This is a genomic window from Nonomuraea terrae (genome assembly GCF_044465245.1).
Classification (GTDB): domain Bacteria; phylum Actinomycetota; class Actinomycetes; order Streptosporangiales; family Streptosporangiaceae; genus Nonomuraea; species Nonomuraea terrae.
Map to the genome: position 1 here is coordinate 446,551 of NZ_JBITLL010000002.1, position 54,964 is coordinate 501,514.

The window sequence follows — 54,964 nt, forward strand, 5'->3', positions numbered from 1 at the left end:
CGGCGTTGACCCGGTCGAGGATCTTCCACACGTCGGCGGAGCCGGTCGGGCCGATGACCAGCGGCGGGCCGGCCTTCGGCGTCAGCGTGTCGATGAACGCGGTCTCGATCTGCTGCTCCTCGCTGAGCTGCGGCTCGATGGCGGCGCGGACGTCGGAGTTGGCCGGGATGCCCCGGTCGGTGAGGACGATCTTGCCGGCGTCGGCGGTGTTCACCAGGAAGTCGACGAGCTTGGCGGCCTCCTGCGGGTGCTCGCTCCTGGCGTTGATCGTGTAGATCTGCGAGGCCTGCAGCCACATGCCGGGCTGGGTGCCCTGGCTCTCCCCCGGCACCCGGATCAGCCGCAGCGGCGCGCCGGAGGCCTTGCGCAGCGCGGTGATCTGGTTGCTCCAGTCGAACTGCATCGCGGCCAGGCCGCGGCCCATCAGGGTCTGCTCGGGCGCCGGCTGCGTGGTGAGCTCGGAGGTCTGCGAGGCCGGCGGGGTCGCCCCGGCCTTGAGCAGGTCGAGCGTCATGGTCCACCAGTCGACGAGCGTCTTGTCGGTGATGCCGACCTTGCCGTCGGCGGTGTAGAGGGATTCGCCGCGCTGGCGGGAGTAGATGTCCAGCATGTCGGTACGGGTCGGGTCCGTCAGCGCGAACGACCCGTCGGGCAGCTTGCCGGCCAGGTCCTTGGCGATGCGGCTGAAGTCCTCCCAGCTCCAGGTGTCCTCGTCGGGCAGTTCCACGCCGGCCTTGTCGAACAGGTCCGGGTTGACGACCAGGGCGATGGCGTTCACGCCGGTCGGGACGCCGTACTGGACGTTGCTGAACTTGCCGTTGCCGAGGGCGGCGGCGCCGATCTTGTCGGTCTTGAGCACGCCGCCGACCGTGGCCAGGTCGAGCAGGGCGCCGCGGTCGCCGTACTCGCGGGGGTAGGCGCCGCCGAGCGTGATGACGTCGGGCGCGCGTCCGCCCGCGACCTCGGTGGCCAGGCGGTCGAAGTAGGAGTTGAAGTCGGTGTAGGTGCCCTTGACCGTGATGCCGGGGTTCTTGGCCTCGAAGGCGTCGATGACCTTCTGCGTGGCCTCGGCCCGGTCGTTGTTGCCCCACCAGCTGAAGCGCAGCTCGACGGCGCCGGACTCGCTCTCGCCGCCGGACGAGCCGCCGCAGGCCGAGGCCGCCAGCATGACACCGGCCAGGCAGAGCGCCGCCAGCCCTCTGGTTCGCTTTGACATGGTCGCTCTCCTTGCTTGAAACGTTTTCATCACAGATCACCGGAAGCCGGTGGTGGCGATGCCCTGCGTCAGATAGCGCTGCCCGGCCAGGAAGAACCCGAAGATCGGGGCGAGGCCCACGATGGACATGGCGAACAGCTGCCCCCAGGCCGTCTCGCCCTGGCCGTCCATGAACGAGCGCAGCGCGACCGGCATCGTCCACAGCTCGGGGTCGGTCAGGAAGATGAGCTGGCTGAAGAAGTCGTTCCAGGTCCAGATGAACGTGAACACCGCCGAGGTGGCGAGGGCCGGGATCGACAGCGGCATGACGATCCGCCAGTAGATCCTGATGTGACCGCAGCCGTCGATCCGCGCCGCCTCGTCCAGCTCCTTGGGCAGCCCGCGGATGAACTGCACCATGAGGAAGACGAAGAACGCGTCGTGCGCCAGGAACTTCGGCACGACCAGCGGCAGGTTCGTGTTGATCCAGTCCAGCTGGGCGAACAGCACGTACTGGGGGACGATCAGCACGTGGATGGGGAGCATCAGCGTCGCCAGCATCATGGCGAAGAAGATCTTCCTGCCCCGGAACTCCAGCCGGGCGAACGCGTACGCCGCCAGGGAGCACGAGACCAGGTTGCCCAGCACGGCCAGGATCGCGATCACGGCCGAGTTGATCAGATAGTGGTGGAACGGGTACTCCAGCGCCGTCCAGCCGTCCACGTAGTTGCCGAGGTCCAGCTCGGTGGGCCAGATGGAGGGGTCGCGGAAAATGGTCTCGGTGGGCTTGGCCGAGCTCGACACCATCCACAGCAGCGGGTAGAGCATCACCACGCCGCAGATGATCAGCAGTGCGTGCTTCGACAGCCGCCGCGACCGGCCGCCCCTGATCTCAGTTGCCATAGAACACCCACCGCTTGGCGAAGAGGAAGTTGAGACCGGTCAGCGCGGCGATGAGTGCGAGCAGGATCCACGCCATCGCGGAGGCGTAGCCCATGTCGAAGGAGCCGAAACCGCGCTCGTACAGGTACAGCGTGTAGAGCAGGGTGGCGTCGGAGGGGCCGCCGCGGCCGCCGCTGATGACGAACGCCTGCGTGAAGCTCTGGAACGCGCCGATCATCTGCAGCACGACGTTGAAGAAGATGATCGGCGTCAGCATCGGCAGCGTGATGTGGAAGAACCGGTTCACGGTGCCGGCGCCGTCCACCTGCGCGGCCTCGTAGTACGAGACGGGGATCTGCCGCAGCCCGGCCAGGAAGATCACCATCGGGGCGCCGAACGTCCAGGCGTTGAGCAGCACGAGCGTGCCGAGCGCGAAGTCAGGGTGGGCGACCCAGCTCACCCCCTCGACGCCGAAGAAGGCGAGCAGCTGGTTGACCAGGCCCTCCTGGCCGAAGATCTGCCGCCACAGGATGGCGATGGAGACGCTGCCGGCCAGCAGCGACGGCAGGTAGTAGACCGACCGGTAGAAGGCCAGCCCGCGTACGCCGCGGTTGAGCAGCAGCGCCAGGCCCAGGGCCAGGATCAGCTGGATGGGCACCGACACGAACACGTAGAGGAAGGTGACCAGCAGCGACTTGTGCAGCCGCGGGTCCTCCAGCATCTCGCGGTAGTTGTCCAGGCCGAGCCATTCGGGCGGCTTGAGCAGGGTGTACTCGGTGAACGACAGGTAGAGGGAGCCGAGGATCGGCCCGATGGTGAACGCCGCCATGCCGATGAACCACGGCGTGAGGAACAGGTAGCCGATGCGGTCCTGCGGCGGCCCGCCGGGACGCAGGAAACGCCGGCGGCGGGGTGGGTCTTCGGTCGGAGACGCGGGTCGAGGGGGAGGCGGGGCGACGGTCGTGCCCGCCTGATCCAAACGTTTGCTCATCTATCACCCTTCGCAGTCGCGCTGAGCCGCACGCGACCGGGAAAACAGGGGCACAAGCCGTGATTGGGCTTATGAGTAACCAGTTTCTAACATCGGGCACTTCTGGTGTCAACGCACTGTTAGCCGACTGACTACCAGGAAAAACGTGAATCCCCACGTCTTGCGCTAATCTCCGACAAACGGTTGTAATGCGTACTGAGAAACCGGTATCTCAGATGGTGCCGCCCGAGGATGCCCCCCGCGGCGGTCCGCCGAGGCGACGCATGCTGGGATGAGTCCCTGAGCGTGCAGGGAGAGAATGCATGAGGGCGAGCACCGGAAACGGTGACCAGGAGCAGGACCGGGACGGCGGTGGAGGGCCGCGCGCCGGGCGGCGCGGGCCGCGGCCGGCGGGAGCGGCGACGATCAGCCGCGTCGCCGAGGCGGCCGGCGTCTCTCGGGCGACCGTCTCCCGGGTCATGAACGGCTCGCCGACCGTCAGCCCCGAGCTGGCCGCCCGCGTGCGCGCCGCCGCCGAGGCGCTCGACTACGCGCCCAGCCCGGCCGCGCGGCGGCTCGCGCTCGGCCGCACCGGCACCATCGCGCTCGTCGTGCCCGACCTCGGCAACCCGCTCTTCCAGGGCGTGCTGCGCGGGCTCAGCCAGGCCGCCGGCAAGGCGGGCCGCCAGCTGCTGGTGGCCGAGTCCGACGAGGACCCGGAGGAGGAGGTGATCCTCGCGCTGGAGGCGCGGCGCAGCTCCGACGGACTCGTCCTGGCCTCGCCGCGGGCGCCGGCCGAGCGGCTGTGCTCGATCGGTGCGCGGCTGGCGCCGTTCGTGCTGGTCTACCGCGAGGTGCCCGGCCTGGGCGCGCCGTCGCTGTCGATCGACAACGCGGCAGGCGTCCGCGACCTCGTGGCCCATCTGACCGGTCTCGGGCACCGGCGCCTGGCCTACCTGGCGGGGCCTCCGGGCAGCGCGGGCAACGCGGAACGGCTCGCCGCGCTGCGCGCCGCCGCCCCCGGCCTGGAGCTGACCGTGCTGCCGTGCGGCTCCATGTTCGACGACGGCCACGCCGCCGCCCCCGCGGTCGTGGGCTGCGGGGCGAGCGCGGTGGTCGGGTTCAACGACATGGTCGCCTCCGGAGCGCTGACCGGCCTGCGCGAGCTGGGCGTCGGCGTGCCGGAGGACGTGTCGATCACCGGCTTCGACGACATCCCGTTCGCCCGTTACACCACGCCGCCGCTCACCACCGTGTCGATCCCGAAGAGCGAGCTGGGCCGGCAGGCGTGGGAGCGCCTGTGGGCGCTGATGAACGGTGAGAGCGGCGGCTACAACGTGCGCTACCAGCCCCGGCTGCTCGTCCGCGGCAGCACCGGGCCGGCGCCATCCCGATGAGGAGAACACCTATGGAGTGGATCAGCGTCAGCGGCGACCGGCTGGCCGGGGAGTCGGGGCGGACAGTCGTCCTGGCGGGCGTCGGCCTCGGCGGGTGGATGAACATGGAGAACTTCATCACCGGCTATCCCGCCACCGAGTCGCTGCAGCGGGCCGCCCTGCGCAGGGTGCTCGGCCAGGACGGCTACGAGCGGTTCTTCCGCCGGTTCCTCACCGACTTCTTCGACGCCGACGACGCCCGCCACCTGGCCTCGCTGGGGCTCAACTCGGTGCGGGTGCCGTTCAACTACCGCCACTTCGAGGACGACGACCGGCCGTTCGTGCTGAAGGAGGAGGGGTTCGCCTGGCTGGACCGGGTGATCGGGCTGTGCGCCGACGCCGGGCTGTACACGATCCTCGACCTGCACGCCGTGCCGGGCCGGCAGAACCAGCACTGGCACAGCGACAACCCGACCCACTGGGCGGAGTTCTGGAACCAGCGGCACTACCAGGACCGCGTCGTGCACCTGTGGGAGGCGATCGCCGACCGCTACAGGGACCGGCCCGAGGTGGCCGGCTACAACCCGGTCAACGAGCCCGCCGACTCCTCCGGCGCGGTCATCGGGCCGTTCTACGAGCGGCTGGAGCAGGCCATCCGCGCCGTGGACGACCGGCACGTGCTGTTCCTCGACGGCAACCGCTACTCGACCGACTTCTCGATCTTCGGTGACCCGTTCCCCAACACGGTCTACACCGCGCACGACTACGCGCTGCCCGGCATCGCCGCGGGCAGCTCCTACCCGGGGGTCACCCGGGGCGAGCATTTCGACCGCTCGGTGGTGGAGCAGACGTTCCTGCGCCGTACGGAGTTCATGCGGCGCACCGGGACGCCCGTCTGGATCGGCGAGTTCGGGCCCGTCTACGACGGCGACCCCGAGCGTGACCGGTCACGGTTGCGGCTGCTGCGCGACCAGCTGGAGATCTACCGGGAGCACGGCGCGAGCTGGTCGCTGTGGACCTACAAGGACATCGGGCTGCAGGGCCTGGTGTACGCCCGCCCCGACAGCGCGTACGTGCGCCGCATCGCGCCCGTGCTGGAGAAGAAGAAGCGGCTCGGCGCCGACTCCTGGGGCGGCTCCGACGAGCACGTCCGTCACCTCCTGGAGCCGATCGAGGAGTTGTTCGACAAGGAGTTCCCGCACTTCGACCCGTTCCCGTGGGGCCGCAAGCCCTGGATCCAGACGCTGGTGCGCAACATCATGTTCGCCGAGCCGCTGGTCGGCGACTTCGCCCGCTGCTTCGAGGGTGTCACCCCCGACGAGGCGGAGGAACTGGCCGGCTGCTTCGCGTTCGCCGCGTGCGAGCGGCGCGGGCCGCTGAACGACGTACTGCGCGAGCATATGAGCGGAGACTGAGCGTATGGAGTCCGTCTTCACCTATGGCTCGCCCGCGCTGAAGTTCGGGCCGGGCGCCTCCGCCGAGATCGGCCACGACCTGTCCGAGTACGGCGTCCGCCGCGCGCTCGTCGTCACCGACCCCGGGGTGGCCGCGACCGGCCACCCGGCGCGCGTCGCCGAGCGGATCGCCGCGTACGGCATCGAGACCGCCGTGTTCGACGGCGTGCACGTCGAGCCGACCGACGAGAGCCTGCGGCGGGCCGCCGAGCAGGCTCGCGCGAGCGGGCCGTGGGACGCCTTCGTCGCGGTCGGCGGCGGGTCCAGCATCGACACGGCCAAGGCCGCGAACCTGCTGACGACCAACCCCGGCGACCTGATGGACTACGTCAACGTCCCCGTCGGCGGCGGCCGGGCTCCGGAGCATCCGCTGAAACCGCTGGTCGCGGTGCCCACGACGACCGGCACGGGCGCGGAGAGCACCACCGTGTGCGTGATGGACGTGCCGGCGCTGAAGGTCAAGACGGGCATCAGCCACCCTCGGCTGCGGCCGACGCTCGCGGTGGTCGATCCCGACCTGACGATGAGCCAGCCGGCCGGGGTGACGGCCGCGTCCGGCATGGACATCCTCTGCCACGCGCTGGAGAGCTACACCGCGCGGCCGTACACGTCGTTCGAGCGCAAGCGGCCGGAGCAGCGGGTGCCGTACTGCGGGGCCAACCCGATCTCCGACATGTGGGCCGAGCGGGCGATGGCGCTGCTGGCCACGTCGTTCCGTGCGGCGGTGCGCGACGGCTCCGACGCGGCGGCGCGGGGCGACATGGCGCTCGCGGCGACGTTCGCCGGGCTCGGGTTCGGCAACGCCGGGGTGCACCTCCCGCACGCGAACGCCTATCCGATCGCGGGCCGGGTCCGCGGCTTCCACCCGGACGGCTATCCGCCGGGCGAGCCGCTCGTGCCGCACGGCATGGCGGTGGCGCTCACCGCGCCGCAGGCGTTCCGCTTCACGTTCGAGGCGTGCCCGGAGCGGCACCTGCGGGCCGCCGAGCTGCTCGAACCCGGCGGCGAGCGGCCCCGCGACCCGGCCGGCCACCTGCCGGCCGTGCTGACCCGGCTGATGCGCGACATCGGCCTGCCGAACGGGCTCTCCGGCGTCGGCTACACCGAGGCGGACGTGCCCGCCCTGGTGGAGGGGGCGATGAAGCAGCAGCGCCTGCTGGCCACCGCGCCGCGGCCGGTCGACGAGGAGGCGGCGGCGGGCGTCCTGCGCCGTTCGCTCGAGAACTGGTGAGCCGGCGTCACCATGCGGCGAAGGAGCCGTCGGGGTCGCGCCGGCGCTGGCCGCGCTCGGCGGCACGTTCCACACCGCGCTCGTCGATCTCGATGCCGAGGCCCGGCCGGGTGGCGCGCCGGGCGCAGCCGGCCTCGAAGGTGAGCGGGGCCGGGTCGATCAGGTGGTCGAGGACGTCGTTGCCCTGGTGGTAGTGGATGCCGACGCTCTGCTCCTGGATGAGGAAGTCCAGGATGGCGATGGCCGGCTGCGGCAGGTACGGCTCCAGCAGCGGCAGCAGCCGCCGCGCCATCGGAACGGTCAGGAACGGACGAGCCTGGCGATCGCCTCCGAAGCCTCTTTCACCTTCGCGTCGGCCTCCGGGCCGCCCTTGCGCGCGGCCTCGGCGACACAGTGGGCCAGGTGCTCCTCCAGCAGCGACAGCGAGAACGCCTTCAGGGCGCTCGTCGCCGCCGACACCTGGGTCAGCACGTCGATGCAGTACGCGTCGTCGTCCACCATCCGCTGCAGGCCGCGGACCTGCCCCTCGATCCGGCGCAACCGCGCCGTGTGGGCCTGCTTGCGGCCGCTGTATCCGGCCATGCCCGGCTCCCCTTTCGTCAGATCCCCGCCGTCCGCCTCCGCCAACGCCATACCCCCTCCCCGTATTCCGGGCGTTCGGACCGTCCGGATGTGTGAATTCGGCCCTGCCAGGGGCAGGCGCCGTGCTAGAAAACTGTCAGCACTGTCCGCCGACACGAGGAAAGCCGCAGCCATCCGCCCCACCCCCGCTCCCGGAGCCCGCCCGGTCCGCGTTGCGAACGCCCCGGGTGCTGCCGCCCCTCCCCCGCCGTCGGCCGCGGCCCCGTCTTCCGGCCCGCCGCACGCGCCTCCGCGCGGATCCTGATCGAAGCCCGTTCGCGCACGCCAAGGCGCCCGTACGGCCCCGCATGATCACTTACCGCGATAGGGTCGCCACTTTTCGGCAAGCGAGAGTTGTGAAAACCGTCGAGACACATCACGGAGGTCCCCCGATGCCCTACCTGACCCAGCTCGCCGACGTGGCCAGGCGCACCGGCCATCCGGTGACCGAGGTGGCCGGGTGGAAGAGTCGCGGCCACGGGCCGCAGCCGGAGGTGCAGGGGATCGTCTGCCACCACACCGCCGGCCCCGCCGGCGGCGGCGACTACCCGTCGCTGGGCGTGGTGCGCGACGGCCGCCCCGGGCTCGACGGCCCCCTGTCGCACTTCGGGCTCGGCAGGTCCGGCCGCGTCTACGTCATCGCGGCCGGCCGCTGCTGGCACAACGCCCCCTCGACCTCGCCGCGCCACGACAACTCCAGCTCGCTCGGCATCGAGGCCGAGAACGACGGCCGCCAGCCCTGGCCGCAGGTCCAGCTCGACGCCTACCACCGGTTGTGCGCCGAGCTGTGCCGTGAGTTCGGGCTGCCCGCCGCGCGCGTACGGGCGCACCGGGAGGTCAACACCTCCAAGCCCGACCCCCACTCCATCGACATGACCGAGTTCCGGGCGGCCGTCGCCGCCCTCGTCAACGGCGCCCCCGCGCCCGACTCCTGGACGGAGGAGATCATGAAGGAACTGCCGATGATCCGGCCCGGTGACGACAACTTCGACGTCAAGACCGTCAGGGGCTGCCTGTTCGCCCGCGGGCACGTGCCGCCCACGGCGTACGCGGAGATCGAGGAGGGGCTGGCGGGCTGGCTGGAGTCCACCCGGTGCGACGACGGGCTGGTGGCGCTGGTCCGCGGGTTCCAGCAGGCCAAGGGTCTCCCGGACGACGGGCTGGTCGGGCCGCGGACGTGGGCGCCGCTGCTGCGCGTGTAGCCGTCTCAGGACGCCCGCCCGGTGGCGGGTAACGGCTCCGCCGAGGGACGCAGGCCGGACAGCAGCAGGGCCAGGCAGCGGTGGGTGTCGGCGGCGGCGCCCCCGCCCGGGCGCACGGTGGCGAGAGTCATCACGACGACGGCGGCCAGGTCGCGGACGACCAGGTCGGCGCGTACCCGTCCCTGCCGCTGGGCCCTGGTCAGCAGGGGGCGCAGCGGTTCCATGAAGCGTTCGGCGACGTCCACGTCGAAGGCGCCGGACTCCTTCGCCGCCGCCAGCAACCCGTGGCGGGCGGCCAGCAGGGCGACGGTGGCGGCCAGCGCCTCGGTCAGCGCCCGCCCGGCGTCGCCGCCGTCGCGGGCGCCGCGCAGGCGCGGCTCGACGGTCTCGGCGACGTACGCCGATAACGCGGCCCGGATCACGCCGTCGCGGTCGCCGAAACGCCGGTAGACGGTGGCGATGCCGATCCCGGCCCGCCGGGCGATGTCGTCGAGGGACGCCGCCGGGCCCTGCTCGGAGAGCACGGCGATTGCCGCGCGGGCGACCCTGGCGGAGTTGTGCCGCGCGTCCGCCCGTCGTACCTGCTCGCGCACACGCCGAACGCTAGCAGCCCGCCGCCGGCGTCACCAGGCGACGGGGAGCGAGGCCAGCCCGTACACGACGTTGAACGAGCGGAACTCGGCGGGCGGGCCGGCTTCGCGCAGCCCGGGGAAGCGCTCGAACAGGGCCGGGAAGGCGACGTGCATCTCCATCCGGGCCAGCGGCGCCCCGAGGCAGTGGTGCACGCCGTGGCCGAACGCGACGTGTCCCATGTCGCCGCGGCGGATGTCGAGCCGGTCCGGGTCGGGCACCAGCGCCGGGTCGCGGTTGGCGGCCGGCAGCGCGCACAGGACGAGCTCGCCCGCCGGGATGCGGAGGCCCGCCAGCTCGACCTCGGTCGTGGTGATCCGAAGCACGCCGGAGTGCACGATGCTCAGCCAGCGCAGCAGTTCCTCCACGGCCGCGTCGATCAGCTCGGGCTTCTGCCTGAGCAGGGCGAGCTGGTCGGGGTGGCGCAGCAGCGCCAGGGTGCCGATGCCGAGCATGTTGGACGTGGTCTCGTGACCGGCCAGCAGGAGCAGGGCGCCGATGCCGGCGAGCTCGTCGGTGCGCAGGTCGTCGCCGTGCTCGCGGACCAGCATGCCGAGCAGGTCGTCGCCCGGCTCGGCCTGGGCGCGGGCGACCAGCTCGCCCATGTAGGCACGCGACTCCATCTGGGCGGCCACGCGCTCGCGGGAGGGCAGCGACAGGTTGAGCATCTTGGTGGTACGCCGCTGGAAGTCGTCGCGGTCTTCGTACGGGACGCCGAGCAGCTCGCAGATCACCAGGGACGGGATCGGCAGGGCGAAGGCCCGGACGAGGTCCACCGGAGGCCCGGCGGCCTCCATGGCGTCGAGGTGGTCGGTGACGATGTCCTGGATGCGCGGTTCGAGGCGGCGCATGCGCCGCATGGTGAACTCGGGGGCCAGCATCCTGCGCAGCCGGGTGTGCTCCGGGGGGTCGAAGGACAGCAGGTTGCCGGCCCGCAGCATCGCGAGCTCGTCGTCGGTCAGCTCCGGCACGTCGGGCGGGCGCAGTGCGGAGCGGTGGGCGTTGCTGAAGCGCGTGGAGTCGCCGAGAACCTCCCGCACGTCGGGGAATCGGGTGACCACCCAGGCGTCGAGACCGAACATCGTGCTCACCCGCCGCACGCCCTCGTCCTCGCGCATCCGCGCGAGCTCCGGGTCGGGATCGAACTCCGAACGCCGCATGTACAGGGGCAGGACCGGTGAATCGCTCATCTCATCTCCTGACACGACCGACGATCGGATCTGCGCAGGTCATCGCAGAAACCGATAGTAACCCTCTCACTCCTCTCCGTTCCCGACGGCCCCCACCAGCACCTCTCCTCCGCCGCCGCGCACACCGGAGACGACGTCCCGCGCGGTCACCGCGCACCCTCCACGAGGGGGGCGGCGAGCCATCGGTCGAACCACGCGCGGGTGCGCCGGAGCAGGTCGATCTGGTGGTGACGTTCCTGGATCGCGTGGCCTTCTCTCGGATAGACGACGAACTCGTGCTCGACGCCGAACCGGCGCAGGGCGCGGTGGAAGTAGGTGGCCTGGCCGATCGGCACGTTCGTGTCGTCCTCGCCGTGCAGGATCAGCACCGGGGTGCGGATCCGCGAGGCGTACGAGATGGGACTGAGCTCGTCGTGCCGGTGCGGGCCGCTGCCCTCCCAGCCGCAGCTCCCGCCGAGCCCCGCCTCCAAGGTCCCGCCTTCGCCGGTCGCGACGAGCATTCCCCAGTCGCAGATGCCGGCGCCCATCACCGCGGCCTTGAACCGGCTCGTCTGCCCGACGGCCCAGGCGGTCATGAACCCGCCGTGGCTCCATCCGCCGATCCCCAGCCGGTCGGGATCCGCGATGCCGTCGGCGATCAGCAGGTCGATGCCGCTGACGATGTCCGTCCATTCGTCCATGCCGACCGCGCCCGCGACGGACGCGGCGAAGGCGGGTCCGTGGCCCTCGCCACCCCTCGGATTGGGCAGGAAGACCGCGTATCCCGCAGTCGCGAGCCACTGTCCCGACGGGATCACGCCGAGCGCGAACTGGTCGGCGTACCTCCCGTAGGGGCCGCCGTGCACCAGGGTGACGAGCGGGAACGGGCCGTCGTGGCGGCTTCGCCCGGGGGGCAGAATCAGCAGCCCGTCGAGGTCGAGGCCGTCCGGCGCCTGGTACGCGAGGCGTTCCTGGGTTCCCCACCGGACCGCGCGCAACTCCGGCCTGGTGTCGGTGAGCCGGGCAAGCCGATCGGCGGGCGGCCCGGCGTGGACGTTCATCGGCTCGTACGACGTGCTCGCCAGCGCCGCGACGACCTCGCCCGAGTCACTCACGGTGAGTGAGGCGGCGAAGCCGGCCCTGCGCGATGTCCGCTCGAACCGCCGCGTTTCCGGATCGAGCCGGTAGATCGCGGTGTCGAGACCGTCGGCGAACAGCGCCAGCGGTGGCCCGCTCGCGACCTGCGCCAAGCCGGTAGGGCAGACCGTCATGCCGCTGGTCAGGATGCGGTGTTCCGCCGCGGCACCGGTCTCGGGCACGGTCAGGTCGAAGACGGCGCGGCCTCCGACCGGACCTGGCGGGGTCGTCGCCAGGTAGGACAGGTGCCACTCGCCGCCCGCGTTCCACCAGGTCGGTGCCGACGCCTCCAACGCGGCCTCGCCGAGATCCCGCACCTTGCCGTTCTCCGGGTCGACCACATGCAGTCGGCAGCGGAAACTGACCGGGTCGAGCTCGGGGGTGGCCCAGCTCAGCACGGCGAGCGGGCCGCCGTCCGGACGCTGTGCCAGTTCGACGACGTGCCTGTCGCCGAGTCCGTCCACCACCCGCAACCGGCCGGTGCTCAGGTCGAGCAGGCGCAACCGGCCGTAGGGCACCCCCTCTCCCCACACCTTGGCGTCGTCGCGTTCCGCCTTCCTGCGCTCGGTCTCCTCGGTCGGCTCGTCAGCGGCGACCACCGCGACCGACCGGCCGCCGGCGAGCGGAAGAAAGTCGAAGACCCCGCTCCTCCAGGTGGTCAGCTCCTCCGCCGCCCCACCGTCGAGCGGTATCCGATGGATCTGGGTGGTGCCCCGCTCGATGCGATCGGACCCGAAGAAGAGCGACCTCGAATCCGGGGCCCAGCGCGGGATGAAGTCTTTCGCCGTACCGGGAGTCAGTCTCCTGGGCGGTGAGCTCCCGTCCGTGGCGGCCACCCAGATCGCACTGCTCGGATGCGTCCGCGCCCGCCCGATCGCGGTCACCGTGCAGGCGACCCGGCGGCCGTCCGGCGAGATCACCGGGTGCAGCGGCACGGCGCCGTCCACGACCAGCTGCGGCGTGACCTTGCTCATCAGATTCGTCCTCCGGCATCAGAGATGGTGATCAGTACACCATGGCGATCATTTGTCCGGTCCGTACGGTCGATGCCCGGATGCGCCATCGCACTGAGACGGAGATCACCGCCGACTTCGCCCCGAGGCCACCTTGCTCACACGAGCAGGTGACGCCTGATTCGAACGCGTTCAACTCGCGCTAGGCTCGTCCCACACACCTGGGGGAAGCCTGATGAAGATAGTGATACCCGGGGGAACCGGGCAGGTAGGTTCGATCCTCAACCGCGCGCTGACCACCGCAGGCCATGAAGTCGTGGTCCTGACCAGACGGCCGCCGCGCGACCGCGAAGTCCACTGGCAGGGTGAGGCCCTGGGTCCGTGGGCGGAGCAGATCGACGGCAGCGACATCGTGATCAACCTGGCCGGACGTAGCGTCAACTGCCGCTACACCGCGGCCAATCTGCGGGCCATGATGGATTCGCGCGTGCACTCCACCCGGACGGTGGGTGAGGCGATCGCGGCCGCCGTGCGGCCTCCCCGGGTCTGGCTGCAGATGAGCACCGCCACCATCTACTCCCACCGCTTCGACGCGCCCAACGACGAGGCGACCGGCGTGCTCGGCGGCACCGAATCCGGCGTCCCTGGCTACTGGGCCTACAGCGTCGAGATCGCGAAAGCATGGGAACGGGCGCAGGAGCAGGCCGACACCCCGCACACGCGCAAGGTCGCCATGCGCTGCGCCATGGTGATGAGTCCTGATCGCGGCGGCGTCTTCGACGCCTTGCTGCGGTTGGTGCGACTGGGCCTGGGCGGCCCGGTCGCGGGCGGCGCCCAGTACGTGTCCTGGATCCACGACCGCGATCTCGTCCGCGCCGTCGAGTTCCTGGCCGGCAGGGACGACCTCGCCGGCCCGGTGAACCTCGCCGCTCCCGCTCCCCTGCCACAGCGCACGTTCATGCGCGTGCTGCGCGCCGCGTGGGGTGTGCCGGTGGGGCTGCCCGCGACGAGGTGGATGGCCGAACTCGGCGCGTTCGCCCTGCGTTCGGACACCGAACTGCTGCTGAAGAGCCGTCGGGTCGTCCCCGGCCGCCTGCTCGAAGCGGGCTTCACCTTCGACCACGCTCAGTGGCCGGAGGCCGCCGCCGACCTCGTACGGCGCGTGCGCGGCGCGCCGGGAGAGCCGCGTCTCCGAAAGGGCCCCGTCAGCCGCTGATGAGGTCGGCGCCCTTTCGGCGATCATGATCGTGGGCGCGTCGGTGTTGCCGCGCGTCACCTTGGGCATGACGGACGCGTCCACGACCCGGAGCCCGTCGATCCCGCGGACGCTGAGGGACGGGTCGACGATCGCCTGCTCGTCGGTGCCCATCGCGCAGGTGCCCACGACGTGATCCATGGTCTGGGCTCGCGGACGAACGCGGCGAATCCGCTGTCGTCGAGGTCGCCGCGGTCGGGGGGCCAGGCCTCGCTATGTGCACGGCGGGTCCGGCCAGGACGGGGCCGCACGGCGGCCCAGGAGACGCGGTCGATCGCCGGACGTCAACAGCGACGGTGTCCTCGCCCATGAGGAAGACGACGAGTCACCCCTGGGCGCCGCCGACGTGGGCCGGGTGCCGGCATCCACGCCCGCCGGGCCGGCTCAGCGTTCAGGCGGCCCGGTGGGCGGGGGTGTGCGCAGGCAGGTGGGGTGGGGTCAGATGGTGGGGTTGGTCAGGGGGACGGGGTGGGGGCGGACGGTGGCGGTGGTCAGGGTCACGGCTTGGCCGGTGGCGGCGGAGGCCAGGAGGGACTCCATGATGTCGAGGACGTGGAAGGCCAGCTCCCCGCCCGCGCGGGGGGTGCGGTTCGGCGGGGTGGCGGCGAAGTCGGCGAGGCCTATGCCGCGGCCGGCTTCGGTGTAGCCGGCCGAGACCGGGAGGGTGCGCCAGCCCTCCTCGCCCAGGCGGGCGAGCTCCACGGGGCCGTCGAAGTGGTTGGGGTCGGGCACGACGAGCGAGCCCTTCTCCCCGTGGACCTCGATCCTGGACGCCCTGGTGGCCACCGCGTCGAAGCTCATCACCAGCGTCGACAGCACCCCGGACTCGTGCACCAGCACCCCGGTGACGTGGGTGTCCACGGTGACGGGGACCGACTCGCCCTGGCGCGGCCCTGATCCGATCGTGCGCTTGCTCCGTGTACGGCTGCCGGCCCCGATGACGGTCGCCACCGGGCCGAGCATGGTGATCAGGCTGCTGATGTAGTACGGGCCCATGTCGAGCAGCGGCCCGCCGCCGGCGACGTAGTAGAAGTCGGGGTTGGGATGCCACCGCTCGTGTCCGGGCGTCATCATCGTGGCCGTCGCCGCGACGGGCGTCCCGATCAGCCCGTCGTCGATCGCCATGCGGGCGGTCTGCGTACCGGTGCCGAGGACGGTGTCGGGCGCGCACCCCACCCGCACCCCCGCCGCCGCGGCGGCGTCCAGTACCCGGCGGGCCTCGGCGGAGGTGGCGGCCAGCGGCTTCTCGCAGTAGACGTGCTTGCCGGCGGCGATGGCGAGCAGGGCGACCTCGGCGTGCGCGGCCGGGACGGTGAGGTTGAGCACCAGCTCGACGCGCGGGTCGGCCATCAGCTCCGGCACGCTCACCACGTCGACGCCCGGGTGAGCCCGCACGGCCTGCCTGGCGCGGTCGAGGTCGAGGTCGGCCACGGCCACCAGCCGCAGCTGCGGGAGGCGTTCGATGGTGGCGAGGTACTGCGCCGAGATGGCGCCGCAGCCGACGATGCCGACGTTCAGCGGCTGGCCCACAGCATGCCCCTCTCGATGACCGTGCGGACGCTGTCGTGCTGCAACACGTCGAGGCTGTGCCCCGGAGTGGCGACGAAGATCCTGCCCTGGCCCCAGCGGCGGGTCCAGATCGCCGGCGAGGTGACCTCGCGGTGCCAGGGGTCCCAGGCGCGGACCTTCTGCGTGGTGGTCGCCAGCACGTCGATGTAGTCGTCGGTCAGCACCCAGTACTGCTCGGTGACGAGGTCGAAGTCGCCGATCCCCTCGGTGATGGGGTGGGAGGCCGCCTCGGGGAGCATGGTGACGGTGTACGGGACGAAGTTGTGCTGCTCGGTGCCGGCGCCCGGCTCGGACGGGTCCTTGCCGGGGTGACAGGCGAACTGGCCGCCGATGAGGTGCAGGTAGTCGGAGGAGTTGCGGAAGGAGTCGGCGATGCCGCCGTGCCAGCCGGCCATGCCGGTGCCCGCCTCGATCGCCGCCCGCAGGCCCTTGAGCTCGGCGGGCTGGATGGTGCCCATGGTGTAGCACTGCACGATGAGGTCGACGCCGGACATGAACGCCGGGTCCGCGTACGGGGCGGGGCTGTCCGCCAGGTGCACCTCGTATCCCTGTTTCTCCAGGTACGGAATGAAGAGGTCGGTGGCCGCCACCGGGGCGTGGCCTTCCCAGCCGCCCCGCACCACCAGGACCGTCCGCCTGTTTTCGCCTGCCATGCTCTCCCAATCACGTGAGGAACCGCTCGGGCTGCCGCCAGAAAACGGCATACCGGTCAATCATGCTGTCAGGGTTCCCGGTGGGGAGGAAGAGGCCACGAGGGCGGATCACCGCCGCCTCGAGGAAGGCGACGGTGTTCCGTGCTCAGCGGGCGGTCAGGGAGCGCAGGTGGGCTGCGGCTTGGCCGGGGGCGCGCAGCGGAACAACGACGGGTTGACCACCGACGGCGGGCGCCACTCCAGCGACGCCTGCTCGTAGGCGTAGGCGAACGACAGCAGCGCCGCCTCGGTGTACGCGGTCCCGAGGAACGTCATGCCGAACGGACGCCCGTTGGCCGGGTCGTAGCCGATCGGCACGGCCACCGACGGGTACTGCGCCCGCGCGCCGATCCCGGCCGAGCCGTTGCCGGAGAACAGGATGGCGTCCAGGTCCTCGGCGGCCAGCACCGCGTCGATGCGCGAGCGGGCGGTGGCGATGCCGTTGTCGCGGTCGGCCTCGTAGGCCGCCTTGGCGGCGGGGTCGTCGAGGTCGATCGCGTTGGAGGCCACCAGTTGCGTCTGGCCGAACTTGATCGCGCCCTCGTCGGCGTGCGCGAGGTTGTACCGGACGACGTCGTCGAGGGACTTCATCGGGGCGTTGCGGGGCAGGCGGGCGAGGTAGGCGTTGAGGTCGCGCTTGAACTCGTAGTCGAGGATGCCGGGCGGCATCCCGCCGGTGTTGACGGTGACCTGGACGAGCGTGGCGCCCTGGGCGCGCAGCACGTCGAGGGCCCGGGTGAAGGCGGCGCCCTGGTTGCCCGACGGCGAGCTCGCGACGCCGACGCGCACGCCCTGGAGCGCGTCCTTCTTCAGCGCGGCCGTGTAGTCGGTGCCGGCGACGCCGCCGCTGGTCCCGGTCGCCGGGTCCTCGGGGTCGACGCCGGTCATCGCGGTCAGCAGGGCGGCGGCGTCGTACACCGAGCGGGTCATCGGGCCGGCGGTGTCCTGGGAGGCGGCGATCGGCACGATGCCGGTCCGGCTGACCAGGCCGACGGTCGGCTTCACGCCGACGAGCGAGTTGGCCACCGAGGGGCTGAGGATGGAGCCCGAGGTCTCGGTGCCGACCGTGACGGCCCCGAGCCCGGCGGCCGCCGCGGACCCGGACCCGGAGCTCGACCCGCTGGGGGTCTGGCTCACGTCGTACGGGTTCAGCACCTGCCCGCCGAGGCCGCTGTAGCCGGACGGCATGCCGTTGGTGGTGAAGTTCGCGAACTCGGTGAGGTTGGTCTTGCCGAGGATGACGGCGCCGGCGGCGCGCAGCCGTTTGACGAGGAAGGCGTCGTCGGACGGGTAGGAGTCGGCCAGCGCGAGCGCGCCGGCCGTGGTCGGCAGCCTGCGGACGTCGATGTTGTCCTTGACCAGCACGGGGATGCCGTGCAGCGGGCCGCGCACCGTGCCTCTCCCGCGTTCCCTGTCGGCCTGCCTGGCCTCCTCGAGCGCTCTGTCGTTGAGCGCTCGGACGGCGTTCAGGCCGGGGCCGCTGGTGTTGAGCGCGCGGATGCGGGCGATGTAGTCGCTCGTGAGCTGCTCGGATGTGATCTTCCTGGTGCTCATGGCCTGCTGGAGCTGCGCGACCGTGGCGGTCTCGAGGTCCACGCGGGGACGGCCCCGGTCGATCTGGGCCTGCGTCGGAGAGACCCCCGCCACCGTCGCCGCCACCGTCGCCGCCGCGACGGTGGCGAACGCGGCCAGGTGGACGGTGGCGCGGGTGGTCAGGCGGCGTCGTACGGATAAGACACTGGGACGTCTCATGGGGTGCGTGTCCTTCCAGGGGGTGTCCGCCTCGGCCCCGGGCGGCACGAGGCAAACGATGATCACCCAGGAAGCGTGCGACGGGGAAGTTGTCGCGGTATTTCGGATGTATTACTTTCGGCGCCACGCGCGCGGATGGCGGATCTTGATGTGCCCGTGGGCGAGCCAGCCGGTGACCCGCACGTGCGGGCTTCCCCCGTGGCCCCGGACCTTGCTGGTGATGCCGCCCCAGCCGGTCTGCGCGCCGTCGGCGTCCGCGCTCGCGCCGGGCGGCAGGACGACGAGTGCGGAGCCGTACGCCAGGTGGAGCTCGATGTCGACCACCGGGTGGGCGATGACGGCCCGTGACAGGTCGAGCCGTACGCCGCCGTATCCGGAGCCGACCCGCAGCAGGCGCGGCACCCGCCAGTCACCGGTCCTGGTGATGGAGCCGCCGGTCGAGCCGAGCTCCACCACGTCGTCGGGGAGGTCGGCGAGCTGGTGTTCCAGCTCGCCGGACGTGGCGGCCGTCAGCACGCTTTCCAGCCGCCGTTCCAGCTCACCGGAGGAGAGCCGGCCCTCCGCGTACGCCTGCTGGACCAGGTGGACGGCCCGGTCACGGTCGGTCTCCCGGATCCCGATCCCGCTCATCGGCTGACGGCCCTGCGGTACAGCCGCGTGGCCAGCGGCACGAACACGACCAGCAGCACCGCCGACCACAGCAGCGAGACGGGGACGGCGTGCCGCAGCGGCCAGGCGGCCGGCTCCGCCGCGCCCGGCGGGATGTTGCCGAACAGCTCCCGGGCCGCCTGGACGATCGTGGAGACCGGGTTCCACTCGGCGATCGGCTGCAGCGGGCCGGGCAGGCGGGCGCTGTCGACGAAGGCGTTCGACAGGAACACCAGCGGCATCGACAGGATGGTGGCCGCGTTGTTGAACACCTCCGGCTTGCGCAGGGCCAGCGCGACCGCCGCCGTCACCCACGAGTACGCGTACGCGAACAGCAGCAGCATCGCGAAGCCGAGCGCGGCCTCGGCCGGCGAGGAGTTGACCCGCCACCCGACGACCAGCCCGACGAGGGCCATCACGACGATGCTGGTGACGTTCATGATGACGTCGCTGACCGTCTGGCCGGTCAGCACCGCCGAGGGCGACATCGGCAGCGTGCGGAACCGGTCGAAGATGCCCTTCTGCAGGTCCTGGGTCAGCGTGTAGCCGGTGATCTGGCCGCTCATGACGATCGTCTGGACGAAGATCCCAGGGATGAGGTACTCGCCGTACGAGATGCCGGGCAGCTCGATCATGCTGCCGAACACGTACGCGAACAGCAGCACGAACACGATCGGCAGGGCGATCACGCCGCCCAGCAGGTCGGGCGCTCGTTTGATCTTCAGCGCGTTGCGCCTGGCGATCGTCATGCCGTCGGCGGCGGCCATCTGGAGGGTGTTCATCGGACGCTCTCCTTGATCTTCTCGTCGGCCTGCCGGCCGGCCTCGTGCCCGGTCAGCGCCAGGAACACGTCGTCCAGGGTCGGGCGGCGCAGCCCGGCGTCGCGTACGGCGATCCGCCCGTCCGCCAGCCGTCCCAGCGCGGTGGTGAGGGCGGCGGCGCCGCCGCTGACCGGGACGGTCACCCGCAGCGCGGCGGCGTCGGCCTGCACGCCGCCGGCGGCCAGGGACGCGAGCGCGTCGCCGGCGGCGCGCAGGTCGGCCTCGCTCGTCACGGTCACCTCGATGCGGTCGCCGCCGACCTGGTCCTTCAGCTCGTCGGCGGTGCCGAGGGCGATCACCCGGCCGTGGTCGACCACCGCGATGCGGTGGGCCAGCCGGTCGGCCTCCTCCAGGTACTGCGTGGTCAGCAGCACGGTCGTGCCCCCGGTGACCAGCTCGGCAATGAGCTCCCACAGCGCGGCACGGGCCCGGGGGTCGAGGCCCGTGGTGGGCTCGTCGAGGAAGAGCACGGGCGGCTCGGCCACCAGCGCCCCGGCGAGGTCGAGGCGGCGCCGCATGCCGCCGGAGTAGCCCTGCACGGGCCGGTCGGCCGCCTCGGCGAGGTCGAAGCGCTCCAGCAGCTCGCGGGCGCGCCGGCGGCTGCGTTTGACGCCGAGATGGTAGAGGCGGCCGACCATCTCGAGGTTCTCCGCGCCGGTGAGGTGGTCGTCGACGGCGGCGTACTGGCCGGAGGCGCCGATGTGGGCGCGCAGCCGGTCGGCGTCGCGCACGACGTCGAAACCGGCGACCTCGGCGCGGCCGGCGTCGGGCTTGAGCAGGGTGGTGAGGATGCGGACGGTGGTGGTCTTGCCGGCGCCGTTCGGGCCGAGCAGCCCGAGGACGGTGCCCTGCGGGACGGTCAGGTCGACGCCGTCGAGGGCGGTCACGGTGCCGTAGCGCTTGACCAGGCCCTCGGCCACGATGGCAGCTGTCATGGTGCTCTCCTCCTGCGGGGGTCAGGAACGGTGGATGACGATGTCGCCGTAGTTGGTGTGGGCGCGTACCTCGACGGTGTGCTCGGTCTCCACGGGGCCGTCGGCGGCGTCGAGGGAGACCTCGACGGTGCCGTACTGGGAGCTGACGTCGAGCCAGGCGGGGGTGCCTTCGCGGATGCCGAGCTCCAGCCCGCCACCGGTGGTCTCCATGACCACGGCGCCGGAGAGGACCTCGCCGATGGTGAGGCTGCCGTACGCCGTCTTGGCCACGACGCCGGACAGCGCGCGGTCGACGGTGACGTCGCCGTGAGCGGAGTTGAGCCGCAGCTCGCCGGTCACCGTGCCGAGGGTGACCTCGCCGTGCGCGGTCTTGACCACCGCCGTGCCGTCGATGCCGCCGGCGCCGATGCTGCCGTGGGTCGTGGTGAGCTCGGCGTGCCCGGCGGCGCGGCCGACCGAGATGTCGCCGTGGTCGCTCTTCAGCCGCAGGCGCGCGGCCTGGTCGACCCGGATGTCGCCGAGAGAGGTGGTGAACCGCACGTCGCCCAGCGGGCCCCGGCAGCGCACGCTCGCCGCCGCGCCGCCCTCGACGCGGGAGCCGGCCGGCAGGCTGATGGTCACCTCGACCGAGCCGCCGCCGCTGAGCAGCGAACGCACCCAGTCCGCCGGTGATTCGACCAGCTTGTCGAGCGAGACGCCCCATCCGAGGGATCGGGCCGCCGGGCCGCCGGACGTCTTGACGAGCAGCCTGCCGTCGGAGTAGTCGGCCTGGGTCTGCCGGGCGGTCTCCACGTCGGCGTCGTTGAAGGCGTCGCTCGGGGAGATCTCCACGACGGTGTCGGCTCGCTCGCTCGCCTCGATGCGGACGTGGGCGGCGGGCACGTCGATCACAGCGGTGATCGGGCCGGGGGTGGCGAAGGCGGGCATGATGGTCTTCTCCTGGTGAGGTCCGGTGGTCATCAGCGCACCCAGCCGGTGTAGCGGCTGCCGCTCTGCTGGGTCGCGCGCCGGGCGGACCGGCGGGGGGCGGGATCGAGGGCGGCGGTGACGGCGCGGACGAGCCAGGCGTTCACGGAGAGCCCGTCGCGGGCGGCGGCCTCCTCGATGCGCGGCTTGAGGTGCTCGGGGACGCGCAGGGAGATCCGCGCGGTGCCGCCGTCGTCGTCCGGCGGCGGGGGTGCGGGCTCCTGCTCGGGGGCACCGGCCTGCTCCACCTGCTCGTACGCCCGCGCGGGCGGCGGCTGCGTCACCACGAAGTCGGGGTCGCGGCCGCGCAGGCGCACCTCGACGGAGCCGGGCGCGAGGTCGCGGGTGATCTCGTCGGCGGCGGCGGACAGCGCCTCCAGCAGGGCGAGCCGGGTGGCGGCGTCCAGTGCGGCGGCGAGGCGCTCGGCCAGCGCGCGCGCCTCGTCGCCGCCCGCGCCCGCGGCGACCGCGAGCTCGCGGCGGAGTTGGTCGACATAGGGTGCGAGGTCCATGACGCCAATATGACATCATCATGGCGTCATAACAAGCCCCCACGACGCCGCATGACGCCATCACGGCGCCATCGAGGCGGCGTCAAGGTTCGATGCGGGGCGTATGGATCGCGTTAAGACGGATAAAACTCGCAGAAGACTGAGGTTGGCTGTCCTTGGCGGCCGACGGAATGAGAAGGCCGGACGAGAAGGGGAGTGAGCGACGTGCGGGAGCGTCCCTCCCCCTGGGGCGGGGGCTGAGGTGCGCGGCAGGCTGCGGGTCTACCTCGGCGCGGCGCCCGGCGTGGGCAAGACGTACGCCATGCTGGGCGAGGGCCGCCGTGCCCTGGAGCGCGGCAGGGACGTGGTCGTGGGCTACGTCGAGACGCACGGCCGCGCCCGCACGCAGGCGCTCCTTGAGGGCCTGGAGATCACCCCGCGCAAGACGCTCGTCCACCGCGGCGTCACGTTCACCGAGCTCGACGTCGAGGCGGTCGTCGCCCGGCGGCCGGCGGTGGCACTGATCGACGAGCTGGCCCACACCAACGTGCCCGGCTCGAAGAACGCCAAGCGCTGGCAGGACGTCGACGAGATCCTCGACGCGGGGATCGACGTGGTCTCCACGGTCAACATCCAGCACCTGGAGTCGGTCAACGACGTCGTCGAGCAGATCACCGGCGTGCCGCAGCGCGAGACCGTGCCCGACGAGGTCGTCCGGCGGGCCGACCAGATCGAGCTCGTCGACATGTCCCCGGAGGCGCTGCGGCGGCGCATGGCGCACGGCAACGTCTATCCCCCGGAGAAGGTCGACACGGCCCTGGCCCACTACTTCCGCGTCGGCAACCTGACCGCGCTGCGCGAGCTGGCGCTGCTGTGGGTCGCGGGCAAGGTGGACGAGCAGCTCGACCGCTACCGGGCCGAACACGGCATCGCCGCCACGTGGGAGGCCCGCGAGCGGGTGGTGGTGGCGCTGACCGGCGGCCCGGAGGGCGACACGCTGGTACGCCGGGCGGCGCGCATCGCCGCCCGGTCCAAGGGCGCCGACCTGCTGGCCGTCCACGTGACCAGCGCCGACGGCCTGGCCGGCGGCGACCCGGCGAACCTCGCCCGCCAGCGCACGCTGGTGGAGAGCATGGGCGGCACCTACCACCAGGTCGTCGGCGACGACGTCCCCCGCGCGCTGCTCGACTTCGCCCGCGGCGTCAACGCCACCCAGCTGGTGCTCGGCGCGTCGCGGCGGGGCCGGTTCGCGCAGATCCTGGCGCGGGGCGTGGGCATGGAGACCACCGCCCGCTCCGGCTCCATCGACGTGCACATGGTCACCCATCCGGAAGTCCGCAAGGGCCGCCGGGCGCGCGAGCGGTCGCGGGCGGCGCTCACGAGGAAACGCCGGATCGCCGGGTGGATCGTCGCGCTGGCGGGCCTGCCACTGCTGACCGCGGCGCTGCTGCCGTTCCGCGCCACGTTGTCGCTGTCCAGCGACATCCTGCTCTTCCTCAGCCTGGTCGTGGTCGTCGCGCTGGCCGGCGGCACCTGGCCGGCGATCACCGCGGCGGTGGGCGGGTTCCTGCTGCTCAACTGGTTCTTCACCCCGCCCACCCACACCTGGACGGTCGCCGCCCCGGAGAACGTGCTCGCCCTGGTGGTGTTCGTCCTGGTGGCGGCCGCGGTGAGCACGATCGTCGATCTGGCCGCCCGGCACACCAGGGAGGCCGTGCGCGCCCGCGCCGACGCCGAGGTGCTCTCCACGCTGGCCGGGCACGTGCTGCGCGGCGAGGCCGCCCTGCCCTCGCTGCTCGGCCGGCTGCGGGAGACGTTCGCGCTGGACTCGGTCGCCCTGCTCGAACGCCGCCACGCCCGCACCCCCGACGACGTCTCCGTCCCGTCCGCCTGGCGGATCGTCGCCACCTCCGGCGGGCCGCCGTCCACCTGCCCGGGCCAGGCCGACACCGACGTGCAGATCGACGAGAACCTCGTGCTGGCCGCGCGCGGGCGGCTGCTGGACGCCAGCGACCGGCGGGTGCTGGAGGCGTTCGCCGCCGAGGCCGCCGTCGCGCTGCGCCAGGAGCGGCTGCGGCAGGAGGCGGCGCGCGCCGAGCCGCTGGCAGAGGCCGACCGGATGCGCACCGCGCTGCTGGCCGCCGTCAGCCATGACCTGCGCACGCCCCTTTCCGCCGCCAAGGCGGCGGTCGAGAGCCTGGGCAGCCGCGAGGTGCGGTGGAGCCCGCAGGACCGCGAGGACCTGCTGGCCACGGCCGGCGAGTCACTGGCCAAGCTGGACCGGCTGGTGGCGAACCTGCTCGACATGAGCCGCCTGCAGGCCGGCGTGCTGGGCCTGTCTCTGGAGCCCGTCTCCGTGGCGGAGATCGTCCCGCACGCGATCGACGAGCTCGGGGCGGCGGGCGAGCGCGTGGAGGCCGACCTCTCCCCCGGCCTGCCCGAGATCGACGCCGACCCCGCCCTGCTGGAACGCGTCCTGGTCAACCTCATGAGCAACGCGGTCCGGCACAGCCCCGCCGGCCGGAAGGTGCTGGTCACGGCCGGCCGGGGCGACGAGCTGGTCGAGATCAGGGTGATCGACCGGGGTCCCGGCATCCCGCGCGAGGCGCACGAGCGGGTCTTCCAGCCGTTCCAGCGGCTCGGCGACCGCGACCCCCACGCCGGTGTCGGGCTCGGCCTCGCGCTCTCCCGCGGGCTGACCGAGGCGATGGGCGGCACGCTCGTCCCGGACGAGACGCCGGGCGGCGGGCTCACCATGGTCGTCTCGATGCCGGTCCACTCCCGTCCATGACGGCCGGCCCGTCAAGGTCGTGTCAGGCGGCGTCCCGGTCGCGTACGAGTGTCGTAGGAATCGGCGTTCGCGCACGCCGCGGGCGCTTTCCTGAGAGTGCCGGCTTCGCGACGTGGAAGGGCGCTCATCATGTCTTCAGGGGTTCGGGTCGGCAGGCCGCCGGCCGGGCTGCTGGTCGCGGGCGGGTTCGCCGTGACGGTCCTCGCCTGCGCCGTCGTCGCGGCGGCCGTCCCGGGGGCTCCGGCGCGCGTGTGGGTGATGGCCGCCGTGGTGACGGTGTTCGCGGCGCGGGCGCGCGACGTGCCGGCCGCTCTGGTGACGGCTCTGACGGCCTGGTGCTTCACCACCGGGTTCCTGGCCAACGCGCTGGGGACCCTGACGTTCGGCCGTTCCGACCTGGTCAGGCTGGGGGTGTTCGCCGCGGGCGGGCTGGCGGGCGGGCTGGCGGGCGCGGGCCTGCCCCGGCTGCTGGCGGCTCCCCCGCCGGCTGTTCGCGTTCCCGTCCAGGAGGAACTTCCCGTTAGCGAACAAATGCCTCAATAAGGTGATAAATCCCACTTTGGCAGTTCAAACTGTGCAGTCTGGGCTGAACAGTTCTAGCGTTGAAAGCATGGGAGATCACGACCTCGCCGCCCGAGCCGCCGGTGACGTCTGGGTGGTGTTCAGCCGCCTGCGGCGCAGGGTGAAGGACCTCGCCGTCGAGGGTGACCTCACCCCGGCGCAGGCCTCCGTGCTGGCCCGGCTCGACAAGGAGGGGCCCGCCTCGGCCAGCGACCTGGCCGTGGCCGAGCGCGTACGCCCCCAGTCCATGGCGAAGATCGTCGTGACGCTGGAGCTGGCCGGGCTCGTGGAACGGCACCCCGACCCGCGCGACGGCCGCCGCCAGCTCGTCACCCTGACCGGCGGCGGACGCGAACGGCGCATCGGCGACCGGCGGGCCCGCGAGCAGTGGCTGGCGCTCGCCCTGCGGGAACGCTGCACCGACGAGCAGCTGCGCGCCGTCATCGAGGTGATGGGCGTGCTGGACGACGTGGCGCACTCATGACGCTCTCGGCCCTGTTCCGCGTCCGGCGACGACACGCCGCCGGAGGGGGGTTCGACCGCCGGCTGATCCCGCCGATGATCCTGGGCTCCATCCTCAACCCGATCAACTCCTCGATGCTCGCGGTGGCGCTCATCCCCATCGGCCGGGACTTCGGCGCGTCCCCGTCGGCGACCGCGTGGCTCATCACCGGCCTGTACCTGGCCACCGCCGTCGGGCAGCCCGTCATCGGGCGGCTGGTCGACTCCTTCGGCCCGCGCCTGCTCTACCTGACCGGCACCGCCCTGGTCGGCGTGGCCGGGCTGATCGGTGTGCTGGCGCCCGAGCTGTGGGTGCTGATCATCTCCCGGGTGCTGCTCGGGCTCGGCACGTCGGCCGCTTATCCGGCGTCCATGTTCCTGCTGCGCAGCGAGTCGGAGCGGACCGGGCTGCGCAGCCCCAGCGGGGTGCTGGCCGCGTTGTCGATCTCCAACCAGGTCGTCTCCGTGCTCGGGCCGCCGCTGGGCGGGCTGCTGGTCGGCGCAGGCGGCTGGCATCTGATCTTCGCGGTCAACGTGCCGCTGTCGGCGGCCTGTCTCGTCCTGGGCGCGTTGTTCCTGCCGCGCGCGTCCGCCCTGGGCGCGGACCTGAGCGCCGCACGCTCGGAGCGCATCGACATCGCGGGCATGGTGCTGTTCGCCGGGACGCTCACCGCGTTCATGCTCTTCCTGATGGATCCCGAGGTGGCGCGCTGGCCGCTGCTGGTGGTCTTCGCCGCCGTGGGCGCCGCCTTCGCGGTACGCGAGCTGCGCACCGCCTCCCCGTTCCTGGACCTGCGGGTGCTGGCCGGGAACCTGCCGCTGCTGGCCACGTACGTCCGCCAGTTCCTGGCCTTCGTCACCTCCTACGCCTTCATGTTCGGGTTCACGCAGTGGCTGGAGGAGGGGCGCGCGCTCAGCCCGTCGGCGGCGGGGCTGGTCCTGCTGCCGATGTCGGCGGCGGCGATCCTGGTCACGGCGGTCACCGGGCGCCGCGCGGAGGTGCGCGGCAAGCTGCTCGCCGGCAGCCTCGTGCAGGTCGCGGGGACCGCCCTGATCCTGCTGATCGGGCCGGGGACGCCGATCTGGGCCCTGGTGGTGATCGCCACGATCATCGGCGTCCCGCAGGGACTCAACGGCCTGGCCAACCAGAACGCCCTGTACGCGCAGGCCGATCCCGCGCGCATGGGCTCCTCCGCCGGGCTGCTGCGGACGTTCATGTACCTCGGCGCGCTGGCCGCCTCGGCCGCGAACGCCGCCTTCTACCGGCACGGCGCCACCACGGCCGGCCTGCACGATCTCGCCTGGCTGCTGGTGGGCGTGTCCGCGCTGTTCCTCGTCGTCACCCTGGCCGATCGGTCGTTGCGCCGCGTCGGCCGCCTGGACGAAGCCCCCAGCCGCTGAATCCTCCTTCCTGAGACCCTGTTCGGCGGGTCACCGGCGGGCGGCGTCGAGGAGGTTCTGGCGGGCGTCCGCCGGGAGCAGGTAGCCGGCCTTGACGTTGCGGGCGTCGGCGCGCGCCACGGCCGAGACGTAGCGTCCGTGCGACGGGTAGAGCCGGTCGAGCGTGGCCTCGCCGAACGGCACGTGCGTGCCGAACAACCGGCAGAAGCTCTCGCCCGAGTTGTCGCCGGTGTTCAGCGCGGTGGGCGCCGCCACCTGCGACAGCCGGATGCCGCCGCGGGCCAGCCCCAGCTCGTCGCGCGCCTTGGTGCCGTCGGGGGCGAACTCCAGCGGCGGCGCGGACGGCGGCGCGACGCCGCGTTCGGCCCAGCGGGTCAGGTGGTCGTAGGCGGCGGCCAGCACGTGGTGCAGCGGCACGCGGCTGTACGGCGGCCGGTCACAGCGGTACGTGGGGGCGGTCCCGAGGTCGCGGGTCAGCAGCGGCCTGCGGTAGTCGTAGCCGAACCAGCCGGAGTGGGCGCTGCCGGCCACCTCCCAGCGGCGGAACCGGTCGGTGTCGGCGGGCCGCGCGGGCGAGCGCACGTCGGTCTCCGACAGCACCTGGAAGACCGGCTCGGCGCCGGCCCGGGCGGGGGCGCTGCCCACGATCTGGCCGTACCCGTCGAAGACGCTCTCGATCTGGGGCAGCACGGCGTCGTAGTAGACGGTCAGCCGGCCGGCGGACTGCGAGGCCCCGATCGCCAGGACCGTGTCGGCGCGCAGCCGTCCGAGCAGCGACCGCTGACCGGGCCGCCTGATCGCCTTGGCGGCCTGGGAGAACACGTCGTAGGAGAGCTGGTCCGCGGTGAACCGGCCGCCGCCGGTGACGTCGAGGCCGCCGTAACGGGCCGGGCTCCACCCGCGGAGCTGGTCCACGCCGACGCGCTGGGCGGACACGCCCACCCAGGCGTACCCGGCGCGGGTGATCAGGTCGGTGTGCCAGAGCGCGTCCAGGTCGTATCCGGCGGTGACGTTCTGCCATTCGGTGAGCACGGTGCCGTTGAACGCGGCGGGGCTCGCCGGGCGGCGTACCAGCACCCGGGTCCGGTACGGCACGTCGGCGGCGACCGGCTCGCCGGTCGTGCTGTAGGCGTCGGCCACGCCCGACAGGAGGAACTCCTGCTCCACGTAGCCGCGGGCGGCCAGGTCGGCGTCCGTGGCCAGCCAGGGAGAGGTGTCGGCGATGTCCGGCGAGGCCGGGTCTCCCGGCGGGGCGCCCGGCAGCGGGCCCTCGACGCGGGGCACGTCGACCGGGGCCGGCGCGGCCGTGCCGGCGGCGGCTTCCACGGGGGTGAGCACCAGGCAGGCGGCCACCAGCGTGGCGGCGATACGGCGGGACGGGCGGGGGAATGACGCCATGCGCGATCTCCTTCCGGCCGGACGATCCGGCCACCCCGATGATCGCCTCATCGCACCCGTACGCATATCGGCACAATCACCAGTCCTGCCGTGCGCTGTACGGAAAACCGTACGGCTAGCTTGACGCCGGAAAGGAGGTCGTCATGACCGAGCACGGATGGGAGCGCGACTACGCGATCCTCGCGCTGCACATCAGCGACCTGGCCACCGGCGGCACGATCATCTACCGGGGCCCGCAGGAGTGGCGGGCGCAGGCCGCCGAGCAGTCCACCGAGCAGGGCGCCCCGCCACCGGGCAGGCTGGCCGAGGACGCCGACCGGTTACTGGAGCAGGCCCCGTCTCCGTACGCGGCCGCGAACCTGCGCGCGTTCCGCGCCGTCGCCCGCTACCTCGACGGCGAGCGGCCGTCCCTGGCCGACTACGCGGAGCAGTGCCTGGGCCTGCGCCCGCGGTGGCTGCCGGAGGAGGAGCTGGCGGCGGCGCACGACCGGCTGGACGCGGCGCTGCCGAAGACGCCCGGATCGCCGGCGGAGCGGCTGCACGCCTGGCGGCGGGCCCACACCCTGCGCGACATGGACCGGCTGCCGCACCTGGTGGACCTGGCGGTGGCCGAGACCCGGGCGCGTACCGCCGCCAGGATCATCCCGCTGCCGGACGACGAGGTCGTCGAATGCGTGACGGTGCCCGAGGCCACGTTCCACGCCGCCGGGCACTACGCGGGCGGGCACCGCTCGCAGATCCACATCAACGCCGGCATCCCGTTCAACGTCGCCGACCTGCTCTACGTCGTCGCCCACGAGGGGCATCCGGGGCACATCGCGGAGTCGATGTTCAAGGAGGAGCACGCCGAGGGCCGCATCGAGCGGCAGGTCAGGACGCTGCTCTCGCCGCCGTTCGTGATCAGTGAGGGTCTCGGGCTGCACGCCGAGCAGCTGATCTTCCCGGGCGACGAGGCGCAGAAGTGGCTCGCCGACCACGTCCTGCCCGAGCTGGGCATCGCCGCGGACGGCAGCGACCTCGCCGCGATCCACGAGGTCAAGAACGTGCTGTGGGGGGTGTGGGGCAACGCGGCGTTCCTCGCCGCCGAAGGGCGCTCCGACGCCGACCTGGCCGCCTACCTGTCGCGGTGGGCGCTGTACGACGACGACGAGGTGGCGCTCGCGCTCGGCCAGGTGCGCCCGTCGGTGATGAGCCCCTACCTGTTCTGCTACCACCACGGCTGGCGGCTGCTCGGCGCCTGGCTCGACGCCCCCGACCGCGACCGGCGGGTGCGCCGCCTGCTCACCGAGCCCCTCCTCCCCGCCGACCTGGCCGTGTGATCAGGGGGACGTGCGGAACCGGTCGGTCGCCTCGACGAGCAGCCGGCGGATGCCGGGCTCCGAGCCGCCGTGACCCGCGTCCTCGACGAGGTGGAGCTCCGCCTCCGGCCAGGCCCGATGCAGGTCCCACGCCTGGTCCGGAGGCGTCTTCATGTCGTAGCGGCCGTTGACGACGACCGCCGGGACGTGGCGGACGCGGTCGACGCCCGCGAGCAGGCCCTGCTCGGGGAGGAAGCCGCCGCCCGCGATGTAGTGGTGGAGGATGCGGGCGAACGCCACCACCTGGGCGTCGCCGAGATCGGGTGGCGGCACGGGCAGCAGCGTGTTGGCGGTCAGCTCCCAGCCCATCCAGGCGCGGGCGGCGGGGACGTGGACCGCCGGGTCGGGGTCGGTGAGACGGCGGCCGTAGGCGGCCACGAGGTCGTCCTGCTCGCGGGCGGGGATGGGAGCGACGAACGCCTCCCACTCGGCCGGGAACAGCCGCGCCGCGCCCTCCGGGGTGAACGTCCACGCCTCGTCCGACGGGCGGACGAGCCACACGCCGCGCAGCACCAGCTCGCTGACCCGGTCGGGGTGGGCCTGCGCGTACGCCAGGGCGAGGGTGCTGCCCCAGCTCCCGCCGAAGACGAGCCAGCGCTCGACCCCCAGGTGCCCGCGCAGCCGCTCGATGTCGCCGACCAGCTGCGGGGTGGTGTTGCGCTCCAGCGACACGGCCGGGTCCCCGGCGAAGGGGGTGCTGCGGCCGCAGTTGCGCTGGTCGAACAGCACGATCCGGTACGCGGCCGGGTCGAAGAACCGCCGGTTGTCGGGGAGCACGCCGCCGCCGGGGCCGCCGTGCAGGAACAGCGCGGGCTTGCCGGCGGGGTTCCCGCACGTCTCCCAGAAGATCTCGTCGCCGTCGCCGGCGGCGAGCATCCCGGAGTCGTACGGCTCGATCGGCGGATACCAGTCTCGAGGGGTCATGGGCACCCTTCCTACCAGTCACCCCCACTCCACCCGTCGTACGGGACCCGTGCAGTACGCCCGGCGGGGTAGCCGCGAAACGCTTCCCGTAGGCGGGCTACGGACTGCGCGGCCGGGCGCAACGTTCGCCGGACGTCCTGCGGCTCATCGAGGAGGCGAAGTCCGGCCCGGTCGCGCCCGCTCCCGGCCTGCGGCGGCGCACCTCGCGTGCGCCCCCTTGCGCGTGAGCGTGTACAACAGTCCCATGCAGGAGCGTCCTTCGGGCCGGGTGAGCGCCGACGACCTCGGAGCCGTCATCTCGGCGGTCCTCACCGGGTCACGGCTGCTGGTCGCCATCGCCGCCCGATCGCTGGCCGCCGTGCAGGACCGGGTGACGCTCCCCCAGTTCCGCATGCTCGTGGTGCTGGCCGCGTACGGCGAGACCAAGCTCGTCACCATGGCCGACCTGCTCGGCGTCAACAGCTCCACCGCCATGCGGATGGCCGACCGTCTGGTCGCCGCCGGGCTCGTCGTCCGCGAGGTCAACCCGCACAACCGACGGGAGAACCTGATGCGTCTCACCGGAGAGGGGCGCGGCCTGGTCGACGAGGTGACCGCGCGGCGGCGCGAGGAGATCGCCGCCATCGTGGCCCGCATGACGCCCGAGGAGTGCCAGGCCCTCGTCTCGGCCATGACCGCCTTCAACCGGGCGGGCGGCGAGCCGGCCGCGAGCCCCCACTACCCGCTCGGCTGGCCCGACCGGTAGCCGGCCTCGGCCGCGGCGGTCTTCAGGCCGAGTGCGGCCGACAGCTCGCGGGCCGTCTCGGCGACGACCGCGCCCATCTCGTGCAGTCTCTCCCGCGCGGCCGTGCGCGTCACCGCCACGCTGATCGCCGCCGTGATCAGCCCCCGGTGGTCGCGTACGGGCGCCGAGACGCCGGCGCTGCTGTCGTCCAGCTCGATGTCGGAGACCGCGTACCCGGCCGAGCGGACGTGGGCCAGGTCGGCGAGCCACTCCTCCTCCCCCGCGACCGCGCCTTCCAGCCCGGACGGCAGCACGGCGCGCAGCAGCTGCCGCACCCGCTCGTCCTCCCACTCGGCGAGCAGCGCGCGCCCGGCCGCCGCCATGATCACCGGTATGGAGACGCCCTCCCACACCCGGTGGTACACCCGCGACGACGGCATCGACAGCAGGGTCAGCACCTGGTTGCCGCGCAGCACGCACAGGTAGGCCTCCTCGTCGAAGGCGACCGTCAGCCGCCGCAGGAACGGCGCGGCCACCTGTACGAGCCGGGAATGCTGGGTCCGCGCGGCGAGCGCGAACAAGCGCCAGCCGAGCCGGTAACGCCGCGTGACCGGGTCACGCTCCACCATGCCTTCGAGTTCGAGCGCCCGTAGCGCCCGGGAGACCTGACTCTTCTCCCTGTCCAGCCGCTGGGCGATCCAGCTGACGCCGAACCCGTCCGCGTCCCTGTCGTCGCCGTGACCTGCGAGAAGTTCCAGGATCTCCATGTCCCGGCGCAGGCCGGCCGAGGGCGCCGGCGGCTTGTCACTCATCCTTGTCCGTTCATGCCGAAACCATCACTGTTTTGTTGCGATAGTTGCACCTAAGTTTGCACTCAACGCAACTGGTGCCATACGTTTACGAGCCGTTGCAAGCGTAAGCGAAGGTGGTTCCTTTAATGAGTTTCGGCGAGTACGTGATCTCCCGATGGGACACCCTCTCGCTGGCCGCCGCCGAGCACGCCCTGGTCGTGGCGATCGCCATCGCCCTGGCCGCGGTGATCGGAGTCGGCGTCGGGATCCTCGGTCACGGCTCGCCACGGGTGCGGGAGACGTCGATCGCCGCCGCCGCGGCCATCCTGACCGTCCCCTCGCTGGCCCTGATGACCCTGCTCATCCCCCTGACCGGTCTCGGCTGGGGCTCCACGCTGATCTCCCTCACCGTGTACGCGTTCCTGCCGATCATCCGCAACACCGTGACGGGGCTGCGCGGCCTGGACGCCGCCACCGTCGAGGCGGGCCGCGGCATGGGCCTGAGCCGCCTGCGCCTGCTGGCGCAGGTGCAGCTCCCGCTGGCCTGGCCGCTGATCCTGACCGGCATCCGCATCTCCACGCAGATGGTCATCGGCATCGCCGCCATCGCCGCCTTCGTCGACGGGCCCGGCCTGGGCAACCAGATCTTCGAGGGCCTGTCGCGGCTGGGCTCGGTCAACTCGCTCAACGCCACACTCGCCGGGACGCTCGGCATCGTCGTGATCGCCGTGCTGTTCGACCTGTTCTTCTTCGCCGTCCGCCACCTGACCACCCCGAGGGGGCTTCGTGTTCGACCGTGACACCGACGGCGTGCGCATCGAGCTGCGCGCGCTGACCAAGCACTACCCGGGCCAACCGGCCCCCGCGGTCGACAACATCACGATGGACATCCCGGCCGGCGAGCTGGTCGTCTTCGTCGGCCCGTCCGGCTGCGGCAAGACGACCACGATGAAGATGATCAACCGGCTGGTGGAGCCCACCTCCGGCGAGATCCGCATCGGCGGCAAGGACGTGCTCAGCCTCGACCCCGACGAGCTGCGCCGCCACATCGGATACGCCATCCAGCAGGTCGGCCTCTTCCCCCACCAGACCGTCGCGCAGAACATCGCCCTGGTCCCCAAGCTGCTCGGCTGGCCGCAGGCCAAGGTCGACGCCCGCGTCGAGGAGCTGCTCGCGCTGGTCAGCCTGGAGCCGTCCGCCTTCCGCGACCGCTACCCGCGCCAGCTGTCGGGCGGCCAGCAGCAACGCGTCGGCGTCGCCCGGGCCCTGGCCGCCGACCCACCCGTGATGCTCATGGACGAGCCGTTCGGCGCCACCGACCCGATCACCCGCGAGCACCTGCAGAACGAGTTCGTCCGGCTGCAGAAGCAGCTGCGCAAGACCATCATCTTCGTCACCCACGACTTCGAGGAGGCCATCAAGCTGGGCGACCGCATCGCCGTCCTGCGCGAGGGCTCCCACATCGCCCAGTACGACACTCCCGCCGCCATCCTGAGCGACCCGGCCGACGACTACGTCGCGGGCTTCATCGGCCAGGACGCCACGCTCAAGCGGCTGGCGCTGGTGCGGGTGTCCGACATCTCCATCGCCGACCCGCTGCCTGACCCGGCGTTGCCGCAGGTCACGGCCGAGGCGAGCCTGCGCGAGGCCCTCGACGTCATGCTGGCCCACGGCTCCGACCGGTGCGGTACGCCGTCCGGCGTGCTCACCTACGCCGCGCTGTGCGCGGCCGTGGGCAGCCGGCCGGAGGAGGCGGTGTCAGGAGGAGATGTCCGGTGACCGCTGAGACCCTGGCCACCGGGCGGGTCCGCGCCCCCGGGCGCCTGCCCTTCGGCCCGCGTCACCTGATCGTCCCCATCGCCGTCGGCGCCGTGCTGCTGGCCCTGTACGCGTGGGTCGGCACGCTCGAGCTCGACTCCATCGAGCAGCGCAGCCTCAACCGCTCCGTCATCCTGGCCAAGGCCGTCGAGCACCTGCAGATGACGGTCGCCGCGACCGCCCTCGTCGTGGTCATCGCGATCCCGCTGGGCGTGCTGGCCTCCCGATCCAGGAACCGGCTGGTCGCGCCGGTCATCCTCACCGCCGGCAACCTCGGCCAGGCCGTCCCCTGCATCGGCCTGCTCGTGCTGTGCACGTTCCTCATGGGCGTGGGCTTCCAGACCGCGCTGGTCGGCCTGGTCGCGTACGCGGTGCTGCCCGTGCTGCGCAACACCATGGTCGGCGTGCAGCAGGTCGACCCGGCGCTCATCGAGGCGGCCCGCGGCATGGGCATGACGCGCGGGCAGGTGCTGCGCCGCGTCGAGCTCAAGCTGGCCGTGCCCGCGATCCTGGCCGGGCTGCGCACCGCGCTGGTGCTGACCGTCGGCGTCGCCACGCTGGGCGCGTTCGTCGCCGCGGGCGGCTACGGCGAGCTGATCATCAACGGGCTCAAGCTGAACCGCATGCCCGTGACCATCGTCGGCGGCGTGCTCACCGCGTGCATCGCCTTCCTCGTCGACTGGCTGGGCGGCCTGGCCGAGGACCTGCTCAAGCCGCGCGGCATCTGACCCTGTTTCCCCCGATCACCAATCAAGAGGTGTCTTTGTAATGCTTTTCCCCCTCCGACGGACGTTCGCCATGCTCGCCGCCGCCGCACTGACCATGACGGGAGTGAGCGCCTGCGGATCCGGTGACACCGTCGAGGCAGCCAGCGCGGGCGACGAGTTGGCGGGCGCCAAGCTCATCGTCGGCTCCAAGGACTTCACCGAGAACATCGTGCTCGGCAACATCGCCCTGCAGGTGCTGAAGGCGCACGGAGCCGAGGTCGTCGACAAGATCAACCTCGGCGGCACCGTGACCAACCGCAAGGCCCTGGAAGCCGGCGAGATCGACCTGTACTGGGAGTACTCCGGCACCGGCTGGATCGAGCACCTGAAGAACGCCGAGCCCATCCAGGACTCCGCCGAGCAGTTCAAGGCCACCGCCGCCCAGGACCTGGAGAAGAACAAGATCCACTGGATCGGCCCGACGCCGCTGAACAACACCTACGCCCTGGCCATCCGCTCGGAGAAGGCCACGGAGCTCGGCGTCAAGACGCTCTCCGACGTCGCCGAGCTGGCCAGGACCAAGCCGGAAGAGGTCACGATCTGCATCGAGACCGAGTTCTCCACCCGCGACGACGGCCTGCCCGGCCTGACCAAGGCGTACGACATGACCATCCCGAAGGACCGCGTCTCCCTGCTCGACACCGGTGTCGTCTACACCGAGACCGACAAGGGGCAGACCTGCAACTTCGGCGAGGTGTTCACCACCGACGGCCGCATCGCCGCGCTCGGCCTCACGGTGCTGGAGGACGACAAGAAGTTCTTCCCGGTCTACAACGCGGCCGTGACCCTGCGGCAGGAGACGTACGACAAGCACCCGGCGCTGGAGCAGGTGCTCCAGCCCGTGATCGCCAAGCTGGACGACGCCACCATGCAGAAGCTCAACGCCCGCGTCGACGTCGAGGGCCAGGAGCCGGCCACGGTCTCCGCCGAGTGGCTGGACGAGCAGGGCTTCCTCGGCTCCTCCGCCGCCTGACACCGCCGCGATGGCCGCACCCCCCGCCGCGCCGACGCAGGACGTCCGCCTGCGCTCGTGGGAGCGCAGGACGGATCCGGTCCTGCTCGGCGTCGGCCTGCTCTTCCTGGTGAGCTGGGCGCTGCCGATCGTGCTGCCCCGGCTCCCCGGCGAGGCCGTCGCGTGGCTGGAGCTCCTGCAGCAGGTGGCGTGGGTGCTCTTCGCCGCGGACTACGTGATCCGGCTGTGCCTGGCCGAGCGCCGCGGGCGGTTCGTCGTGGCGCACCTGCCGTCGCTGCTGGTCGTGCTGCTGCCGCTGCTGCGCCCCCTGGCCGTGCTGCGCTCGCTGCTGCTGCTGACCGCGCTGATGCGCCGGGTCACGCTGCCGCTGCGCATGCGCGTCACCGTGTACGTCAGCGGCTGGGCCTGCTTCCTCGCCCTGGTCGGCGGCATCGCGGTGCTGGACGCCGAGCGCGACGCCCCCGGCGCCACGATCGTCACGCTGGCCGACGCCCTGTGGTGGTCACTGACCACCATGACCACGGTCGGCTACGGCGACCTGTCCCCCACCACGGGACAGGGACGGCTCATCGCCGCCGTGCTGATGCTGTCGGGCATCGCGCTGCTGGGTGTCGTCACGGCGTCGATCGCCGCCTGGTTCGTGGAGCGGTTCCAGGAGTCGTCGGCCGCCGAAGAACGCGGCCAGGCCGACCTCCGGCTCGTCCTGGAGGAGCTGCGGACGGTCCGCGCCCGCCTCGACGAGCTCCAGGCTTCCCGGGAATAGGCGGCGGCTCGCCCCGGTTTCTTTGCATCATGCAATGATGATCCGGTCTCACCGGGGAGGACAGTGCTGGAACGAAGGCGACCGATGAGTGGTCAGTGGGCGCTGCGCCGGCTGCCGTTCGTCGTCATGCCGGCGGTGGCGCTGACCGACCTGCTCGCGGGCCCGTCGCTGGGATTCCTGCCGCTGCTCACACTCGGGCCGAGCTTCGCCTCGGTCACGGGCAGCGTGCGGCGCACCGCGATCGCCGGAATGGTGGCGCTCGTGCTGGCCGTCCTCCTCGGCGCCTACAACGGGGTGCTGTCCACCTGGCAGCACGACCTCAGCCTCGCCACGATCGTCAGCGTCACCGGCGCGAGCATGCTCGCCGGCCACCTGCGGCTGCGGCGCGAACGCGAGCTGGCCGACGTCCGCCTGGTGGCCGAGACCGCCCAGCGCGTGCTGCTGCGCCCGGTGCCGCGCAAGGCCGCCGACCTGCGGGTGGCGCTGTCCTACACCTCGGCCGCGGCCGGCGCCCGCATCGGCGGCGACCTGTACGAGGTCGTCACCACCCCCTACGGTGTGCGGCTGCTCATCGGGGACGTGCAGGGCAAGGGACTGGACGCGGTCGAGACGGCCGCGTGGGTGCTCGGCGCGTTCCGCGAGGCCGCGTACGACGAGGCCGACCTCAGCAGCGTCGGTGAACGGCTGGAGTCGAGCCTGGCCCGGCAGCTGGGCGGCGAGACGTTCGTGACGGCGATCGTCGCCGAAGTGCGGAACGGGTGCATCACCCTGCTCAACCACGGCCATCCCCCGCCCTACCTGATCAGCGCCGACGGGACGGCCGCCGCGCTGGAGCCGCCCGCCGAGGGGCTGCCGCTGGGGCTCGGCGCCCTGCATCCCGAACGACCGAAACCGAGCCAGGCGGACTTCCGCGAGGGCGACCGCATTCTGTTCTTCACCGACGGCGTGATCGAGGCCCGGGACGCCGCCGGTGACTTCTATCCCCTCCCCGAACGCATCGGCCTGCTCCTGACCGGCGACCCGCAAACGGCCTTGAACGCGCTGGGCGCCGACCTCGTCCGCCACACCGGCGGTCCCCTCCACGACGACGCCGCCATGCTCCTCCTCCACCGGCACACGGGATGAGGCCCGCCATGCCCCCCGGTCCCGAAGGCAGTCCCTCGTCCTCCTCCCCCGCACGTCCACCGCGCCCGCAACTCGCACCGTCCCCCGACGCGAAAGCACCGCGCCAGGAGCCCTTCTCGTCTCCCGGCGCGGGAACGGCTCGGCCGGTGCCCGTACCGGATCCTGAGGAGGGGACGGGGCGGGGGTGGCGCGTTGTCGTGGTGGAGGTCTCGGGGGCGCTCGACCTGGACGCCTGTGATGAGCTGCGGGCGCGGCTGGGGCGGGCGTTGGCGCTGCACGATCCGCCGCTGATCGCCCTCGGGGTGGGCGGTGTGACCTCCGCCGACTCCTTCGGGCTCACCGTTCTGCTGGCCGCCGACCGGCACGCTCGGTCGTCGGGCGGCCGGATGGTGGCGTACGCGGCCGGGCTCACCCTCCGCAAAACCCTGCGCGACCGGGCGCTCGACGGGGTCCTGGACCTCCGCCCGTCTCTCGCCGAGGCGCTGCGGACGCTGCGCGAGCACCCGGGCGCGTGGGCTTGAACCTCACGCAACGACAGGTCTTAGCGTTGCTGTCGTGATCGGGAAAGACGCCGCCGAACGCCGATGGAGCATCGGCGAACTCGCTCGGATGACCGGTTCGACCGTACGCACGCTGCACCACTACGACGAGATCGGCCTGCTGCGGGCGAGCGGGCGAACCGCCTCGGGCCACCGCCGCTACACCGCGGAGGACCTGCGGCGGCTGTACCAGGTACGGACGCTGCGTGCGCTCGGGATTCCCCTGGAGCAGATCAAGGGCGTGCTCGCGGCCTCGTCGCAGGATCTGGCGGGGATGCACGGCCTGCTGGCGGCTCAGCTGAGGCGGCTGACCGCGCAGGCGGACACGATTCAGCAGCTCATCCAGCAGGTCAGCGGACTGCTGCAGCGGCTGGAGGCGGGGTCGATGCCCGATCCGGACCAGTTCATGACGACCTTGGAGATGATCTCCGTGCTGGAGAACTACCTCACCGAAGAGCAGCTCGAGCAGCTGGCCCGCCGCCGCGAGGCGCTGGGCCCGGAGGCGGTCGAGGAGACCAAGACCCGCTGGGCCGGGCTGGTCGAGCAGTTGCTCGGCCATGTGGAGCTCGACACCCCGGTCGATGATCCGCGGGTACGGGATCTCCTGCACCAGTGGGACACGATCGGCATGCCCTTCCGGCCCGAAGGCACCACCGACGAGCAGCTCGCGCGGATACGGGCGGCGGTCCAGCACCTGTGGCAGGACCACAGCGGCGACATCCTCCGCAACCTCCCCTGGCCGGCCGAGAAGATGATCGCACTGTACGCCTACCTGGACCGGGCCAGGGCCGCCCGGGACTGAAGGCGGATTCCACCTGAGGCCCGGCGCTTTACACTGTAGATTTCTTGGCTAGTGCGAGATGCTGATGACGGCCCTCCTGCCCTGCACCGCCAGGACGCGGACGTCGATGCCGTTGACGGAGCTGACGCCTGACGGGTTCGGCGTCTGCTCGCCGAAGGTCGCCATCATGCCCCCGCTGAAGGAGGTGAAGCTCACCGCGCCGTCCTCCACCGTGAACTCGACCGTCCCCAGGCCCCACTTCGGGGCCAGCTCCACCGACTGCCCGTCGGCGACCACGACCTCACAGTCGGCGTCGCGGCACGCCCGCAACCGCGCGCCGTCCCGCGCCTGCAGAGCGCCCGCACCCCGCGGCGGCTCCGCGGCGGAGGACGACTCAGGCTCGGACGGGGCCTCGCGCTCCGGCGGCGTCTCGGGAGCGGTCGGCGTCTCCGGCTCGGGCGGGGCCGAGGAGACGGAGGTGGACTCCGGCGCCGTGACCGGCTCCCCGCCACCGGACCCGCAACCGGCGAGCAACAGGCACACCGCCACCACACCCGCTCGAACGACCGGCTGATCCCCCATGGTCACTCCCCGTTCTCCGTACGCCCCGAACGACGTCTTCACACGTCAAGCAGCAGTCTGCGGCCACCGCCCCGGGACCGGTCCCGCGCTCAGCCGAGGTCGAGCGGGCCGGTGATGTGGAAGCTCTCGTCGAGAACGGCGACGAGACGGCCGGCGGCGCGCGGGCAGGTCTCGCCCGCCCACGCGTCGACCCGTGCCAGGAAGCCCCGCAGGCTCGCGTGGACGGCCGACAGGAGTCCGGGCAGGTCGGCGAGCGGGATCCGCACCTCGTGGGCCGGCTCCTGCCGGAGTCGTACGGCCTCGCCGGCGCGTTCGAGGCCGGCGCGTTCGAGGCCGGCGCGTTCGAGGCCGGCGCGTTCGAGGCCGATGTGTTCGAGTTCGGTGTCGGGGTCGTGCCCCAGCCAGGGGCTCTGCCCGTGCAGGACGTCGGCCCACTCGCGCCAGTTCTCCAGGCCGCAGCAGCAGCCGGGGAGAACGCGGTGGCCGGTGGCGGTGTCCGTGACGCGCAGGCCGCCCGGGGCGATCAGGCGTTCCGCCTCGATCAGGTGCCGGTCGAGGCTGAGGTGCAGGTCGGCGACGGGCTCGGCGGGGATGCCGGCGTACGCGACGATGACCGCCATCGCGGTGCCCACCTCGGCCGGGGACAGGCCGCCCGAGAGGGCGATGAGGCGGTCATCCGACGGCTCGGCGATCGGCCACGCGGTGAAGTCCCGCGCGTCGTGCGTCTCCAGGACGGCGTCCATGACGATCATGCGGCTGATCATGGCACGCCACCGCACCGCCCGGCATCGCCGTCATCGTCGCGATCGGCGTTCGGCGCCGGTCGTAGCGCCTGCCCGCGCATGGCCGCTACCAGCGGTTGCGGGCTTTCTCGGCCCAGCCGGTCAGGCCGTCCAGGGGGATCCAGGAGCCGTCGTCGGCGCGGGCCCTGCCGGTGAAGTGGCCGAAGCACTGGTGCGTCTCGCTGCCCACCACGCCGAGCTCGGTCCGGGACGCGTGCTCGTGAAACGGCTGGAACCCGGCCTCGACGCGCGGGCCGCGGATCCGCCAGGGCCGCAGCCAGTCCGTACGGTCGTAGTGCCACTCCAACTCGTCGCCGATCTTGTGCAGCCGGCCTTCGACGAAAAGCGCGTTCTCGGTCGAGCCGGTCCGGTCGGTCCACTTGCCGCCGAGCTGGATCGCCCGGCCCGGCCCGCTGCCGGCCGCCCAGTTCCATGTGACCGCGTACGGCCATTTGCCGCGCCCGTGGTCGAGCACGGCGAACGACCCCTCCTCGGGCACCGCGAACTCCTCCGCGCCCAGGCGCAGCCGGCCGCGGACCGGGCGGCCGACGTCCTTGACCGTGTACTGGAAGCGGTGGGGACCCCACGGCACCACGACGCCGAGCGACTCGTGCCCCTCGGGCAGCGGCACCTCCACCTCCAGCTCGACCTCCGGCGCGACGGCTGAGATCGAGGTGCCGCCGGGACTCTGGGCGATGTCGATGCGCACGCCGCCGCCGCGGACGGACGCGGTGCCCGTACCGCTCCTGTCCGGGAACACGGCGTGGCGCGCGAACGGCACCACGACGTCCTTGGCGGTCTCCCGTCCCGTGGCGCGGTCGAGCACGTAGACGCCGTGCAGCCCGGCGTAGTCGAGGGAGGAGGCGACCAGGCCCACGATGTGCGTCGGGGTCACGATCCCCCAGTACTCCCAGCGTTTGGCGCGTCCCCACCCGCGCAGGTTCGCGCGGTGCAGGGGACGCCTGGTCCAGCCGATCGCCGCCGGGTCGAGCCGCCCGTCGGGCAGGCACAGGTCGACGGGTTCGGTGATCTCGCGCTCGTGGGTCATGGCGGCGTGGGCCTTCCGGCAAGGAGACGGCAGAACATGATGAGGCGTCATGTTAAGCGCGTCAGACGTCTGCCAGGAAGGACCTTTGAGCAGGGGGTTCACTCGATCCCGGCCCCGGGCGCACAGTCGTGGCCGTAACGGACATCCCGCCGGCGAGAGCGAGCGGCGAGGAGGGCGGGCGGCCTCCCGCCGCCCGCCCGATCGCTTCGCCGCGCTGAAAGCCCGGATCGCGCCGAGCACCTCGACGCGCGTGAACGAACGAACGTCACTCCCCCGCGAACGATCCGGAGATCGATATGTCTGGCGCCATTCGCCGGCAAGAAGATTGAAAGCCCGTGCCATTCACGGGAAAGCCAACTGAAATCGGTCCATTTCATGATGTGGGCATTCCACCGAGGAAAGGACCCCCCGATGAACACCAACCGCGTCCTCGCCGGCCTCGCACTCGCCAGCGCCGCCGCCATGACGCTCGCCCCCGCCGCCCAGGCCGCCACGAGCACCGCGGCGACCACCGGCCCCGCCGCGTCGGAGGCCGCCTCCGCCAAGGTCTGGGGCCCGTACTACGCGCCCGGCCGGGCCGCCAAGACCCTCGGCACGCTCACCGCGAGGGGCGAGGACCACGCCGACCTGCCCACCGCCGACACCGTGCGGGTCAGCGGCCTGGTGTACGACCAGACGCGCAGGAGCGCCTGCGGCTGGGCCGTCTTCCGCGTCACCTACCGCGACGGCTCCGACCTGCCCAACAGGCTGCACAGCGTCCGCGACTGCTCCTACCGCGACGCCAAGCGGTACACGTTCACCTACCGCGACGTCTACCAGGTCGAGCTCAAGGTCTGCTCCGAGGCCACCTCCCGGCCGTCCCTCACCTGCCTGTACGCGGGCACCTGGAAGACGCTCTACCTGTCCAAGTGACACGGGCAAAACCACCGGAAATTCGTACCTATATATCGGCATATGTCCCTTATGTCGTTTCCAGTAGCGCAGGCGGGGGATCAACGAAGGGACACCTCGACCGAGGCCCGGCACCGCTGACACCGCGGCACCGGGCCCGTCGTCTCCGAACCCCGCGGCGGCACGTCGCCGGGGACCGGAACTCACGGGGAGGTTCTTCGATGGCCTACCACCACGCCCGACAGGTCACCGGCTGGGTCGGCTGGATCTGGTTCGGCGGCCTGATGATGATCCTGGCCGGGCTCTTCAACATCATCACGGGACTCGCGGCGATCTCCGCCGAACGCGTCTACGTGGCGACTCCCTCCCGGCTCCTGCTCTTCGGCGTCAGCACCTGGGGCTGGCTGCACCTCATCCTGGGCGTGCTCATCCTGGCCACCGGCATCGCCGTCATGATCGGCCAGACCTGGGCCAGGGTCGTGGGCGCCGTCCTGGTCATGCTGAACGCTCTGACCCAGCTCACCTGGATCGCCGTCAATCCCTGGTGGTCCCTCGCCGTCATCGCGATCGACGTGCTCGTGCTGTACGCGATCATCGTCCACGGCCGCGAGACCAGACCGGACTGACGTCGAACCGCGCCGGAGAGCCGCCCCACGGCCTGTGGGGCGGCTCCTTCATGTGCGGCACACCCGCAGGTCGGCGAAGACGGGCAGGTGGTCGGAGGCGTCGCAGGCGACGACCCAGGCCGCGGCGACCTCGACGCCCGGCGAGGTGAACACGTAGTCGATGCGCGCGTCCGGCCCGCCCGCCGGGTACGTACGGCCGTCGCCCTCCCCCGCCCTCGGCCAGGCGTCGGCCAGCACCTCCGCGAGCACGCGGATCTCGGGCGTGCCGGGCCGGGCGTTGAGGTCGCCGGTGAGCACCACCGGTCCGGCGCGGGAGGCGGCCGGCGGTCCGATCGCGCGGGCCTGTTCGAGGCGTTCGTCCGCGTCGTTGTTCTGCAGGTGCGCGTTGAAGACCTGGACGCGCACCCCGCGCACCGCCACCAGCGCGCGCAGCAGGCCGCGCTGCTCGTGTCCGGGCCGGCGGGGCAGCCAGGTGTTGTCCCCTTCGAGGACGGGATGGCGCGTCAGGATCGCGGTGCCGTACCTGCGGCGTGGCCGGCCGGGGGTGGGCGGGTCGCGGTCGAGGTTGGCGCCGTACACCAGGCGGGCCCGCAGCCGCCCCGCCAGCCAGGACGCCTGGTCGGCGAAGGCGCTGCGCTCGGACCAGTGGCGGTCCACCTCCTGCAGGCAGGCGACGTCCGCGCTCTCGACGACGCGGGCGATCCGCTCCAGGTCGAGCCGGCCGTCCGCGCCCACACCGTGGTGGACGTTGAAGGACACCACCCGCAGGACGCCCGGCGGCCGCGGGCGCCGGAACCGGGCGCCGCTCAGATCACGCATCCGCCCTCGCGGAGGTCGCCGGACTCCGCCATGCGGCGGCAGCCGGGGCATCGGGTGAAACTGTCGGCCGTGCACGGCAGCTCGAACCGCCCGGCCGGCCCCCCGGTCCCATGAGATCGCTTGGCTTCTGTCGGGACGGAAGTCGCTCAGCGGCCGCCCCACTTCACCGACGCGACCCGGTCGGGCCTCTTGGTCATGATGCCGTCGACGCCGTACGACATCAGGCGGCGGATGACCGGTTTGCGGCCTCCCGCGATGACGTAGACGCGCATGCCCTTGCCGTGCAGCTCGCGGACGTACTCCGCGCTGACGCCGCGCTGCGGCAGCGTGACGCCCTTGACGTAGCCGGCCAGGTTGGGCAGCTGCTCCATGGCCGACTTGCCGAGCACCAGGATCGGGACGTCGGGCACCATGCCGTGCAGCACCCGCATCGCCCGCCAGTCGAACGAGTGCACCGCGAGCGGCTCGCCGCGCCACTGGTCGCGGGTCTCCTGCAGCTCGGCGGCGACCTGGCGGTCGATGTCGGGGCTGCCCGGCGGGTGCTTGATCTCCAGCAGCAGCCCGGTGCCGCTGCCGCCGAGCAGGTCGATCGCCTCCCTGAGGGTGGGCACGCGCTCGCCCCGGTGGCGCGCGGAGAACCACGAACCGGCGTCGAGGCGCCGGATCTCGGCCAGCGTGAAGTCGGAGATCCGCCACGGGGAGCGCCCCGGGAAGACCTGCTCGACGTTGGTGGTCCGCGCCAGCGTCTCGTCGTGCATGAGGACGAGCCGCCGGTCCTTGGTCTGCTGTACGTCGAACTCGCACATGTCGGCCTGCTGGGCCCTGGCCAGCGCGCAGGCGGCAAGCGTGTTCTCGGGAGCGTAGGCGGAGCCGCCCCGGTGTGCGATGACCTCGACGTCCTCTGGAGCGGCCCACGCGGGACCGGCCAAGGAGGCCATGGTGGCGGTGATGACGGCGCCGAGCAGGCGGTACATGTTCCTCCCCCGGTTAGATCCATGCCGACCCGACCCCGACGCGCGCGTCTTATGTCGAGTTACGCAGAAAAGTGCCCACAAGAGCGACCAATGACCGTTTTCAACCGGCGTGTCGGGACATTTCTGAGCGGACTTTGGTCATCACGAGAGAACGGCTTGGCGACCCCGGGCGGGTTTTGGCAGCCCTTTCTGGGCTCACGTACCAGCCGGAAGCATGGAGCCGGGATTCGGTGGAGAAATCCCCACAAAACGCTTTCTCGCACGCTCGACGCAGTTCGCCTCGGGCATCGTCGTCCTGGTCGACGAACCGACGTGACCGGCACGATACGTTGCCGTCATGACGCCAGAACGGATATTGGCCGAGTATCCGGACGACACGGGCACCGTCCTGTTCCTGGCCCGCCGGCGCGACGACGTGCCGCAGCCGGTGGTCGAGCTCGTCGAGCGTCACCGGTCGCCCGATCCCGCGCGCTCTCATGATCACCGTAAGGTCGTCGTCCCGGTCGCCGCGCTCGGCGTCGCGGTGCCGTACTTCGAGCAGCGGCTCGGCCCGGTGCGCCGCACCGGCGGCCTGGCGGACCGGCTGATCGCCTGCTGGGCCGTGCTGGCCGGCCGGCGCACCCCGCGAGAGCTCGACGAGGTCACGGGCTTCTCCAGCCGCGACCCTGTCACCCTGGTGGCCGCGTACTGCGTCGACGCGGGGATCTCACATGAGCTGATGCGGGACTGGGACGGCGCGACGCTGCGGCGGATCCGCCGCCACGTTCTCCTGCGGACACCTCCCGAGCCCGGCGGCTACCACCGCCACCTCGTCCTGGAGATCGGCGACAGGGACGGGCGGGAAGGCCGGGTGGAATTCCTCGAGTCGTACCGGCTCCCCGGAAGCCCGGTCTCTCCGCACACGGTCACGGCGGACTGCGCGGCGCTGGACCCGCTGGTGGCGGTTCTCGAGACCCGTCTGGGCCTCTCCCGCGCCGGAGACCTGGAACACCGCCTGGTCGACGCCTTCACGACAGCGATCGAGCGCGGCGAATTAGGCGCCCACCTGCCGTTCCGGCTCAACCGCGACCGCGTACGCGCCTGGTTCGAGGAGGCCGGACTGACCTGCCGCCTGGACGGGCCGCGCCGCCACCACGACCTCTTGCGCACGCACGAACTGCCGGGCGGGGGCTCGCTGTTCCTGAGCCTCGACGTCCGGACCGTGGAGGGCCGGCCCCGCGTCGAGTTCGGCCAGATGTACGCTCCCGCCGATCGGCGGGACGACGGCAGGCCGGAGCGCGGCAGCGTGCTCGTCGCGCTGACGTGGCTGGACCCGCTGGTCGCGTTCCTCCGGCGGAGCCTCGGCCTGCCGGCGCGGCCCGGCACGGAGGACGACCTGTTCGACTGCTTCACCGCCCTGGCCGAACGCGGCGACCTGGGCGCCGCGCCAGGGGAAGGGCGCTCGCCCCAGGACAACGCCGGCCAGGTCGCGGCGTGGTGCGCCGCGGCCGGGGTGCCGCACGAGTTGCGGGGCGAACGTACGCGCACCCTGCTCAAGGCCTACCGGGACGGGGCCGGCTGCCTCTTCACGTTGACCGTGTCGCTGGACACCCGTGTCGCGAGCGCGCCCGCGGTGCGGCTCACCGCCGTCCGCTTCCACGAGCACTACGACTACGCGGCGCGCGTGGGAGACGGAGGGCGGGAGTACGTTTACGGCGTCGCGCTCTCGCACGTGCCCGCGGAGCCGCTCGCCGACGTCCTGGAACGACGGCTCGGAGTGCGGCCGGACGGGCAGGACACCGACGAGCGGCTGATCCGTTGCCTAAACGCCCTGGTGGAGCGCGGCGAGCTGGGCGCCGGCCTGCCTCTGAGGGCCAACCGGGACCGGGTCGCCGCGCTCTTCGCGGACCTCGGCGAGGTCACCACCGATTCATGGAACTGGTTCGGCGACTGACGTCCGCACCTTCCTGAACACCACCAGCTCGCTGCGATGGTCCGCGCCGATCGGCTCCCACGCGGCGGGCCGGATGCCGGCCGACATGAGGACGGAGCCGTGCCACCGGGAGCCGTCGCCGGTCATCTCGTACAGCGCGTCGGGGTCGAGGCCCGTCAGCCGCAGGTGGCGTGGCCCGCGCTTGGCGTTGCCGAGCGGGTTGTAGACCAGCACCACGACGCGGTCGTCCAGGACGTACTGCACCGCCGAGCGCTCCTGGCCGGGCGTGCCCGCCAGGCGGTACTGGCGGCCGTGCTGCACGACCGGGCGGATCTCCTTGTACTGGGCGATCAGCTCGGCCGCCTCGGCCAGCTCGCCGGACGTCCACTCGGGCAGGTTGCCGCCGATCCCCAGCACCCCGGCCATGGCCACGTGGAAGCGGTAGCGGAGCGGCATGGCCCGCCGGGTCGTGGGGTTGGGCGAGTCGGTGACCCACGCCGACATGGTGCCGGCCGGGTAGAGCTGCGAGAAACCGTGCTGGACGGTCTGCCGGTCGCGGGCGTCGGTGTTGTCCGACGGCCAGACCTCGTCGGTGCGGCGCATGATGCCGAAGTCGATCCGGCCGCCGCCGCCCGAGCACGACTCGATCCGCAGCCGCGGGTGGCGCTCGCGCAGCAGGTCCATCACGCGGTAGACGTTGCGCGTGTGCTCGATCCAGACCCGGTCCTGCTCCGCCTCCCGTTCGGGCCAGCCCGCCTGGGTGAACGGGCGGTTCATGTCCCATTTGAGGTAGTCGAGGTCCAGCTCGGTCACCAGCCGGTCCAGCCGGCCGAACGCCCAGTCGCGGACGTCGTCGCGGGCGAAGTTGAGGACGAGCTGGCCGCGCTTCTCGTCTCTGCGCCGGTGCGTCATGTGCAGAGCCCAGTCGGGGTGCGCGCGGTACAGGTCGCTGTCGCGGCTGACGCACTCGGGCTCGACCCACAGGCCGACGCGCATCCCCGTGTCGCGGATGCCGTCGAGCAGCCGGCGCAACCCGTCGGGGAAGCGCTCGCGGTGCGGCCACCAGTCGCCCAGCGAGGTGGTGTCGTCATCGCGGCCGCCGAACCAGCCGTCGTCGATGACGAACAGCTCGACGCCGAGACCGGCGGCGATCTTGGCGAGTTCGAGCTGGTGCGCCTCGGTGACGGCGAACGTGGTCGCCTCCCACGAGTTGTACAGCACCGGCCGCTCCTCGCGGGCGGTGGGCAGCACGTGCCGGCGGGCGTACTCGTGCCAGGACCTGCTGGCCGCGCCGAACCCGCCGGCGGAATACAGGCCGAGCGCCGCCGGTGAGACCAGCTCCTCCCCGGGGGCGAGCGTCCAGCGCAGCCCGTCGTGGCCGAAGCCGCCCGAGACGCAGACCCCGCCTTCGGGGCGGTGAGTGGTGGTCAGGCGCCAGCTTCCGCTCCAGGCCAGGGCGACGCCCCAGACCTCGCCGTGCTCCTCGGTGGCCGCGCCGTCGTCGATCATCACCCACGGGTTCGCGGTGTGGCTGGTGACGCCCTGGCGGCTGGTGAAGACCAGCTCGCCGACCGGCAGCGGCCCCCGCTGGAGCTGCAGCTCCTCCGCCCACGCGCCGAAGACGCCGCTGTAGCGGTACGACGCCGCGTCGGGGACGAACCAGTTGCCCGAGTCCAGCCGGGTGACGGTCACCTCGGCGTCCGAACGGTGCCGGACGGTGGTCCAGCGTTCGATCACGTCGGTGTCGTCGCGGACCCGGACGGACAGCACGATCTCGAACGGGTGGTACGCGTCCACCAGCAGGAGATCGAGCCGCTGCGCCCCGCCGCCCTCGTCATGGACGCTCGCCCCGGCGAACGACGGCTCCAGCGAGCGCACATGACCGAACGCGACCTGCAGGGACGGCGTGCTCCACCGGGTGCCGCCGTCGACCGGCAGCAGCTCCTCGACCTCGGCGGGCGTGGAGAAGCTGCTGACGTGCCGGCGCGCGCCGGAGGCCGCGACCTGGCGCGCGGCCTCGGCCGGCAACCTCGGTCCCCAGTACTTCTGCCGTGGTGTGGCCTCCCCGGTGAGCGGGTCGATCTCCACGGCGATGACGTAGGTGGAGGCGGGCGTGGTGATCGCCCACTGGTGATCGTCGAGAGGAGTTACAGGCATCGGCGTCCCCCGAGATGCTGGATCGATCAGGCCGCTGGAGACTAAACCCGATTAGTGCACGCGGTCAATGAACCCATCCCGATCTAGTGGGAGATCTCCGGCATGAGGTGATTGAGACCACTTCTTTACTTGACAAGAAGAATAAATCGGGCGAACCATGGGCCCCGTGTTCTCACAGAGCGCATCAGCCCCTGTGCGGCTGACCGACGCCATGCGATCGGTGTTCGTCGAGCTGCTCGTGCACGGGCCGCTGTCCAGGGCCGAGGTGGCGCGGCGGCTGGCCCTGTCGCCGTCCGCGCTGACCAAGGTCACCAAACCGTTCATCGAGGCGGGCTATCTGCTGGAGGCGGCGGGTGAGGGCCCGGCTACCGTCGGGCGGCCGTCGCAGCCCCTGCAGGTGGACGCCTCCCGCATGGCGTTCGTCGGGATCAAGCTCACCGAGGACGAGCTCTTCGCCGTACGCACCGACCTGAGGGCCACCATCCAGAAGGAGGTCGCCAGACCGCTGGCCGGTCACGAGATCGACCACGTGTGCGGCCAGATCGCCGACGTGGTGGGCGAGCTGACCGTGCCCGGCAGTCCGCTGTCGGCCGTGGGCATCAGCCTCGCCGGGACCGCCTCGCCGAGCGATCCCGTCGTGCACACCTCGCCGTTCCTCGGCTGGAGCCAGTTGCCGCTGGCCAAGCTGGTCGAGGAGGCCGTGTCCGTGCCCACGGTGCTGGACAACGACGTGCGGGCGCTGACCGCGGCACAACAGTGGTTCGGAGAGGGCGTCGGACACGCGTCGTTCGCCCTGGTCACGGTCGGCGCGGGCATCGGCTGCGGGCTGGTCGTCGGCGACCGGCTGGTCACCGGGCAGTCCGGCGGGACCGGGCTGGTCGGCCATCTGCAGATCGACGACCACGGCCCCCTGTGCGAACGGGGGCACCGCGGGTGCGCCCGCGCCTACGCCAGCTCGCCCGCCATCCGCCGCTCGATCGCCTCGGCGCTCGACCTGCCCGATCTCACCTTCGACGACTGCCTCGCCATGGCGGCCGGCGGCCACCCCGTCGCCCGCCGGGTGTTCGACGACGCGGGCGCCGCCCTCGGCCAGGTGGTGGCCACCGTCGCCAACATCACCGGCCCCGAGCTGGTGATCCTTTCCGGCGAGACAGTCCACATGTACCAGGTGTGCGCGGAGGCTTTCCAGGCCGCGCTCATCCGCCACACCCACTGGACGACCACTCCCGTACGGGTGGCCGTCAAGCCCTTCGCCTTCAACGAGTGGGCGAGGGGAGCGGCCGTCACCGCTCTCCAGCATCTGCTGCTGCACCGCTGATCAATCGCCGGCGGGCACGAGGAGGTCAGATGACCAGTGATACCGTCCGCGCCGCACCGCGTCCCACGGCCGGGACAGTGCCCGACAAAGCCCCTCCGCGCCGACGACGCCTGGGCGACCTGCCCATCGCGATCGTGTTCGTCCTCCCGGCGGCGATCGGCTTCGCGGTCTTCTACGTGTGGCCCGCCGTCCGCGGCGCGTACCTGAGCCTGACCAAGTACAACGTTCTCACCCCACCCCGCTTCATCGGGCTGGAGAACTACCGGCAACTGTTCGGTGACCATTTGTTCTGGAACGCGCTGAAGGTCACCGCCGAGTACGTGGTGCTCAACATCGGCGCGCAGACCGTGATCTCGATGGTGCTGGCCGTCCTGCTGCACCGGCTGACCAGGTCGATGGTGGTGCGCGGGATCGTGCTGCTGCCCTACCTGGTGGCGAACGTGGTCGTGGCCCTGGTGTGGTTCTGGATGCTCGACTTCCAGCTCGGCGTGGTGAACCAGGTGATCGAGTGGCTGGGCTTCGACCGGGTGGCGTTCTTCGGCGCCGACCTGGGCATCGCCACCATCGCCATGATCAACACCTGGCGGCACATGGGGTACACCGCGCTGCTCATCTTCGCCGGCCTGCTGATGATCCCGCCGAGCGTCTACGAGGCCGCCGCGATCGACGGGGCCTCGGAGTGGCGGACGTTCTGGCGGGTCACGCTGCCCCTGCTGCGGCCGGTCATGGCGCTGGTCATGGTGCTGAGCGTCATCGGGTCGTTCCAGGTCTTCGACACCGTCGCCGTCACCACGGGAGGCGGTCCCATCAACGCCACCCGGGTCATCTACTTCTACATCTACGACATGGCGTTCAACCGGTTCAACTTCGGTTACGCCGCCGCGCTGTCGTCCGTGCTGTTCGTGCTGCTGGCCGGGATCGCCTACCTGCAGCTCCGCCTGTCCCGGGCGGGCGAGTCGGATCTGAAGGGAGCGTGATGGCCTCCATCCGCTGGGGCCGGGTCGCCGGCTGGGCCGTTCTCGTGCTGGTCATGGTGGCCACGTTGTTCCCCTTCTACTGGATGTTGCGCACGTCGTTCTCCAGCACCCGCTCGCTGGCCGCGGGCGCGGGCGACCTGCTGCCCGTGGACTTCACGCTCGGCGCGTACCGCCGGGTGCTGGGCCTGTCGAGCACCGCCGAGGCGGTGGCGGAGGGCGGGTCGACCGGCACCGTCGACTTCTGGCTCTACCTGCGCAACTCCATCGTGGTCGCGACCACGGTCACGGCCGGGCAGGTGTTCTTCAGCTCGATGGCCGCCTACGCCTTCGCCCGGCTGCGCTGGCCCGGCCGCGAGGCCGTCTTCACGCTCTTCGTCACCGCCCTGATGGTGCCGCCGATCTTCACCACGCTGCCCAACTTCGTGCTGATCAAGGATCTGGGGCTGCTCAACACCTACCTCGGCATCATCCTGCCGCACCTGCTCATGACGCCGTTCGCGGTGTTCTTCCTGCGGCAGTTCTTCCTCGGGATCAACGCGAGCGTGGAGGAGGCCGCGCGTCTCGACGGCGCCGGGCACGTGCGGACGTTCTTCCGCATCATCCTGCCGATGAGCAAGGGGCCGATCAGCACGCTCGCCATCCTCGTCTACATCACCAGCTGGAACGACTACTTCTGGCCCCTGCTGGTGGGCAAGGCGGAGAACGTCCGGGTGCTCACGGTCGCGCTCGGCATCTTCCGCTCCCAGACCCCGCAGGGCTCCCCCGACTGGGCCGGGCTGATGGCCGCGACGCTCTTCGCCGCGTTGCCGATGATCGTGCTGTTCGCCCTGCTCGGCCGCCGGGTCATCGACTCCATCGGCTACACCGGCGTCAAGTGAACGCCGTCCCCCCATCCACGGAAGGTTCGAAGCAGTGAAGCGTTCTCTCATCATCGCCGGCGTGGCCACGTTGCTCCTGAGCGGCTGCGGCGCCGGTCCGGAAGGCGGCTCCGGCCCCGCCACGATCGACTACTGGCTCTGGGACGCCGCCCAGCAACCGCAGTACCAGCAGTGCGCCGACGCCTTCCACAAGGCGAACCCCCAGTACACGGTCAAGATCACCCAGTACGGATGGGACGACTACTGGAACACGCTGACGACCGCGTTCGTCTCCGGCACCGCGCCCGACGTGTTCACCAGCCACCTGTCGCGGTATCCGGACCTCGCCTCCCAGGGCCAGCTGCTGCCCATCACCGACCTGGTGACGCGCGACAAGGTCGACCTGTCGATGTACCAGGACGGCCTGGCGGACCTGTGGGTGACCAAGGACGGCCAGCGGTACGGCCTGCCGAAGGACTTCGACACCGTGGCCGTGATCTACAACACCGAGAAGCTGAAGGAAGCCGGCATCAAGCCGGAGGAGATGTCCGAGCTGACCTGGAACCCGCAGGACGGCGGCACGTACGAGAAGGTCATCGCCCGCCTGACCGTGGACCAGAACGGCAGGCGCGGCGACGAGCCCGGCTTCGACAAGAACCACGTGGCCACCTACGGCCTCGGCCTGAACACCAGCGGGGCGGGCTTCGGGCAGACCGAGTGGAGCATGTACACGATGAGCAACGGCTGGCAGTACGCCGACCAGAACCCGTGGCCCAGCCGGTTCAACTACGCCGACCCCAAGTTCAAGGAGACCATCACGTGGCTAACCTCGCTCATCGACAAGGGCTACGTGCCGAGCATGGACATCATCTCCTCCGGCGTCGGCCAGATCGACACCTACGGGGCGGGCAAGTACGCGATGGTCACCGAGGGCAGCTGGAACACGAAGACCTACTGGGCGCTCAAGGGCGTCAAGTCGGCCCTCGCCCCGACGCCGATCGGTCCCACGGGCAAGCGCGCGAGCCTGTTCAACGGGCTGGCCGACAACATCTCGGCCGGGACGGACAACCCTGACGCGGCCTGGGCGTGGGTGAAGTTCCTCGCCTCGCCGGCCTGCCAGCAGGACATCGTGGCCAAGCAGGCCGTCGTCTTCCCCGCGATCAAGAGCGCCACGGCGGAGGCCGAGAAGGCGTTCGCCGACGCCGGGATCGACGTCAAGCCGTTCACCATGCACGTGAAGGACGGCACCACGCATCTGGCGCCCATCTCCGACCACTGGGCGGACATCACGGCCATCATGACCGAGACGATGGACTCGATCCTGTCGTTCAAGAGCGACGTCAACGCCCTCGACCCGGCCAACACGAAGATCAACGCGCTGTTCGGCTAGGGCCGGTGTCCGGTACGCGCAGGGCGAGCAGGGCGATGTCGTCGTCGGACTCGCCCCGCGCGGCCAGCAACTCGTCGCAGAACTCCTCCATGGGCGCCTTGGCGAGCGTCACGGCCTGAAGGCGGAGCCGGTCCATGCCGCGGCCGATGTCCTCGCCCGGGCGTTCGACGAGCCCGTCGGTGTAGAGCAGCAGCGTGGACCACGGCGGCAGCGGGTCGCGGGCCTCGGGGCGGGGTGTGGTGACGTCCATGCCGAGCAGCACGCCGGAGCTGTCCTCCAGGTAGCGGGCCTCGCCCTCCCGGGTGACCAGCAGCGGCGGCATGTGGCCGGCGCTGGAGTGGTCGAACGCCCACGGCCCGCCGATCGGCGCCCTGATCAGGCCGTACAGGCACGTCGCCACCCGCTGGCCGTAGAGGGCGTCGTTGACCAGGTCGAGCCGGCTGAGGATCTCCCCCGGCGGCTCCTGACGGTCGTAGGCCAGCGCGCGCATCATGTTGCGCAGCTGGCTCATGATGACCGCGGCCGACAGGTCGTGGCCGGCGACGTCGCCGATGACGACGGCCAGGTCGCCCTTCGGCAGCAGGAAGGCGTCGTACCAGTCGCCGCCGACCTCCGCCGCCTCGTGCGCCGGGTTGTAGCGGGCGGCCAGCCCCAGGCGGTCCATCCGCGGCAGGTCGGGCAGGAGGGAGCGCTGCATGCGCTCGGCGATGTGCCGCACCTTGTCGTACAGGCGGGCGTGGTCGAGGGCGAGCGAGACGCCGCGCGCGATCTCCTTGATCAGGTTCTGCTCCGCGGGGGTGAAGGTCTGGGCGGGATCCTCGCGGGCCAGGGTCAGTGCCCCGAGCATCCGCCACCGCACGCGCAGCGGGACGACCATCGCGATCTTCCCGTCCAGCTGCCCGAACAGCTCCAGGCCCGACTCCCGCGCGGGCGGCAGCTCCGTGAGCAGCAGCGCGTCCGAGCCGCGCATGGCCCGCGCCACCGGCCCGGGGGTCTCGTCGGACAACCGCGGCAGCGGCTCGGTGAACCCGCCGTCCGGCACTCTCCCGGGGTCGCGGTGGGCCACGACCTGATGGTAGGGATGCCCGTCACCGCCCAGCGCGTCGATCGCGCACCAGTCGGCCAGCGTGCACGTGAGGATGCTGGACAGCCGCCGCATCCCTTCCGTGAGCGAGGGGGTGCTGTGGATGGCTATGATCGCCTGGCTCAGCACCCGGGCGTGCTGCAGGGCCTCGTCGGCGTCGTGAGCTTCACTCCTGTCGGTCTCCATGCGATCCCCCTCGCGGGTGCCATGCCCCAGGAGAATCCGTTCAGGCCCGCCGGCCGCGGGACGGCCGCACGGCAAAGCGCGGCCAAACGCACGTGGGCCCGCGGTTCAGGCGGTGCACCGGCGCACCGTCGCCGTCCCGGCCCCGCGGTTGACGGAGTTTTGAGCCGTCACCAGGGTTTCACCAGCCGACGGCCCGG

53 protein-coding genes and 1 pseudogene (2 of these 54 running past the window's edge) are annotated in these 54,964 nt (G+C 71.8%); 26 read left to right on the forward strand and 28 right to left on the reverse strand.

Features of this window, described 5'->3' with window-relative positions; genetic code table 11:
* The 3 genes in view from ACIBP6_RS08440 to ACIBP6_RS08450 are tightly spaced (at most 36 nt apart) and all read right to left on the reverse strand, a layout consistent with a single transcriptional unit that may run on beyond the window.
* A protein-coding gene (locus tag ACIBP6_RS08440) for an ABC transporter substrate-binding protein (RefSeq protein WP_397050080.1) crosses the window boundary here: on the reverse strand, positions 1-1,216 show its 5' portion. 77 nt of this gene lie to the left of the window's left edge; 1,216 of the gene's 1,293 nt are visible here — the first part of the coding sequence; it begins with the start codon at positions 1,214-1,216; the stop codon falls past the left edge of the window.
* A 36-nt stretch (positions 1,217-1,252) separates the two neighbouring features.
* Positions 1,253-2,098, reverse strand: coding sequence for a carbohydrate ABC transporter permease (locus ACIBP6_RS08445; RefSeq protein WP_397050082.1), 846 nt, complete (start codon positions 2,096-2,098; stop codon positions 1,253-1,255).
* Positions 2,088-3,068 carry a carbohydrate ABC transporter permease gene (locus ACIBP6_RS08450; protein WP_397050084.1) on the reverse strand — a complete coding sequence of 327 codons (981 nt, stop codon included), beginning with the start codon at positions 3,066-3,068 and terminating at the stop codon, positions 2,088-2,090. The genes ACIBP6_RS08445 and ACIBP6_RS08450 overlap by 11 nt, the downstream gene beginning before the upstream one ends.
* Positions 3,069-3,370: 302 nt before the next feature.
* On the opposite strand from ACIBP6_RS08450, the gene ACIBP6_RS08455 reads away from it, so the two are divergent.
* From ACIBP6_RS08455 to ACIBP6_RS08465, 3 genes are read left to right on the forward strand one after another with little or no spacing between them, the layout of a single operon-like run.
* Positions 3,371-4,444: a LacI family DNA-binding transcriptional regulator gene (locus ACIBP6_RS08455; RefSeq protein ID WP_397050086.1), complete on the forward strand. Its 1,074-nt coding sequence runs from the start codon at positions 3,371-3,373 to the stop codon at positions 4,442-4,444.
* Positions 4,445-4,455: 11 nt separating this feature from the next.
* Positions 4,456-5,838: a glycoside hydrolase family 5 protein gene (locus tag ACIBP6_RS08460; protein ID WP_397050088.1), complete on the forward strand. Its 1,383-nt coding sequence runs from the start codon at positions 4,456-4,458 to the stop codon at positions 5,836-5,838.
* Between the two features lie 4 nt (positions 5,839-5,842).
* The gene (locus tag ACIBP6_RS08465) at positions 5,843-7,108 is read left to right on the forward strand and encodes a hydroxyacid-oxoacid transhydrogenase (protein ID WP_397050090.1); all 1,266 of its coding nucleotides are present in this window, start codon (positions 5,843-5,845) and stop codon (positions 7,106-7,108) included.
* 7 nt (positions 7,109-7,115) lie between these two features.
* Here ACIBP6_RS08465 and ACIBP6_RS08470 read toward each other — a convergent pair whose 3' ends face one another.
* Both ACIBP6_RS08470 and ACIBP6_RS08475 read right to left on the reverse strand, forming a co-directional pair.
* Entirely contained in the window at positions 7,116-7,400 is a 285-nt protein-coding gene (locus ACIBP6_RS08470) for a hypothetical protein (protein WP_397050092.1), read from the reverse strand.
* A gap of 8 nt (positions 7,401-7,408) precedes the next feature.
* Positions 7,409-7,690 (reverse strand): metal-sensitive transcriptional regulator, encoded by a 282-nt coding sequence (locus ACIBP6_RS08475; RefSeq protein ID WP_397051487.1) that lies wholly within the window; start codon positions 7,688-7,690, stop codon positions 7,409-7,411.
* A 431-nt stretch (positions 7,691-8,121) separates the two neighbouring features.
* On the opposite strand from ACIBP6_RS08475, the gene ACIBP6_RS08480 reads away from it, so the two are divergent.
* Entirely contained in the window at positions 8,122-8,931 is an 810-nt protein-coding gene (locus ACIBP6_RS08480) for an N-acetylmuramoyl-L-alanine amidase (RefSeq protein ID WP_397050094.1), read from the forward strand.
* 5 nt (positions 8,932-8,936) lie between these two features.
* Here the strand turns inward: ACIBP6_RS08480 and ACIBP6_RS08485 are convergent, their stop codons facing one another.
* The 3 genes from ACIBP6_RS08485 to ACIBP6_RS08495 all read right to left on the reverse strand — a co-directional run bounded on the left by ACIBP6_RS08485 (position 8,937) and on the right by ACIBP6_RS08495 (position 12,841).
* Positions 8,937-9,524 carry a TetR/AcrR family transcriptional regulator gene (locus tag ACIBP6_RS08485; RefSeq protein WP_397050096.1) on the reverse strand — a complete coding sequence of 196 codons (588 nt, stop codon included), beginning with the start codon at positions 9,522-9,524 and terminating at the stop codon, positions 8,937-8,939.
* A gap of 30 nt (positions 9,525-9,554) precedes the next feature.
* The gene (locus ACIBP6_RS08490) at positions 9,555-10,751 is read right to left on the reverse strand and encodes a cytochrome P450 (protein ID WP_397050098.1); all 1,197 of its coding nucleotides are present in this window, start codon (positions 10,749-10,751) and stop codon (positions 9,555-9,557) included.
* Positions 10,752-10,897: 146 nt separating this feature from the next.
* Entirely contained in the window at positions 10,898-12,841 is a 1,944-nt protein-coding gene (locus ACIBP6_RS08495) for a S9 family peptidase (protein WP_397050100.1), read from the reverse strand.
* 214 nt (positions 12,842-13,055) lie between these two features.
* Here ACIBP6_RS08495 and ACIBP6_RS08500 point away from each other — a divergent pair, with 214 nt between their 5' ends.
* Positions 13,056-14,036, forward strand: a complete 981-nt coding sequence (locus tag ACIBP6_RS08500; RefSeq protein ID WP_397050102.1) for a TIGR01777 family oxidoreductase — start codon at positions 13,056-13,058, stop codon at positions 14,034-14,036.
* A gap of 78 nt (positions 14,037-14,114) precedes the next feature.
* Here the strand turns inward: ACIBP6_RS08500 and ACIBP6_RS08505 are convergent.
* The 9 genes and pseudogenes from ACIBP6_RS08505 to ACIBP6_RS08545 all read right to left on the reverse strand — a co-directional run.
* Positions 14,115-14,216 (reverse strand): annotated as a pseudogene (locus tag ACIBP6_RS08505) (GMC oxidoreductase); the annotation flags it as partial.
* A 297-nt stretch (positions 14,217-14,513) separates the two neighbouring features.
* On the reverse strand, positions 14,514-15,605 hold the full coding sequence (locus ACIBP6_RS08510) for a Gfo/Idh/MocA family protein (RefSeq protein ID WP_397050104.1): 1,092 nt from the start codon (positions 15,603-15,605) through the stop codon (positions 14,514-14,516).
* Positions 15,590-16,297 (reverse strand): ThuA domain-containing protein, encoded by a 708-nt coding sequence (locus ACIBP6_RS08515; protein WP_397050106.1) that lies wholly within the window; start codon positions 16,295-16,297, stop codon positions 15,590-15,592. The genes ACIBP6_RS08510 and ACIBP6_RS08515 overlap by 16 nt, the downstream gene beginning before the upstream one ends.
* A 156-nt stretch (positions 16,298-16,453) precedes the next feature.
* Complete coding sequence (locus ACIBP6_RS08520; protein ID WP_397050108.1) at positions 16,454-18,088, reverse strand: amidase family protein; 1,635 nt, start codon at positions 18,086-18,088, stop codon at positions 16,454-16,456.
* Between the two features lie 111 nt (positions 18,089-18,199).
* The gene (locus ACIBP6_RS08525; protein ID WP_397050110.1) at positions 18,200-18,718 is read right to left on the reverse strand and encodes a DUF1707 domain-containing protein; all 519 of its coding nucleotides are present in this window, start codon (positions 18,716-18,718) and stop codon (positions 18,200-18,202) included.
* Complete coding sequence (locus ACIBP6_RS08530; RefSeq protein ID WP_397050112.1) at positions 18,715-19,518, reverse strand: ABC transporter permease; 804 nt, start codon at positions 19,516-19,518, stop codon at positions 18,715-18,717. The genes ACIBP6_RS08525 and ACIBP6_RS08530 overlap by 4 nt, the downstream gene beginning before the upstream one ends.
* Entirely contained in the window at positions 19,515-20,492 is a 978-nt protein-coding gene (locus ACIBP6_RS08535) for an ATP-binding cassette domain-containing protein (RefSeq protein WP_397050114.1), read from the reverse strand. The genes ACIBP6_RS08530 and ACIBP6_RS08535 overlap by 4 nt, the downstream gene beginning before the upstream one ends.
* A 21-nt stretch (positions 20,493-20,513) precedes the next feature.
* Entirely contained in the window at positions 20,514-21,452 is a 939-nt protein-coding gene (locus tag ACIBP6_RS08540; RefSeq protein ID WP_397050116.1) for a DUF4097 family beta strand repeat-containing protein, read from the reverse strand.
* The gene (locus ACIBP6_RS08545; RefSeq protein ID WP_397050118.1) at positions 21,452-21,970 is read right to left on the reverse strand and encodes a hypothetical protein; all 519 of its coding nucleotides are present in this window, start codon (positions 21,968-21,970) and stop codon (positions 21,452-21,454) included. Before ACIBP6_RS08545 ends, ACIBP6_RS08540 begins: the two co-directional genes overlap by 1 nt.
* A 241-nt stretch (positions 21,971-22,211) precedes the next feature.
* Between ACIBP6_RS08545 and ACIBP6_RS08550 the strand changes: the two genes are divergently transcribed.
* The 4 genes from ACIBP6_RS08550 to ACIBP6_RS08565 all read left to right on the forward strand — a co-directional run bounded on the left by ACIBP6_RS08550 (position 22,212) and on the right by ACIBP6_RS08565 (position 27,203).
* Entirely contained in the window at positions 22,212-24,740 is a 2,529-nt protein-coding gene (locus ACIBP6_RS08550; protein ID WP_397050120.1) for a sensor histidine kinase, read from the forward strand.
* Between the two features lie 129 nt (positions 24,741-24,869).
* Entirely contained in the window at positions 24,870-25,283 is a 414-nt protein-coding gene (locus ACIBP6_RS08555) for a hypothetical protein (protein WP_397050122.1), read from the forward strand.
* 67 nt (positions 25,284-25,350) lie between these two features.
* Positions 25,351-25,785, forward strand: a complete 435-nt coding sequence (locus tag ACIBP6_RS08560; RefSeq protein WP_132617046.1) for a MarR family winged helix-turn-helix transcriptional regulator — start codon at positions 25,351-25,353, stop codon at positions 25,783-25,785.
* Positions 25,782-27,203 (forward strand): MFS transporter, encoded by a 1,422-nt coding sequence (locus ACIBP6_RS08565; protein WP_397050124.1) that lies wholly within the window; start codon positions 25,782-25,784, stop codon positions 27,201-27,203. The genes ACIBP6_RS08560 and ACIBP6_RS08565 overlap by 4 nt, the downstream gene beginning before the upstream one ends.
* Before the next feature lie 30 nt (positions 27,204-27,233).
* Here the strand turns inward: ACIBP6_RS08565 and ACIBP6_RS08570 are convergent, their stop codons facing one another.
* A complete protein-coding gene (locus ACIBP6_RS08570) occupies positions 27,234-28,601 on the reverse strand; it encodes an alpha/beta hydrolase domain-containing protein (protein ID WP_397050126.1) in 1,368 nt (455 codons plus the stop codon).
* A 143-nt stretch (positions 28,602-28,744) separates the two neighbouring features.
* Here ACIBP6_RS08570 and ACIBP6_RS08575 point away from each other — a divergent pair, with 143 nt between their 5' ends.
* Positions 28,745-29,920 (forward strand): hypothetical protein, encoded by a 1,176-nt coding sequence (locus ACIBP6_RS08575; RefSeq protein ID WP_397050128.1) that lies wholly within the window; start codon positions 28,745-28,747, stop codon positions 29,918-29,920.
* On the opposite strand, the gene pip is transcribed toward ACIBP6_RS08575, so the two are convergent.
* Positions 29,921-30,883 (reverse strand): prolyl aminopeptidase, encoded by a 963-nt coding sequence (gene pip, locus ACIBP6_RS08580; RefSeq protein WP_397050130.1) that lies wholly within the window; start codon positions 30,881-30,883, stop codon positions 29,921-29,923.
* 244 nt (positions 30,884-31,127) lie between these two features.
* Here pip and ACIBP6_RS08585 point away from each other — a divergent pair, with 244 nt between their 5' ends.
* Positions 31,128-31,628 (forward strand): MarR family winged helix-turn-helix transcriptional regulator, encoded by a 501-nt coding sequence (locus ACIBP6_RS08585; protein WP_397050132.1) that lies wholly within the window; start codon positions 31,128-31,130, stop codon positions 31,626-31,628.
* Here ACIBP6_RS08585 and ACIBP6_RS08590 read toward each other — a convergent pair.
* Entirely contained in the window at positions 31,601-32,419 is an 819-nt protein-coding gene (locus tag ACIBP6_RS08590; RefSeq protein WP_397050134.1) for an IclR family transcriptional regulator, read from the reverse strand. The two genes, ACIBP6_RS08585 and ACIBP6_RS08590, sit on opposite strands and share 28 nt — an antisense overlap.
* Before the next feature lie 125 nt (positions 32,420-32,544).
* On the opposite strand from ACIBP6_RS08590, the gene ACIBP6_RS08595 reads away from it, so the two are divergent.
* From ACIBP6_RS08595 to ACIBP6_RS08630, 8 genes are all read left to right on the forward strand, one after another.
* A complete protein-coding gene (locus ACIBP6_RS08595) occupies positions 32,545-33,198 on the forward strand; it encodes an ABC transporter permease (protein WP_397050136.1) in 654 nt (217 codons plus the stop codon).
* Positions 33,185-34,177, forward strand: coding sequence for an ABC transporter ATP-binding protein (locus ACIBP6_RS08600; protein ID WP_397050138.1), 993 nt, complete (start codon positions 33,185-33,187; stop codon positions 34,175-34,177). The genes ACIBP6_RS08595 and ACIBP6_RS08600 overlap by 14 nt, the downstream gene beginning before the upstream one ends.
* The gene (locus ACIBP6_RS08605) at positions 34,174-34,944 is read left to right on the forward strand and encodes an ABC transporter permease (protein WP_132617058.1); all 771 of its coding nucleotides are present in this window, start codon (positions 34,174-34,176) and stop codon (positions 34,942-34,944) included. The genes ACIBP6_RS08600 and ACIBP6_RS08605 overlap by 4 nt, the downstream gene beginning before the upstream one ends.
* Before the next feature lie 40 nt (positions 34,945-34,984).
* Positions 34,985-35,956, forward strand: a complete 972-nt coding sequence (locus ACIBP6_RS08610) for a glycine betaine ABC transporter substrate-binding protein (protein WP_397050140.1) — start codon at positions 34,985-34,987, stop codon at positions 35,954-35,956.
* 10 nt (positions 35,957-35,966) lie between these two features.
* Positions 35,967-36,719 (forward strand): potassium channel family protein, encoded by a 753-nt coding sequence (locus ACIBP6_RS08615; protein WP_397050142.1) that lies wholly within the window; start codon positions 35,967-35,969, stop codon positions 36,717-36,719.
* A gap of 84 nt (positions 36,720-36,803) precedes the next feature.
* Positions 36,804-37,844 carry a PP2C family protein-serine/threonine phosphatase gene (locus ACIBP6_RS08620; protein WP_397050144.1) on the forward strand — a complete coding sequence of 347 codons (1,041 nt, stop codon included), beginning with the start codon at positions 36,804-36,806 and terminating at the stop codon, positions 37,842-37,844.
* Between the two features lie 197 nt (positions 37,845-38,041).
* The gene (locus ACIBP6_RS08625) at positions 38,042-38,365 is read left to right on the forward strand and encodes an STAS domain-containing protein (protein WP_397050146.1); all 324 of its coding nucleotides are present in this window, start codon (positions 38,042-38,044) and stop codon (positions 38,363-38,365) included.
* A 34-nt stretch (positions 38,366-38,399) separates the two neighbouring features.
* Entirely contained in the window at positions 38,400-39,185 is a 786-nt protein-coding gene (locus tag ACIBP6_RS08630; RefSeq protein WP_397050148.1) for a MerR family transcriptional regulator, read from the forward strand.
* A 48-nt stretch (positions 39,186-39,233) separates the two neighbouring features.
* Here the strand turns inward: ACIBP6_RS08630 and ACIBP6_RS08635 are convergent, their stop codons facing one another.
* From ACIBP6_RS08635 to ACIBP6_RS08645, 3 genes are all read right to left on the reverse strand, one after another.
* Positions 39,234-39,746, reverse strand: coding sequence for a hypothetical protein (locus ACIBP6_RS08635; protein WP_397050150.1), 513 nt, complete (start codon positions 39,744-39,746; stop codon positions 39,234-39,236).
* A gap of 89 nt (positions 39,747-39,835) precedes the next feature.
* The gene (locus tag ACIBP6_RS08640; protein WP_397050152.1) at positions 39,836-40,498 is read right to left on the reverse strand and encodes a hypothetical protein; all 663 of its coding nucleotides are present in this window, start codon (positions 40,496-40,498) and stop codon (positions 39,836-39,838) included.
* 97 nt (positions 40,499-40,595) lie between these two features.
* Entirely contained in the window at positions 40,596-41,576 is a 981-nt protein-coding gene (locus tag ACIBP6_RS08645; protein ID WP_397050154.1) for a DUF2804 domain-containing protein, read from the reverse strand.
* 411 nt (positions 41,577-41,987) lie between these two features.
* Between ACIBP6_RS08645 and ACIBP6_RS08650 the strand changes: the two genes are divergently transcribed.
* Positions 41,988-42,488, forward strand: a complete 501-nt coding sequence (locus ACIBP6_RS08650; protein WP_397050156.1) for a hypothetical protein — start codon at positions 41,988-41,990, stop codon at positions 42,486-42,488.
* A 200-nt stretch (positions 42,489-42,688) separates the two neighbouring features.
* Positions 42,689-43,093, forward strand: coding sequence for a DUF7144 family membrane protein (locus ACIBP6_RS08655; protein ID WP_397050157.1), 405 nt, complete (start codon positions 42,689-42,691; stop codon positions 43,091-43,093).
* Between the two features lie 48 nt (positions 43,094-43,141).
* On the opposite strand, the gene ACIBP6_RS08660 is transcribed toward ACIBP6_RS08655, so the two are convergent.
* Positions 43,142-43,912, reverse strand: a complete 771-nt coding sequence (locus ACIBP6_RS08660; RefSeq protein WP_397050159.1) for an endonuclease/exonuclease/phosphatase family protein — start codon at positions 43,910-43,912, stop codon at positions 43,142-43,144.
* 146 nt (positions 43,913-44,058) lie between these two features.
* Positions 44,059-44,886 carry a glycerophosphodiester phosphodiesterase gene (locus ACIBP6_RS08665; protein ID WP_397050161.1) on the reverse strand — a complete coding sequence of 276 codons (828 nt, stop codon included), beginning with the start codon at positions 44,884-44,886 and terminating at the stop codon, positions 44,059-44,061.
* Between the two features lie 337 nt (positions 44,887-45,223).
* Here ACIBP6_RS08665 and ACIBP6_RS08670 point away from each other — a divergent pair, with 337 nt between their 5' ends.
* A complete protein-coding gene (locus tag ACIBP6_RS08670; RefSeq protein ID WP_397050163.1) occupies positions 45,224-46,819 on the forward strand; it encodes a hypothetical protein in 1,596 nt (531 codons plus the stop codon).
* Here ACIBP6_RS08670 and ACIBP6_RS08675 read toward each other — a convergent pair.
* On the reverse strand, positions 46,796-48,955 hold the full coding sequence (locus ACIBP6_RS08675; RefSeq protein ID WP_397050165.1) for an alpha-galactosidase: 2,160 nt from the start codon (positions 48,953-48,955) through the stop codon (positions 46,796-46,798). The genes ACIBP6_RS08670 and ACIBP6_RS08675 overlap by 24 nt on opposite strands.
* A 166-nt stretch (positions 48,956-49,121) precedes the next feature.
* On the opposite strand from ACIBP6_RS08675, the gene ACIBP6_RS08680 reads away from it, so the two are divergent.
* From ACIBP6_RS08680 to ACIBP6_RS08695, 4 genes are read left to right on the forward strand one after another with little or no spacing between them, the layout of a single operon-like run.
* Positions 49,122-50,273: an ROK family protein gene (locus ACIBP6_RS08680; RefSeq protein WP_397050167.1), complete on the forward strand. Its 1,152-nt coding sequence runs from the start codon at positions 49,122-49,124 to the stop codon at positions 50,271-50,273.
* Positions 50,274-50,302: 29 nt separating this feature from the next.
* Positions 50,303-51,250 carry a carbohydrate ABC transporter permease gene (locus tag ACIBP6_RS08685; protein ID WP_397050169.1) on the forward strand — a complete coding sequence of 316 codons (948 nt, stop codon included), beginning with the start codon at positions 50,303-50,305 and terminating at the stop codon, positions 51,248-51,250.
* Positions 51,250-52,128 (forward strand): carbohydrate ABC transporter permease, encoded by an 879-nt coding sequence (locus ACIBP6_RS08690; RefSeq protein ID WP_397050171.1) that lies wholly within the window; start codon positions 51,250-51,252, stop codon positions 52,126-52,128. The genes ACIBP6_RS08685 and ACIBP6_RS08690 overlap by 1 nt, the downstream gene beginning before the upstream one ends.
* 34 nt (positions 52,129-52,162) lie before the next feature.
* Complete coding sequence (locus tag ACIBP6_RS08695) at positions 52,163-53,497, forward strand: ABC transporter substrate-binding protein (RefSeq protein ID WP_397050173.1); 1,335 nt, start codon at positions 52,163-52,165, stop codon at positions 53,495-53,497.
* On the opposite strand, the gene ACIBP6_RS08700 is transcribed toward ACIBP6_RS08695, so the two are convergent.
* Together ACIBP6_RS08700 and ACIBP6_RS08705 are read right to left on the reverse strand one after the other, a co-directional pair.
* Positions 53,478-54,767 (reverse strand): PP2C family protein-serine/threonine phosphatase, encoded by a 1,290-nt coding sequence (locus ACIBP6_RS08700; RefSeq protein WP_397050175.1) that lies wholly within the window; start codon positions 54,765-54,767, stop codon positions 53,478-53,480. The two genes, ACIBP6_RS08695 and ACIBP6_RS08700, sit on opposite strands and share 20 nt — an antisense overlap.
* Before the next feature lie 178 nt (positions 54,768-54,945).
* On the reverse strand, positions 54,946-54,964 hold the 3' end of the coding sequence (locus ACIBP6_RS08705; protein WP_397050177.1) for a phytanoyl-CoA dioxygenase family protein. Its footprint extends 707 nt past the window's final position; 19 of the gene's 726 nt are visible here — the last part of the coding sequence; its start codon lies off the right edge, out of view; it ends in the stop codon at positions 54,946-54,948.

Bases quoted from the DNA above. Each gene is read 5' to 3' on its own strand.
- ACIBP6_RS08445 (WP_397050082.1), bottom strand. From the start codon at position 2,098: ATGGCAACTGAGATCAGGGGCGGCCGGTCGCGGCGGCTGTCGAAGCAC.
- ACIBP6_RS08450 (WP_397050084.1), bottom strand. From the start codon at position 3,068: ATGAGCAAACGTTTGGATCAGGCGGGCACGACCGTCGCCCCGCCTCCC.
- ACIBP6_RS08455 (WP_397050086.1), top strand. From the start codon at position 3,371: ATGAGGGCGAGCACCGGAAACGGTGACCAGGAGCAGGACCGGGACGGC.
- ACIBP6_RS08460 (WP_397050088.1), top strand. From the start codon at position 4,456: ATGGAGTGGATCAGCGTCAGCGGCGACCGGCTGGCCGGGGAGTCGGGG.
- ACIBP6_RS08465 (WP_397050090.1), top strand. From the start codon at position 5,843: ATGGAGTCCGTCTTCACCTATGGCTCGCCCGCGCTGAAGTTCGGGCCG.
- ACIBP6_RS08470 (WP_397050092.1), bottom strand. From the start codon at position 7,400: ATGGCGCGGCGGCTGCTGCCGCTGCTGGAGCCGTACCTGCCGCAGCCG.
- ACIBP6_RS08475 (WP_397051487.1), bottom strand. From the start codon at position 7,690: ATGGCCGGATACAGCGGCCGCAAGCAGGCCCACACGGCGCGGTTGCGC.
- ACIBP6_RS08480 (WP_397050094.1), top strand. From the start codon at position 8,122: ATGCCCTACCTGACCCAGCTCGCCGACGTGGCCAGGCGCACCGGCCAT.
- ACIBP6_RS08490 (WP_397050098.1), bottom strand. From the start codon at position 10,751: ATGAGCGATTCACCGGTCCTGCCCCTGTACATGCGGCGTTCGGAGTTC.
- ACIBP6_RS08495 (WP_397050100.1), bottom strand. From the start codon at position 12,841: ATGAGCAAGGTCACGCCGCAGCTGGTCGTGGACGGCGCCGTGCCGCTG.
- ACIBP6_RS08500 (WP_397050102.1), top strand. From the start codon at position 13,056: ATGAAGATAGTGATACCCGGGGGAACCGGGCAGGTAGGTTCGATCCTC.
- ACIBP6_RS08515 (WP_397050106.1), bottom strand. From the start codon at position 16,297: ATGGCAGGCGAAAACAGGCGGACGGTCCTGGTGGTGCGGGGCGGCTGG.
- ACIBP6_RS08520 (WP_397050108.1), bottom strand. From the start codon at position 18,088: ATGAGACGTCCCAGTGTCTTATCCGTACGACGCCGCCTGACCACCCGC.
- ACIBP6_RS08525 (WP_397050110.1), bottom strand. From the start codon at position 18,718: ATGAGCGGGATCGGGATCCGGGAGACCGACCGTGACCGGGCCGTCCAC.
- ACIBP6_RS08530 (WP_397050112.1), bottom strand. From the start codon at position 19,518: ATGAACACCCTCCAGATGGCCGCCGCCGACGGCATGACGATCGCCAGG.
- ACIBP6_RS08535 (WP_397050114.1), bottom strand. From the start codon at position 20,492: ATGACAGCTGCCATCGTGGCCGAGGGCCTGGTCAAGCGCTACGGCACC.
- ACIBP6_RS08540 (WP_397050116.1), bottom strand. From the start codon at position 21,452: ATGACCACCGGACCTCACCAGGAGAAGACCATCATGCCCGCCTTCGCC.
- ACIBP6_RS08545 (WP_397050118.1), bottom strand. From the start codon at position 21,970: ATGGACCTCGCACCCTATGTCGACCAACTCCGCCGCGAGCTCGCGGTC.
- ACIBP6_RS08555 (WP_397050122.1), top strand. From the start codon at position 24,870: ATGTCTTCAGGGGTTCGGGTCGGCAGGCCGCCGGCCGGGCTGCTGGTC.
- ACIBP6_RS08560 (WP_132617046.1), top strand. From the start codon at position 25,351: ATGGGAGATCACGACCTCGCCGCCCGAGCCGCCGGTGACGTCTGGGTG.
- ACIBP6_RS08565 (WP_397050124.1), top strand. From the start codon at position 25,782: ATGACGCTCTCGGCCCTGTTCCGCGTCCGGCGACGACACGCCGCCGGA.
- ACIBP6_RS08570 (WP_397050126.1), bottom strand. From the start codon at position 28,601: ATGGCGTCATTCCCCCGCCCGTCCCGCCGTATCGCCGCCACGCTGGTG.
- ACIBP6_RS08575 (WP_397050128.1), top strand. From the start codon at position 28,745: ATGACCGAGCACGGATGGGAGCGCGACTACGCGATCCTCGCGCTGCAC.
- pip (WP_397050130.1), bottom strand. From the start codon at position 30,883: ATGACCCCTCGAGACTGGTATCCGCCGATCGAGCCGTACGACTCCGGG.
- ACIBP6_RS08585 (WP_397050132.1), top strand. From the start codon at position 31,128: ATGCAGGAGCGTCCTTCGGGCCGGGTGAGCGCCGACGACCTCGGAGCC.
- ACIBP6_RS08590 (WP_397050134.1), bottom strand. From the start codon at position 32,419: ATGAGTGACAAGCCGCCGGCGCCCTCGGCCGGCCTGCGCCGGGACATG.
- ACIBP6_RS08595 (WP_397050136.1), top strand. From the start codon at position 32,545: ATGAGTTTCGGCGAGTACGTGATCTCCCGATGGGACACCCTCTCGCTG.
- ACIBP6_RS08610 (WP_397050140.1), top strand. From the start codon at position 34,985: ATGCTTTTCCCCCTCCGACGGACGTTCGCCATGCTCGCCGCCGCCGCA.
- ACIBP6_RS08615 (WP_397050142.1), top strand. From the start codon at position 35,967: ATGGCCGCACCCCCCGCCGCGCCGACGCAGGACGTCCGCCTGCGCTCG.
- ACIBP6_RS08620 (WP_397050144.1), top strand. From the start codon at position 36,804: ATGAGTGGTCAGTGGGCGCTGCGCCGGCTGCCGTTCGTCGTCATGCCG.
- ACIBP6_RS08635 (WP_397050150.1), bottom strand. From the start codon at position 39,746: ATGGGGGATCAGCCGGTCGTTCGAGCGGGTGTGGTGGCGGTGTGCCTG.
- ACIBP6_RS08640 (WP_397050152.1), bottom strand. From the start codon at position 40,498: ATGATCGTCATGGACGCCGTCCTGGAGACGCACGACGCGCGGGACTTC.
- ACIBP6_RS08645 (WP_397050154.1), bottom strand. From the start codon at position 41,576: ATGACCCACGAGCGCGAGATCACCGAACCCGTCGACCTGTGCCTGCCC.
- ACIBP6_RS08650 (WP_397050156.1), top strand. From the start codon at position 41,988: ATGAACACCAACCGCGTCCTCGCCGGCCTCGCACTCGCCAGCGCCGCC.
- ACIBP6_RS08655 (WP_397050157.1), top strand. From the start codon at position 42,689: ATGGCCTACCACCACGCCCGACAGGTCACCGGCTGGGTCGGCTGGATC.
- ACIBP6_RS08660 (WP_397050159.1), bottom strand. From the start codon at position 43,912: ATGCGTGATCTGAGCGGCGCCCGGTTCCGGCGCCCGCGGCCGCCGGGC.
- ACIBP6_RS08665 (WP_397050161.1), bottom strand. From the start codon at position 44,886: ATGTACCGCCTGCTCGGCGCCGTCATCACCGCCACCATGGCCTCCTTG.
- ACIBP6_RS08670 (WP_397050163.1), top strand. From the start codon at position 45,224: ATGACGCCAGAACGGATATTGGCCGAGTATCCGGACGACACGGGCACC.
- ACIBP6_RS08675 (WP_397050165.1), bottom strand. From the start codon at position 48,955: ATGCCTGTAACTCCTCTCGACGATCACCAGTGGGCGATCACCACGCCC.
- ACIBP6_RS08685 (WP_397050169.1), top strand. From the start codon at position 50,303: ATGACCAGTGATACCGTCCGCGCCGCACCGCGTCCCACGGCCGGGACA.
- ACIBP6_RS08690 (WP_397050171.1), top strand. From the start codon at position 51,250: ATGGCCTCCATCCGCTGGGGCCGGGTCGCCGGCTGGGCCGTTCTCGTG.
- ACIBP6_RS08700 (WP_397050175.1), bottom strand. From the start codon at position 54,767: ATGGAGACCGACAGGAGTGAAGCTCACGACGCCGACGAGGCCCTGCAG.